Annotated in this window: 77 protein-coding genes, 3 pseudogenes and 1 other annotated feature (1 of these 81 cut by a window edge); of the genes and pseudogenes, 18 read left to right on the plus strand and 62 right to left on the minus strand. The window is 37.2% G+C overall.

Going from position 1 to position 54205, the window contains the following annotated elements:
• Positions 1–173: 173 nt before the first annotated feature.
• The 3 genes and pseudogenes from wrbA to MW695_RS08380 all read right to left on the minus strand — a co-directional run.
• Positions 174–776 carry an NAD(P)H:quinone oxidoreductase gene (wrbA, locus tag MW695_RS08370; RefSeq protein WP_247104803.1) on the minus strand — a complete coding sequence of 201 codons (603 nt, stop codon included), beginning with the start codon at positions 774–776 and terminating at the stop codon, positions 174–176.
• A gap of 171 nt (positions 777–947) precedes the next feature.
• Positions 948–1688, minus strand: coding sequence for an SDR family NAD(P)-dependent oxidoreductase (locus MW695_RS08375; protein ID WP_247104805.1), 741 nt, complete (start codon positions 1686–1688; stop codon positions 948–950).
• A gap of 372 nt (positions 1689–2060) precedes the next feature.
• Positions 2061–2738 (minus strand): annotated as a pseudogene (locus MW695_RS08380) (asparagine synthase-related protein); the annotation flags it as partial.
• Between the two features lie 217 nt (positions 2739–2955).
• Here MW695_RS08380 and MW695_RS08385 point away from each other — a divergent pair.
• Together MW695_RS08385 and MW695_RS08390 are read left to right on the plus strand one after the other, a co-directional pair.
• Positions 2956–3210 (plus strand): hypothetical protein, encoded by a 255-nt coding sequence (locus MW695_RS08385; RefSeq protein WP_247104807.1) that lies wholly within the window; start codon positions 2956–2958, stop codon positions 3208–3210.
• A 160-nt stretch (positions 3211–3370) separates the two neighbouring features.
• Positions 3371–3703: a YolD-like family protein gene (locus MW695_RS08390; RefSeq protein ID WP_247104809.1), complete on the plus strand. Its 333-nt coding sequence runs from the start codon at positions 3371–3373 to the stop codon at positions 3701–3703.
• Positions 3704–3736: 33 nt separating this feature from the next.
• On the opposite strand, the gene MW695_RS08395 is transcribed toward MW695_RS08390, so the two are convergent.
• The 40 genes and pseudogenes from MW695_RS08395 to MW695_RS08585 all read right to left on the minus strand — a co-directional run bounded on the left by MW695_RS08395 (position 3737) and on the right by MW695_RS08585 (position 29807).
• The gene (locus MW695_RS08395) at positions 3737–4495 is read right to left on the minus strand and encodes a M23 family metallopeptidase (RefSeq protein WP_247104810.1); all 759 of its coding nucleotides are present in this window, start codon (positions 4493–4495) and stop codon (positions 3737–3739) included.
• The gene (locus MW695_RS08400; RefSeq protein WP_247104811.1) at positions 4495–4899 is read right to left on the minus strand and encodes a phage holin family protein; all 405 of its coding nucleotides are present in this window, start codon (positions 4897–4899) and stop codon (positions 4495–4497) included. Before MW695_RS08400 ends, MW695_RS08395 begins: the two co-directional genes overlap by 1 nt.
• Positions 4900–4938: 39 nt before the next feature.
• Positions 4939–5076, minus strand: coding sequence for a hypothetical protein (locus MW695_RS08405; RefSeq protein WP_247104812.1), 138 nt, complete (start codon positions 5074–5076; stop codon positions 4939–4941).
• A complete protein-coding gene (locus MW695_RS08410) occupies positions 5066–7948 on the minus strand; it encodes a phage tail spike protein (RefSeq protein ID WP_306421116.1) in 2883 nt (960 codons plus the stop codon). Before MW695_RS08410 ends, MW695_RS08405 begins: the two co-directional genes overlap by 11 nt.
• Positions 7948–9279, minus strand: a complete 1332-nt coding sequence (locus MW695_RS08415) for a distal tail protein Dit (RefSeq protein ID WP_247104813.1) — start codon at positions 9277–9279, stop codon at positions 7948–7950. Before MW695_RS08415 ends, MW695_RS08410 begins: the two co-directional genes overlap by 1 nt.
• Complete coding sequence (locus tag MW695_RS08420; protein WP_247104814.1) at positions 9279–11489, minus strand: phage tail tape measure protein; 2211 nt, start codon at positions 11487–11489, stop codon at positions 9279–9281. The genes MW695_RS08415 and MW695_RS08420 overlap by 1 nt, the downstream gene beginning before the upstream one ends.
• A 12-nt stretch (positions 11490–11501) precedes the next feature.
• Entirely contained in the window at positions 11502–11651 is a 150-nt protein-coding gene (locus MW695_RS08425; RefSeq protein ID WP_247104815.1) for a hypothetical protein, read from the minus strand.
• 50 nt (positions 11652–11701) lie between these two features.
• On the minus strand, positions 11702–12043 hold the full coding sequence (locus tag MW695_RS08430) for a hypothetical protein (protein ID WP_247104817.1): 342 nt from the start codon (positions 12041–12043) through the stop codon (positions 11702–11704).
• Between the two features lie 17 nt (positions 12044–12060).
• The gene (locus MW695_RS08435) at positions 12061–12636 is read right to left on the minus strand and encodes a major tail protein (RefSeq protein WP_247104818.1); all 576 of its coding nucleotides are present in this window, start codon (positions 12634–12636) and stop codon (positions 12061–12063) included.
• A gap of 1 nt (position 12637) precedes the next feature.
• Positions 12638–12967, minus strand: coding sequence for a hypothetical protein (locus MW695_RS08440; RefSeq protein ID WP_247104819.1), 330 nt, complete (start codon positions 12965–12967; stop codon positions 12638–12640).
• On the minus strand, positions 12964–13317 hold the full coding sequence (locus MW695_RS08445) for an HK97 gp10 family phage protein (protein WP_247104820.1): 354 nt from the start codon (positions 13315–13317) through the stop codon (positions 12964–12966). The genes MW695_RS08440 and MW695_RS08445 overlap by 4 nt, the downstream gene beginning before the upstream one ends.
• Entirely contained in the window at positions 13310–13606 is a 297-nt protein-coding gene (locus MW695_RS08450; protein WP_247104821.1) for a phage head closure protein, read from the minus strand. Before MW695_RS08450 ends, MW695_RS08445 begins: the two co-directional genes overlap by 8 nt.
• Positions 13596–13910: a head-tail connector protein gene (locus tag MW695_RS08455; protein WP_247104822.1), complete on the minus strand. Its 315-nt coding sequence runs from the start codon at positions 13908–13910 to the stop codon at positions 13596–13598. The genes MW695_RS08450 and MW695_RS08455 overlap by 11 nt, the downstream gene beginning before the upstream one ends.
• Before the next feature lie 2 nt (positions 13911–13912).
• A complete protein-coding gene (locus MW695_RS08460; RefSeq protein WP_247104824.1) occupies positions 13913–14119 on the minus strand; it encodes a hypothetical protein in 207 nt (68 codons plus the stop codon).
• A gap of 13 nt (positions 14120–14132) precedes the next feature.
• Positions 14133–15317 carry a phage major capsid protein gene (locus MW695_RS08465; protein WP_247104826.1) on the minus strand — a complete coding sequence of 395 codons (1185 nt, stop codon included), beginning with the start codon at positions 15315–15317 and terminating at the stop codon, positions 14133–14135.
• Positions 15318–15328: 11 nt separating this feature from the next.
• The gene (locus MW695_RS08470) at positions 15329–15910 is read right to left on the minus strand and encodes an HK97 family phage prohead protease (RefSeq protein WP_247104828.1); all 582 of its coding nucleotides are present in this window, start codon (positions 15908–15910) and stop codon (positions 15329–15331) included.
• Positions 15867–17102 (minus strand): phage portal protein, encoded by a 1236-nt coding sequence (locus MW695_RS08475; RefSeq protein WP_247105108.1) that lies wholly within the window; start codon positions 17100–17102, stop codon positions 15867–15869. Before MW695_RS08475 ends, MW695_RS08470 begins: the two co-directional genes overlap by 44 nt.
• A 33-nt stretch (positions 17103–17135) precedes the next feature.
• Positions 17136–17573, minus strand: coding sequence for a hypothetical protein (locus MW695_RS08480; RefSeq protein ID WP_247104831.1), 438 nt, complete (start codon positions 17571–17573; stop codon positions 17136–17138).
• Between the two features lie 13 nt (positions 17574–17586).
• Complete coding sequence (locus MW695_RS08485) at positions 17587–19314, minus strand: terminase large subunit (protein WP_247104833.1); 1728 nt, start codon at positions 19312–19314, stop codon at positions 17587–17589.
• Positions 19311–19679: a P27 family phage terminase small subunit gene (locus MW695_RS08490; protein WP_247104835.1), complete on the minus strand. Its 369-nt coding sequence runs from the start codon at positions 19677–19679 to the stop codon at positions 19311–19313. The genes MW695_RS08485 and MW695_RS08490 overlap by 4 nt, the downstream gene beginning before the upstream one ends.
• A 101-nt stretch (positions 19680–19780) precedes the next feature.
• Positions 19781–20075: pseudogene (locus tag MW695_RS08495) on the minus strand (HNH endonuclease).
• Positions 20076–20102: 27 nt separating this feature from the next.
• Positions 20103–20507 carry a hypothetical protein gene (locus MW695_RS08500; protein WP_247104837.1) on the minus strand — a complete coding sequence of 135 codons (405 nt, stop codon included), beginning with the start codon at positions 20505–20507 and terminating at the stop codon, positions 20103–20105.
• A 49-nt stretch (positions 20508–20556) separates the two neighbouring features.
• Positions 20557–21267: a BA5345 family protein gene (locus MW695_RS08505; protein ID WP_247104838.1), complete on the minus strand. Its 711-nt coding sequence runs from the start codon at positions 21265–21267 to the stop codon at positions 20557–20559.
• 380 nt (positions 21268–21647) lie between these two features.
• The gene (locus tag MW695_RS08510; protein WP_247104840.1) at positions 21648–22526 is read right to left on the minus strand and encodes a hypothetical protein; all 879 of its coding nucleotides are present in this window, start codon (positions 22524–22526) and stop codon (positions 21648–21650) included.
• A gap of 214 nt (positions 22527–22740) precedes the next feature.
• On the minus strand, positions 22741–23286 hold the full coding sequence (locus tag MW695_RS08515) for a site-specific integrase (RefSeq protein WP_247104841.1): 546 nt from the start codon (positions 23284–23286) through the stop codon (positions 22741–22743).
• Between the two features lie 74 nt (positions 23287–23360).
• Positions 23361–23843 carry a sigma factor-like helix-turn-helix DNA-binding protein gene (locus MW695_RS08520; RefSeq protein ID WP_247104843.1) on the minus strand — a complete coding sequence of 161 codons (483 nt, stop codon included), beginning with the start codon at positions 23841–23843 and terminating at the stop codon, positions 23361–23363.
• Positions 23844–24004: 161 nt separating this feature from the next.
• A complete protein-coding gene (locus MW695_RS22680; RefSeq protein WP_260505892.1) occupies positions 24005–24130 on the minus strand; it encodes a hypothetical protein in 126 nt (41 codons plus the stop codon).
• Between the two features lie 72 nt (positions 24131–24202).
• Entirely contained in the window at positions 24203–24478 is a 276-nt protein-coding gene (locus MW695_RS08525; RefSeq protein ID WP_247104845.1) for a DUF4176 domain-containing protein, read from the minus strand.
• Positions 24479–24538: 60 nt separating this feature from the next.
• Positions 24539–24928, minus strand: a complete 390-nt coding sequence (locus tag MW695_RS08530) for a hypothetical protein (protein WP_247104847.1) — start codon at positions 24926–24928, stop codon at positions 24539–24541.
• Between the two features lie 14 nt (positions 24929–24942).
• Positions 24943–25080: a hypothetical protein gene (locus MW695_RS08535; protein WP_247104848.1), complete on the minus strand. Its 138-nt coding sequence runs from the start codon at positions 25078–25080 to the stop codon at positions 24943–24945.
• 42 nt (positions 25081–25122) lie between these two features.
• On the minus strand, positions 25123–25413 hold the full coding sequence (locus tag MW695_RS08540; protein ID WP_247104849.1) for a hypothetical protein: 291 nt from the start codon (positions 25411–25413) through the stop codon (positions 25123–25125).
• A 56-nt stretch (positions 25414–25469) separates the two neighbouring features.
• Positions 25470–25631 carry a hypothetical protein gene (locus tag MW695_RS08545; RefSeq protein WP_247104850.1) on the minus strand — a complete coding sequence of 54 codons (162 nt, stop codon included), beginning with the start codon at positions 25629–25631 and terminating at the stop codon, positions 25470–25472.
• A 5-nt stretch (positions 25632–25636) separates the two neighbouring features.
• Positions 25637–25828 (minus strand): DUF3954 domain-containing protein, encoded by a 192-nt coding sequence (locus MW695_RS08550; protein ID WP_247104851.1) that lies wholly within the window; start codon positions 25826–25828, stop codon positions 25637–25639.
• A 73-nt stretch (positions 25829–25901) separates the two neighbouring features.
• Positions 25902–26075, minus strand: a complete 174-nt coding sequence (locus MW695_RS08555) for a hypothetical protein (RefSeq protein ID WP_247104852.1) — start codon at positions 26073–26075, stop codon at positions 25902–25904.
• Entirely contained in the window at positions 26075–26575 is a 501-nt protein-coding gene (locus MW695_RS08560; protein ID WP_247104853.1) for a dUTP diphosphatase, read from the minus strand. Before MW695_RS08560 ends, MW695_RS08555 begins: the two co-directional genes overlap by 1 nt.
• Entirely contained in the window at positions 26562–26726 is a 165-nt protein-coding gene (locus MW695_RS08565) for a hypothetical protein (protein WP_247104854.1), read from the minus strand. Before MW695_RS08565 ends, MW695_RS08560 begins: the two co-directional genes overlap by 14 nt.
• A 1-nt stretch (position 26727) precedes the next feature.
• Entirely contained in the window at positions 26728–28029 is a 1302-nt protein-coding gene (gene dnaB, locus MW695_RS08570) for a replicative DNA helicase (protein ID WP_247104855.1), read from the minus strand.
• Positions 28026–28346: a replicative helicase loader/inhibitor gene (locus MW695_RS08575; protein WP_247104856.1), complete on the minus strand. Its 321-nt coding sequence runs from the start codon at positions 28344–28346 to the stop codon at positions 28026–28028. The genes dnaB and MW695_RS08575 overlap by 4 nt, the downstream gene beginning before the upstream one ends.
• On the minus strand, positions 28343–29230 hold the full coding sequence (locus MW695_RS08580; protein WP_247104857.1) for a DnaD domain-containing protein: 888 nt from the start codon (positions 29228–29230) through the stop codon (positions 28343–28345). Before MW695_RS08580 ends, MW695_RS08575 begins: the two co-directional genes overlap by 4 nt.
• The gene (locus tag MW695_RS08585) at positions 29223–29807 is read right to left on the minus strand and encodes a Rha family transcriptional regulator (protein WP_247104858.1); all 585 of its coding nucleotides are present in this window, start codon (positions 29805–29807) and stop codon (positions 29223–29225) included. Before MW695_RS08585 ends, MW695_RS08580 begins: the two co-directional genes overlap by 8 nt.
• A gap of 59 nt (positions 29808–29866) precedes the next feature.
• On the opposite strand from MW695_RS08585, the gene MW695_RS08590 reads away from it, so the two are divergent.
• Positions 29867–30337 carry a DUF2321 domain-containing protein gene (locus tag MW695_RS08590; protein ID WP_247104859.1) on the plus strand — a complete coding sequence of 157 codons (471 nt, stop codon included), beginning with the start codon at positions 29867–29869 and terminating at the stop codon, positions 30335–30337.
• Between the two features lie 250 nt (positions 30338–30587).
• Here MW695_RS08590 and MW695_RS08595 read toward each other — a convergent pair whose 3' ends face one another.
• Positions 30588–30860 carry a hypothetical protein gene (locus MW695_RS08595; protein ID WP_247104860.1) on the minus strand — a complete coding sequence of 91 codons (273 nt, stop codon included), beginning with the start codon at positions 30858–30860 and terminating at the stop codon, positions 30588–30590.
• A 259-nt stretch (positions 30861–31119) separates the two neighbouring features.
• Here MW695_RS08595 and MW695_RS08600 point away from each other — a divergent pair, with 259 nt between their 5' ends.
• Positions 31120–31500: a DUF2513 domain-containing protein gene (locus MW695_RS08600; RefSeq protein ID WP_247104861.1), complete on the plus strand. Its 381-nt coding sequence runs from the start codon at positions 31120–31122 to the stop codon at positions 31498–31500.
• Positions 31501–31685: 185 nt separating this feature from the next.
• Here MW695_RS08600 and MW695_RS08605 read toward each other — a convergent pair whose 3' ends face one another.
• The 7 genes from MW695_RS08605 to MW695_RS08635 all read right to left on the minus strand — a co-directional run bounded on the left by MW695_RS08605 (position 31686) and on the right by MW695_RS08635 (position 34165).
• Positions 31686–31892 (minus strand): hypothetical protein, encoded by a 207-nt coding sequence (locus MW695_RS08605; RefSeq protein WP_247104862.1) that lies wholly within the window; start codon positions 31890–31892, stop codon positions 31686–31688.
• A 20-nt stretch (positions 31893–31912) separates the two neighbouring features.
• Positions 31913–32272, minus strand: coding sequence for a zinc-finger domain-containing protein (locus tag MW695_RS08610; protein WP_247104863.1), 360 nt, complete (start codon positions 32270–32272; stop codon positions 31913–31915).
• A 141-nt stretch (positions 32273–32413) separates the two neighbouring features.
• Positions 32414–32797, minus strand: coding sequence for a hypothetical protein (locus tag MW695_RS08615; protein ID WP_247104864.1), 384 nt, complete (start codon positions 32795–32797; stop codon positions 32414–32416).
• Positions 32787–33077 carry a hypothetical protein gene (locus MW695_RS08620; protein ID WP_247104865.1) on the minus strand — a complete coding sequence of 97 codons (291 nt, stop codon included), beginning with the start codon at positions 33075–33077 and terminating at the stop codon, positions 32787–32789. The genes MW695_RS08615 and MW695_RS08620 overlap by 11 nt, the downstream gene beginning before the upstream one ends.
• On the minus strand, positions 33077–33604 hold the full coding sequence (locus MW695_RS08625) for a helix-turn-helix domain-containing protein (protein ID WP_247104866.1): 528 nt from the start codon (positions 33602–33604) through the stop codon (positions 33077–33079). The genes MW695_RS08620 and MW695_RS08625 overlap by 1 nt, the downstream gene beginning before the upstream one ends.
• Before the next feature lie 82 nt (positions 33605–33686).
• On the minus strand, positions 33687–33917 hold the full coding sequence (locus MW695_RS08630) for a hypothetical protein (RefSeq protein WP_247104868.1): 231 nt from the start codon (positions 33915–33917) through the stop codon (positions 33687–33689).
• Positions 33918–33934: 17 nt separating this feature from the next.
• Positions 33935–34165, minus strand: coding sequence for a helix-turn-helix transcriptional regulator (locus MW695_RS08635; RefSeq protein WP_247104869.1), 231 nt, complete (start codon positions 34163–34165; stop codon positions 33935–33937).
• Positions 34166–34303: 138 nt separating this feature from the next.
• Here MW695_RS08635 and MW695_RS08640 point away from each other — a divergent pair, with 138 nt between their 5' ends.
• Together MW695_RS08640 and MW695_RS08645 are read left to right on the plus strand one after the other, a co-directional pair.
• Positions 34304–34681, plus strand: coding sequence for a helix-turn-helix domain-containing protein (locus MW695_RS08640; protein WP_247104870.1), 378 nt, complete (start codon positions 34304–34306; stop codon positions 34679–34681).
• A 70-nt stretch (positions 34682–34751) separates the two neighbouring features.
• On the plus strand, positions 34752–35435 hold the full coding sequence (locus MW695_RS08645; protein ID WP_247104871.1) for a hypothetical protein: 684 nt from the start codon (positions 34752–34754) through the stop codon (positions 35433–35435).
• Between the two features lie 21 nt (positions 35436–35456).
• On the opposite strand, the gene MW695_RS08650 is transcribed toward MW695_RS08645, so the two are convergent.
• Positions 35457–36188 carry a hypothetical protein gene (locus tag MW695_RS08650; protein WP_247104872.1) on the minus strand — a complete coding sequence of 244 codons (732 nt, stop codon included), beginning with the start codon at positions 36186–36188 and terminating at the stop codon, positions 35457–35459.
• A 167-nt stretch (positions 36189–36355) separates the two neighbouring features.
• Here MW695_RS08650 and MW695_RS08655 point away from each other — a divergent pair, with 167 nt between their 5' ends.
• The 5 genes from MW695_RS08655 to MW695_RS08675 all read left to right on the plus strand — a co-directional run bounded on the left by MW695_RS08655 (position 36356) and on the right by MW695_RS08675 (position 39761).
• A complete protein-coding gene (locus MW695_RS08655; RefSeq protein ID WP_247104873.1) occupies positions 36356–36970 on the plus strand; it encodes an ImmA/IrrE family metallo-endopeptidase in 615 nt (204 codons plus the stop codon).
• A gap of 67 nt (positions 36971–37037) precedes the next feature.
• Complete coding sequence (locus MW695_RS08660) at positions 37038–37310, plus strand: hypothetical protein (RefSeq protein WP_247104875.1); 273 nt, start codon at positions 37038–37040, stop codon at positions 37308–37310.
• A 23-nt stretch (positions 37311–37333) separates the two neighbouring features.
• On the plus strand, positions 37334–38797 hold the full coding sequence (locus MW695_RS08665) for a recombinase family protein (protein ID WP_483299851.1): 1464 nt from the start codon (positions 37334–37336) through the stop codon (positions 38795–38797).
• Positions 38798–38922: 125 nt separating this feature from the next.
• The gene (locus MW695_RS08670) at positions 38923–39591 is read left to right on the plus strand and encodes a lipoprotein (RefSeq protein ID WP_247104877.1); all 669 of its coding nucleotides are present in this window, start codon (positions 38923–38925) and stop codon (positions 39589–39591) included.
• A gap of 2 nt (positions 39592–39593) precedes the next feature.
• Positions 39594–39761 (plus strand): hypothetical protein, encoded by a 168-nt coding sequence (locus tag MW695_RS08675; RefSeq protein WP_247104879.1) that lies wholly within the window; start codon positions 39594–39596, stop codon positions 39759–39761.
• Between the two features lie 51 nt (positions 39762–39812).
• Here the strand turns inward: MW695_RS08675 and asnB are convergent.
• Both asnB and MW695_RS08685 read right to left on the minus strand, forming a co-directional pair.
• Positions 39813–40997 (minus strand): annotated as a pseudogene (gene asnB / locus MW695_RS08680) (asparagine synthase (glutamine-hydrolyzing)); the annotation flags it as partial.
• A 208-nt stretch (positions 40998–41205) separates the two neighbouring features.
• Positions 41206–42126 carry an EamA family transporter gene (locus MW695_RS08685; RefSeq protein ID WP_247104881.1) on the minus strand — a complete coding sequence of 307 codons (921 nt, stop codon included), beginning with the start codon at positions 42124–42126 and terminating at the stop codon, positions 41206–41208.
• A 336-nt stretch (positions 42127–42462) separates the two neighbouring features.
• Between MW695_RS08685 and MW695_RS08690 the strand changes: the two genes are divergently transcribed.
• The gene (locus tag MW695_RS08690; RefSeq protein ID WP_308446081.1) at positions 42463–42648 is read left to right on the plus strand and encodes a YqzH family protein; all 186 of its coding nucleotides are present in this window, start codon (positions 42463–42465) and stop codon (positions 42646–42648) included.
• A gap of 9 nt (positions 42649–42657) precedes the next feature.
• Here MW695_RS08690 and MW695_RS08695 read toward each other — a convergent pair whose 3' ends face one another.
• The gene (locus MW695_RS08695) at positions 42658–43437 is read right to left on the minus strand and encodes an SDR family NAD(P)-dependent oxidoreductase (protein ID WP_247104885.1); all 780 of its coding nucleotides are present in this window, start codon (positions 43435–43437) and stop codon (positions 42658–42660) included.
• Between the two features lie 106 nt (positions 43438–43543).
• Positions 43544–43749 (plus strand) — a binding site (T-box leader).
• 79 nt (positions 43750–43828) lie between these two features.
• Between MW695_RS08695 and proB the strand changes: the two genes are divergently transcribed.
• The 3 genes from proB to proC are packed head-to-tail and all read left to right on the plus strand — an operon-like array spanning position 43829 to position 47018.
• Complete coding sequence (gene proB / locus MW695_RS08700; RefSeq protein WP_247104887.1) at positions 43829–44953, plus strand: glutamate 5-kinase; 1125 nt, start codon at positions 43829–43831, stop codon at positions 44951–44953.
• The gene (locus tag MW695_RS08705) at positions 44950–46194 is read left to right on the plus strand and encodes a glutamate-5-semialdehyde dehydrogenase (RefSeq protein WP_247104889.1); all 1245 of its coding nucleotides are present in this window, start codon (positions 44950–44952) and stop codon (positions 46192–46194) included. Before proB ends, MW695_RS08705 begins: the two co-directional genes overlap by 4 nt.
• Positions 46194–47018, plus strand: a complete 825-nt coding sequence (proC, locus tag MW695_RS08710) for a pyrroline-5-carboxylate reductase (RefSeq protein ID WP_247104891.1) — start codon at positions 46194–46196, stop codon at positions 47016–47018. The genes MW695_RS08705 and proC overlap by 1 nt, the downstream gene beginning before the upstream one ends.
• A gap of 53 nt (positions 47019–47071) precedes the next feature.
• Here the strand turns inward: proC and MW695_RS08715 are convergent, their stop codons facing one another.
• Positions 47072–47281 (minus strand): hypothetical protein, encoded by a 210-nt coding sequence (locus tag MW695_RS08715; RefSeq protein ID WP_247104893.1) that lies wholly within the window; start codon positions 47279–47281, stop codon positions 47072–47074.
• A gap of 151 nt (positions 47282–47432) precedes the next feature.
• On the opposite strand from MW695_RS08715, the gene MW695_RS08720 reads away from it, so the two are divergent.
• Positions 47433–48251: an ion transporter gene (locus MW695_RS08720; RefSeq protein WP_247104895.1), complete on the plus strand. Its 819-nt coding sequence runs from the start codon at positions 47433–47435 to the stop codon at positions 48249–48251.
• 57 nt (positions 48252–48308) lie between these two features.
• Here MW695_RS08720 and MW695_RS08725 read toward each other — a convergent pair whose 3' ends face one another.
• From MW695_RS08725 to MW695_RS08735, 3 genes are all read right to left on the minus strand, one after another.
• On the minus strand, positions 48309–48725 hold the full coding sequence (locus MW695_RS08725) for a GNAT family N-acetyltransferase (protein ID WP_247104896.1): 417 nt from the start codon (positions 48723–48725) through the stop codon (positions 48309–48311).
• A 101-nt stretch (positions 48726–48826) separates the two neighbouring features.
• Positions 48827–50197, minus strand: coding sequence for an aspartate kinase (locus tag MW695_RS08730; protein ID WP_247104897.1), 1371 nt, complete (start codon positions 50195–50197; stop codon positions 48827–48829).
• 203 nt (positions 50198–50400) lie between these two features.
• Positions 50401–50688: a hypothetical protein gene (locus tag MW695_RS08735; protein ID WP_247104898.1), complete on the minus strand. Its 288-nt coding sequence runs from the start codon at positions 50686–50688 to the stop codon at positions 50401–50403.
• Between the two features lie 253 nt (positions 50689–50941).
• Between MW695_RS08735 and folE2 the strand changes: the two genes are divergently transcribed.
• Together folE2 and MW695_RS08745 are read left to right on the plus strand one after the other, a co-directional pair.
• The gene (folE2, locus tag MW695_RS08740) at positions 50942–51823 is read left to right on the plus strand and encodes a GTP cyclohydrolase FolE2 (RefSeq protein WP_247104899.1); all 882 of its coding nucleotides are present in this window, start codon (positions 50942–50944) and stop codon (positions 51821–51823) included.
• A 165-nt stretch (positions 51824–51988) separates the two neighbouring features.
• A complete protein-coding gene (locus MW695_RS08745; RefSeq protein WP_252120709.1) occupies positions 51989–52111 on the plus strand; it encodes a DUF6254 family protein in 123 nt (40 codons plus the stop codon).
• Positions 52112–52262: 151 nt separating this feature from the next.
• Here the strand turns inward: MW695_RS08745 and MW695_RS08750 are convergent, their stop codons facing one another.
• The 3 genes in view from MW695_RS08750 to cobA are tightly spaced (at most 17 nt apart) and all read right to left on the minus strand, a layout consistent with a single transcriptional unit that may run on beyond the window.
• Positions 52263–52916, minus strand: a complete 654-nt coding sequence (locus MW695_RS08750; RefSeq protein ID WP_247104902.1) for a precorrin-2 dehydrogenase/sirohydrochlorin ferrochelatase family protein — start codon at positions 52914–52916, stop codon at positions 52263–52265.
• A gap of 6 nt (positions 52917–52922) precedes the next feature.
• Entirely contained in the window at positions 52923–53750 is an 828-nt protein-coding gene (locus MW695_RS08755; protein WP_247104903.1) for a sirohydrochlorin chelatase, read from the minus strand.
• 17 nt (positions 53751–53767) lie between these two features.
• A protein-coding gene (gene cobA, locus MW695_RS08760; protein WP_247104904.1) for a uroporphyrinogen-III C-methyltransferase crosses the window boundary here: on the minus strand, positions 53768–54205 show its end. It continues 1011 nt past the right edge of the window; only the last 438 of its 1449 coding nucleotides appear in the window; its start codon lies beyond the right edge, outside the window — the gene reads right to left on this strand; it ends in the stop codon at positions 53768–53770.

Raw genomic sequence — 54205 nt, forward strand, 5'->3', positions numbered from 1 at the left:
CGTTTTATAGAAGTTGGTTTGACGGCCATTTTCTATTATAACGATTGGAGATTTTTTCTGTCACTTTACCACTCTAGAAGTTTTATTTTCACACGTGTAGAACACGTGGTTTTAAACCCATATAATAAAAACAACGAGACGATTGAATCGTCTCGTTGTTCTGTCATGTATTTTTATAATGACTGTAATGCTTTTGCTACATCGACTGTACGTTTCGCTTGATATTTCACTGCTTCCTGAACATCTTCAACCAATTCACCGTCTTGTGTAACCGTAACACTCGTACCATAAGGATTACCTCCAGCTGCGAATGTCACCGGATCTGTATAACCTGGCGCTGCAATAATCGCACCCCAATGATACATTGTTGTATAAATAGCTTGAATCGTTTTCTCTTGACCACCATGTGGATTCATAGCTGACGACATGGCACTTACTGCTTTATTAGCTAGTTTTCCTTCAGCCCATAATCCACCTGTCGTATCAAGGAACTGCTTTAATTGACCAGGGACGTTACCAAAACGCGTTGGAGCACTAAATACAATTGCATCTGCCCATTCCAGATCATCGAGTGTAACTTCAGGTACATTTGCTGTTTCTTTTAAGTGTGCTTTCCATGCTGGATTAGAATCAATCGCAGCTTGAGGTGCAAGTTCTGGTACTTTTAAAACTTTCACTTCAGCACCTGCTGCTTGCCCACCTTCTTTAGCCCAATTGGCAAGTTTATAATTAGTACCTGATGAGCTGTAATAAATAACTGCTAACTTTACTGACATTTGAAAATTCCTCCCAAACATTTTTATTTTAATTTGAAGTCATATAATACAATACTGAATTATATGAGCATAAAAAGAACGCATCAATTCTTTTTACTATTTTGATTGTAACGCGACGATAATTCAATGTCAAATAGTTTGATATTGAATCACTTTAACATATTGTAAAGTTTATTGCTCATACATCATCTTCCGTGTCATCCCCCCATCAATTATAATCGTTTCTCCATTGATAAACTCATTCCCCTCATCTGTAAGAAATAAACATACATTTGCGATATCTTCCGGCTTGCCAACTCTTTTTGAAAAATGTTGATCATGATCTTTCTGCCGTAAGCTCTTCTCATCTCCAGTATGAATCCAACCAGGGCTAATTGCATTCACTCGAATCAAGTCGTCTTGGAATGAGGCAGCTAGTGCATGCGTAAGAGAAACGATCGCCCCCTTTGAAGCTGCATACACTTCTGAGTGCGGTTCAGACATGAATGCTCTCGTAGAAGCAATATTAACAATTGAGCCTCCACCATGTTGCTTCATAACCTTAGCTACTTCTCGTGAACAAAAAAATGCTCCCCGTACATTCGTATTTAAGACTCGATCCCATTCTTGAACCGTAAGCTCATAAGGAGAATTAAATTGTGACACACCAGCATTATTAATAAGCACATCAATTCTTCCATACGATCTGTTCACTTTCTTTACTAATGCTTGAATATCCCCTACATGACTAATATCACAATAAATGGCCTCTGCTTCTCCATTATGATCTTCAATGAATTGTACAGTTTCAATAGCATCCGACTCGTTTACATCAACGACAATCGCTTGGAAACCTCTGTTTGCATAAGCAATCGCAATCGCCTTACCTATTCCTTTTCCAGCTCCTGTCACAATTGCGATACGTTTATTCAACGAAAACCACTCCTCTTTTAATTAACTGCTTATTATTATCATATATTACCATTAATGATGATCTCAGAAGAAGGTCTTAAGAAATTTTCATTCTTCAAAATTATTGGCATTTTCTTAGTCCTGCTCACGGTTACAGAACATACCGTTCTTACTACAAGAACGGAAGGCCATTTTACGAATTCCATCACTTTTTATTATACGTTTTTACATGATCATAAACCTAATCTTTTCATTAAAATTGGTTCAAATATGCAACATACACTTCAATATTAAAATAATTTTTTCAAATACTGACTGTCTCATTAATTATATCAATTTTAACAAATAAAAAGGTTCCCTAAGCGATTCATGCTTAAGAAACCTTTTTATTAATTATTCTTTTATTTGTACGTTATAGTGATTTAGCCATTCATTCATTTGAATAAAATGAGCAAGAAGCTGAGGTCCTGCCATCAACTGACCAAAGTAAGGAACATTTTGATCGAAGCCCCCATTTTCAGCTACTGTTTTCAATGAGTCTTTATCAATAAACTCAAATAAAGCAACATCCTTTTGCATGAGTACTTTCTTCATCTCCTCTTGCACAGCTTTCGTATAGTGAGGATGGTATGTTTTCGGATAAGGGCTCTTCTTACGATACAATACATCATCTGGAAGAAGACCTTCCAATGCTTTTCTTAAAATCCCTTTCTCTCGACCATGTAATCTCTTCATTTCCCACGGTATATTCCATACATACTCTACTAAGCGATGATCTGAAAAGGGTACTCGAACTTCCAAGCTCGCTCCCATACTCATACGATCTTTTCGGTCTAATAAATTGGTCATAAACCAAATAATATTCAAATATGAAACTTCTCTTCTCCGTGCTTCTTCCTTCGTATCTGCTTCAAATCGAGGTGTTTCATTGACCGTTTCCTTATAGCGATCATAGACGTATTGCTTTAAGTTAAGCTTTTTCTTCCATTTATCATTTAGTAGCCCTTCCCTCTCCGAAATAGATCGCATCCAAGGAAAGCCGTCGATATACATCACTTCCCTTAAATAAAACATAATACAGGATAAAGAACATTGATATACCAACGCTTTACCTGTCATTACGAATGTGATAAATTTAAATTATGGGATTTTCCCAAATACTTATCCAATAATTCGAGATGATGTACTTACTATCCTTTTAGTAGGTGTTTTTTTCTTTTTGGAAAAAAGAAGGAATTATCATTACCAATGTCTAATTACCTATTACAAAAGAAAGGAGAGATCAAAATTGCATACTGAAGAAAACTTAATACTAATTGTCATTAACGGACTATGTGAGGCTGGAGTATTACCTACTATCCCCACCTTGTGCAACAAAACCGGGCATACTCCTAAAACTTTGTATAAACTCTTAGATGAGCTTTATGATCAAAATGCCATCGAATGGATCAGCGAAGAAGTCATTGTCTCTTTACCGCATCCTAAATGGTACTCTGACTACATACAACACATTCAACTTGAGCAACTAGCAGTAACCTCTTAAAAACCTACCTGATATAAATTCCAACTACCATTACAAACAAAATAGCAAACACAACGGCTTATTTGTTGTGCGCTTTTATCCTCTTGTGGATACAGGAGGATATTTTTATACCTTGAAATAAGAACACCCGTTTGTGTATAATGACAAGTGAGGTGATCGCATGGAAAAGCTGCATAGAGGTAATAAACTATGGGAAATGAAATTTGTTTTACCTGAACATACTGCTGCTCTAAAGCAATGGAGAGATGCACAAGACAAAATCTCTAAGCCTACGTTGGATGAACAGGAGCTTATGGAAATTGGTCATGTTGTCATGGACAGTTTAAAGCATGAGTTAGATGTAAAAGTTGTGTATTGGGAAGATGGTGACTTTTGTGAGGTCGTTGGTATTGTGGAGCGTGTGGATCAGCAGCAGAAATATATAAAAGTTCGTACAGAGGATGATATTTTAACGATTAAGGTTGATTGTTTGATGACGGTTGAAAGGAGTTAAGCCCCTCACACAAGTGAAGGGCTCTTTTTAATTTTAAAATGTACCGTTATTCAACTGACGTTGCAGCTCACGTACAACCATAGACGGTCGACTTAACTTACCATCTTGTACAGTGCCTAAATTTTTCTGTAGTGCTCGTACAGTGATTGGGCCAAGTAATCCATCATCCTTAACTTTTAGTTTACGTTGTAATGCTCTGATAACCAAGCTACCACCTGTTCCGAATTGAACAGTTGTGCCGTATAGTGCTTGCGTGATGCTGTTGCGTGATTGATTACTTAGATAACCGTCCACAACGGTGGCAAGATGCTCTTGTAACGCTCGTGTAGTTTGATTTCCCCACTTACCATCTTCATTAAGGTTTGCAACTGTGGGAGGTGTTAAATTTTTCTCAAGGAAATCAACAGGATTTACCGCATTAGACTTTTCAATGTTCCACCTACCGCGATGTAGTTCAAAATGTAGATGTTGCCCAAAAGATCGACCAGTGTTGCCCATGATCCCGATCTGTTGTCCTTGTCTAACCGTCTGTCCAACTGAAAAACCTCGTGATCCAGTACGCAAATGAGCATAGACCGTTTCCCATGTTTGTCCGTTAATTTGATGCGTTATGAAGATAACCTCGCCATAACTGTCAGACACATAAGACCGCGATATGGTTCCGTTTGCTACAGCAAAGATCGTTCGTACGCCTGCTTCCGCAATATCAATACCGTGGTGATCCGGTCTACTCGATGTTCTAAATCCACTCGTGATTCGTTTTGTGTCTGTTGGCCAAATAAATGTACTCATTATTGATCCTCTCCTTTTAAAATTTCAATTGCTTGTTTTAACTTCTTAGGTACAGGTAAATCCATGCGTCCTGCATTTTCTGTTATACTGATCAACTCATTGACTAGATAAAAGACAATAGATGCGGTCATTATCAATGATTCTGTTTCAAGTCCTACTTCTAGCAAAATTTTATCTACTTGATGAGACACAGCCACCATGACGAAAATAAATATTTTACGAGCAATCCCCATCAAGCCAACGCGACTACTGACTTGACCTGACATTCCTGCTGCTAAAATTCCTGATACATAATCGATAATCACAAGCGCAAGTAAGATTTGCAATAACATCGTCCACTCTCCATATAAAAATGAAATAGCTGTAGCAATAAAAGCTACAGCCCACTTAAATAACGACTCCATATTCATTTTCTCCTCTCTTTTTTCCAAAATAAAAAAGCCTTACTTGGCTCCTTCTTTTTGGCTTTGCGATTGTGCAGACATTTCTGCAATCTGAGTTTCTAGCAAAGCGATTCGGTATTCTTTGTTGGCTAGTTTGGTTAATAGATTATTAATCACTTTCTCAGCATCAACGTTCATTCGTCGTTTCCTCCTCTAATTTACTTTCTAATTCCCCTACACGTTGCAACAACCTTATAAACGATGGCAATAATGCAACCCCAATCCTGTCATATCTTACACTTACCGGCTCTCCATCTTCTCCTAACTCTGCTAAAATTGGCAGCACGTCAAAAACATCTTCAGCAATCAGCCCAATTTGTGTGTTAGCTTCTTCGCCCTTTTCCTCATACTCTGCTTTATCTAAAAACGTAATCGGGTTCAAAGACATTAGTTGCTCTTCTGTAATTTCTAGTGGATTAATGTCCCTTTTTAAATCGCGCCTAGATGATACAAGCGCAATTCGTGAGAATTCAGCTGTATCACTGGTGAATATTCTCATATTTGCAGATGATGAGGTTGTGGAAATCCAGTCTCTGTTCACCCTCCAAAAACCGCTATTTTCCCATAACATCAAATAGCCTTGGTCATTAGGATTTCTTATGGCAACACCTCTTGAACCGCTATTGGAGTAGCAGTAAAGAGTATTATAATCGCTAAAGGTAGAATGTCTGTTTCCGTTTCCTAAGTCGATCCATCTTGTACTGCCACTGGCATTCATAGTAATGGAACCGCCTACAGCAATACCCCCTGATATGTTTATTTCATCAGAGTCTATGGATAGTTCAAGAGTTATGCCGTCTCCATCTCCATCTAAAGCGGCTATTATCGGATTTCCCCCATCCGGATAAGAGATTCGAAGCCTGCCTATCACCTCTGTCAAACCTACATTGTCGTCATATTTGACAAGAGATAACATTGGACCATGTGTACTACCGCCTGAGGTGAACCGTAGTGAGCTTTCAGGTCGATTTGCGTTAAAGTTAGCTTGAGTATTATAATACCTCATAAAAGATGGCCCAAATCCTCCTAAACTTATTCGTTCGTAAGATCCTTCAACGATTTCTGATTCAACAAAATACCTACCTGCCGACATATTTGTTGTGGAAACAAGACCTCCATCAACCCCTGTTGTTATCACCCCTCCTGCGGTCATTACGACACTATTATTGCCGCTTACCGAGGTGATCGTAGAACCTGTGATGTTTACGCCTGTTATGTCGATAGCTGAAAGGGTACCAGTCGTGATCTTGTCCGCTGACAAGTTACCTATTTTCGCATTAGTAATTGCCCCGTTTTGTATTTGCGCTGTATCAACGGCTAAGTTGCCTATTTTAGCATTGGTGATAGCTCCGTTTTCGATTGCTGCTGTACCAACGGCAAGATTAGCTATTTTAGTTGCGGTTACGGCTGAATTAGCAAGTTTTTCAGCATCTACAGCTAAATCCGCTAATAAGTCTGTGGTAATCGCACCAAACATGATTTCATCTGTAAGGATCCTTTGCGTTTCGGCTGAAGCTCGATTACTATATGCGCTTGCGTTTCCATGCGTATTAACCCCTCTTACTCTGTAATACCATTGTTGATTGGTATCAACGGAATGTATAAATCCTGAGGTCTTACCTCTGAATAGCAAATTAGATGGTCCGGGAGTAAAAGTTGAAACTTGTGATCCATATACTTCATAGTCAGCAACATACAACTCATTTTGGAATGTCCACTCTAATTTAACAGTTTGGAATAGTCCCTCTGCTGTGAGAGTGGGAACATCAGGAATGATATCCGGCAAGTCGTTACCGTCAATTGGTTCACCTGCTCGATCCCATATTCCCTCTTTATTATCAATCTTCGCCTTTATATCTTGTAACTCTCGATCCTCAATATAGAGTTCGATGAATTGTCCCATCTCTACTTTTCCAACATCGTCAGGATTGGCTACGTCATACTCATAGACAATAATTCTGAGTTCTACTTCAATCGGCTTGGCAAAGTTACGATCTATCGCAATGTTTGTATCACCTAATCGTACAGACTCAAATTCATACCCCTCGATGTCACCAAGCAACACGCCGTCAATGCTATAATTTGCAAATTGCAGTTTTGCTTGTTGTAACGCGTCCCAAGTTTGTTGCAGTAAAACCTCTGGATCTTCCTGTTCTCCATTTTCGTAAAATCCAAAACGATGACGACGGGAGCCGTTAGGATTAGGATAACCATATATATCACGGGCGCCAGGATCACCTACCCATTCTTGTCCGGCAGGCTTATCTACTGGATCACCGTTAGCAACTGACCAAACCACATCAGCAAAGGTGATTTTGCGCGAAAATCCTCCACCCTCAGTCTCTAAACTTTTACCACGACCATAAAGCGCTGTTTTTGGGTATGATTTCCCGTTACGATTGATAGCAATAATGTCTTTATCAATTTCCCAACGCTTTCCTGTATCGGCTCCTCTTCTAGATAGTAGATCGACAAACCGTCCTGTTATTTGATTGCCATTTATCTCAATTCTATCTCGTAGTTCGCCCCCCCATGTATTGATGATTTTTTCTATTGCACTTTTCACACTCTCATAGTAAAAATTCGTGGAACGATTACCAAGTGATGCTACTGTTCCGACGATCCAACGTGTATTTTCAAGTGCTACTGTTAATGCATTAAGCGATGTGGTGTTTTGTGGACGTCTATCTTCAATCGGTTCATCATCTAACTCCATAAATGCTGATTCGCAATAGGCGCGTATTTCTGCGCCGTCTGATCCGTCAATACTGTCGGTTTCTCTAATAAAAAAAAGACGGAAAAAGCCGTCTTTGTCTTTAAAAGCAACTTGGTTTTCTTCTTCCACATGAAAAGCATCAGGATGGTCAGCAGGTACGGAGAATTCAAAGGTAGAACCACGATTTAGTTCCTCTTTAAATGGCGCATCCCAAAACGGACAAGAGGTCTCACCCTCATTAGATAATACCGCTAAAAGATTGTCATTTACGTCAAATATCATTAAGTCTGACATCAATACCACCTCGATCTGTATGTCACTTCTACAGTTGCAGCGCTACTAGGATCAGTAAAAATACCATTGTAACCTGGTTTTAATGTGAACCAAGAAGAATCAAAAGACAGAATCGTCATGTTAACGATTCCGTTTAATGTGATTTTTCTTTTTGATGTATCGATCTCAAGCACATCCCCAGGTGAAAAGTTACGTATCAAACGAATATGTTCACCAGATTGCCCGTGAGTAAGTGTGTATCCAGAAGTGGATTGTGTAAATGTTATGTCGAAAAAAGGATAGGCTTCTGCGTTTCCTTCTACCATGATAGTAGGTAATTTAATTGACGCTTCTAGGTCTACATAATCGGTAAGTAATCTAGATAGCGACGCTCCATCACTAGGTTCTGCATAAGCCATAAAATGTACAAACCCATTTGAATCTATGAGTCTTGGTATACCCACATTGCTACTTTCAACATTTCTTATGCGTGTGACAGTATCTGCATCAGTTGTACTCCCATTTGAATTCAATACCCAAGTTTCTTGAGGATTGTACCATCGTGCAAGGCTTGCCATGTTCCCTCCTGGATAACTCCCCCATCCCCACCAGTTACAATTCAGGCGTGTGATATTATCTCTGCACCATTGTGCTTTATCTGATATCGTAGCACCAGGAATGGTAATACCGAATTTTCTTTCGATCACTTGAATGAGATCGAAAGAAAATAGCTGTTGTGTTAAATCCCCATCTCTATTCGTACTTGTTATAGCAAGATCTCCATCCAATTGACTGATTGAATTATATCGAATTTGGTTATAACTCCCCCACGAACCGTTTGGAGGTTGGAGATCTGACTGTTGCATATTCATGCTTGCCATATTCGGATTTTTTACTGTACTATCGGCTATCTTACCCGCAAAATCAGTTGTAAACTCCTCTTCTAGTTCTGATAGATTAGCCGTTTCTTTTGAGCCGTATTTGTATGGTTTCCTCATGAATGGCAAGACTCCATGAGAAATGAAATAGTGTTCATCCCCCTCAGGTGATCCGTTTAAATACACATAATAGGTTTTGTCTGGCTCATCCGAAAATGTGATCGGAACAACATTTCCAACTATTAAAACCGCATTTAATTCATCGATTTTAGTTCTTATATCCGTTAAACCGTCATTTTCGATCACATATTCTACAGGCATTGGTTTATCAGGTAAACGTCTTTTAACATAATAGGAGCTGTCACGAGAGGGAACTGTTAAAGTAGTTGTATCAAATTCAACAACACCTCTTCCTTCCACATGAAGGACTTCAATAGGGAGAGTAATGCCATTATAGGTCATTTTTAGCTTCATTACGTTACCCTCCCTTTAATTTGTCTAAGCGCTCTGTTTTTTGTATCTGCTTGTTGACTCGTAATAAATTGGATAAGCCCTTTTACCTCATGTCCAGCTATCTTCATCACCGCTTGCACATCAGATAGATTCACTTGTACATCCTGTGGGATACTAGCATTGTTGGCGGAAGAAGATAAGCCACCTTCGATAGTAGGCATTTGTAACATATCCTTCATTGATGCTTCTACTCTCGGCATTCCTTTTGAAATAGAATCCGTAATAGGCCCTTGGAAATCTAACTTATCTAGATCAGATAATGGTCCCACTTTAGCAGGAGAAAACGGCAAGAAATTACGAATCGTAGAAGCGACATTTCCAACTGCTTCCTTTACTTTCCCAATAGCCCCCGTTATTCCTTTTACCACTTGATCAATTAACCCTTTACCAGCATTCAAAAATGATTTACCTAGACCTTTTACGATATTTAAAGCTGCCTCTATTCCTTTTTTTACGGCGTTTTTAACCGCTGTGAATCGTGATTTTACACCGTTCACGACATTAGAAAGAATATTAGAAAACGTCGATTTTATAGTATTCAAAACATTTGATATAATGGTTTTTGCTTCATTTATTGCGTTTGAAATATTACTTTTAATGTTATTGAATCTAGTTAATACAAAATTAACAACTGAGCTTAAAACAGATGTAAAAATAGATTTGATCGCGTCCCATGAAGACGTGAAGAAATTCTTTATCCCATTCCAAACAGATTCAATGGTTTTTTTAATTGAATCCCAAGTGCTTTTTAAGAATCTCTTAATAAAATCCCATACTTCCTTGGTTTTCTTTTTAATCGTTTCCCAATTTTTCACTACTAGAACAATAATCGCTATTAGTGCTGCAATGATCGCTATGACAATTCCTACAGGACCAGTTAAAAGTGCGAAAACGGCACCTACAGCTTTTACCATGGTCATTAAGGTTCCTATTACCTTCATCACTGTTCCTAGTATGACTAAAAATGGTCCTATTGCAGCAACTATGCCAATGATGATTAAAATCAAATTCTGCATTTCTGGAGATAAGTTTTTAAACCAGTCTAACACATTACGTATATGCTCTCCGAATGTTTGTAAAGCTGGTATAATCGTATCTTGTATAATAGGACCTAACGTATCTCGTAACATTGGAGCAAGGTCAGCGCCAATTTGCAAAGCAAATCCTTGTATCATTCCGATTAACTTGTCCATTTCAATACGGAATTCATTAGCATCGTTCAAGCTATCCTTACTCATCACTCTACCTAAGTCATGCGCTTCCTGCTTCGCTTCTTCTATTGCACCTGTGCCCATGTCGAGTATCGGGGCAATATCCTTCCAAGCACCGCCAAACAACTGTGAAGCGGCTGCGTTTCGGTCTTGCTCATCTTCCATTCCTGCTAAACTTTTTGTGATCGTATCAATTTGTTCGTCCGGTGACATTTTCTCTAAATCTGCAAAGGTGAGATTCATGGTTTCAAGAGCTTCAGTGGCAGGGCCGCCTTCTTTTTTAAGTTGAGGGATTTTCTTCACTAATCCTTCAACTGCTTTCGTCATTGTTTCTCCTTCCACACCGGCGATCTTAGCAACATGCTGCCATTCTTGTATCGAATCGGTAGATAAACCTGTGATTGACGATAAATCAAGTATACGGTCAGCTGCTTGACCAGAAGCGGTCGCTAAACCAACTAATCCAGCTGCACCTGCCACGATTGGACCCGTAACCCATTTTGTCATGTTCTTTCCAGCTGTCTGTGTGGATTCACCTGCTTTTTTCACTTTTTCGCCGGATTCTTCTACACGATCTGCAAAGGACTTTGTTTTTTCTTGAGTTGATTCTAATTGACTCTCGTAATGCTTTAATTTACTTTCCGTCTCAACAACTTCGCGCTGAAAAGCTCTATACTGTTCTTCTCCTATTTCGCCATTTTCAAATTGACGTTGTACTTCTTTTTCAGCGTCTTTAAGTTTATTAAGTTTTTCGCGTGTGTTATTTACTTGGTCTCCAAGAAGCTTTTGTTTTTGAGCTATTAATTCAGTATTACCAGGATTAAATTTCAAAAGGCGATCAACGTCGCGCAATTCCTTATTAACGTCTTGGGAACGCTTATTGACATCCCCCAAAGCTTTATCTAATCCGCGTGTGTCCCCATCTAATTCAATCGTGATTCCTTTGATTCGTTTCGACAACACCTCACCTCCCTAAAATTTATCGAAGTCTGATTGATTCGCTCGTCGATGTTTCTTTTTCTTTGGATTATGCCAGTCGACATATTCTTCAATAAAATCCATACTTCCGCCGACTGTCATAATCTCCATATCAACAAGAGATAATCCCGCTCTTTTACACATAAACAAAAAAGAATCGGTAGTGAGTGGATCACCAGTCGATTCGTTTTCATCTACTTTTTTTTAGTTTGTAAGGTGCTTATAATGAGTTCTTGTAATTGAGGTAGTAGTTCAAATAAAGGAAATTCGTCAAAATCATCTAACCAATCAAGAGGTTCTGGTATTTTTTTATCAGCTGTTTTCGCCAAAACCCAACAAATATTATAAAAAACTTCTGTATCTAATGCTTTCAACTGATCATAAGTTGGATTTTTACTTTTAATTTTCGTCAATTTCTCCATTTTCATAATGTCAGTAAAAAAATCATTGTGAAACTGTGCTTTATATCGTAATGGAGTTGCAGCCGTTGACTTAAATCGGATATTTTTCCCATCTATTTCTATTGTTTTTTCCATTAACTAATCATCCTTTCTTATGCTGAAACAGGCGGTTGATAAACTGTCGTGTTCCAAGCGTTATAAACAGCAGGAGATGTGGCTTGAGTCGTACTTGCTTTAACAATCGGTCTATCATTAATCATAATTGGAGCAGCGTTATACTGTAATTCTGTCGTGTTAGGTTCAGTAGAATCTGTTTTTGTGGATGAATTAACACTTGGTCTTTGTGCGTTGCAATTATACATGACATGTCTACGAGCGTTTAAATCATTCTCAAATTGAAATAACAGCGCAAAAGGTTTAGTTTTAGCATCGGCATATTCTACTAATACGCTATCAGTATCTTCTAACTCTTCCGCCAGGACATCTTCTTTAAAAGAGTTAGGCAATCGTGCTATGGTCAATGTTCCCTCATATCCTTGATTATTATCTCCTTGATAATAAACCATGTTATCAGCATAAAACTTTATTGGATCTCCAACCGCGTCGTTTGTCATTTCCACAGCACCAGGTATAGGGACAGGAGTATCAAAAGTAACTACTCCATCAGTGATTGTGTATGTTGCATAATAAACATTTGATAATCCAAAAGTTACTTTTTCTTCAGGCATTTTATATCACTCCAATTTCATATATTTTCTGAAACACTCGTTGACTCTCGATCCATGTTTCATAAGTTTCATAAGGTATTCCGTTTTCATCAAATAAATCTTCTAATTTTTGTTCTACTTCTAAATTCTTTTTTTTAGTATAAAGTTCCACTTCGACATTAGAAATTTTCTTATACACTTTATTGTCGGCCATTAAATTATCTGAACCTGACACTAAATAGGTGATGAATGGAGGATCTGGAACTGGATTATTGTCAGTCGCCTTAAAATGAGAATAAGCTACAGGAAGTCCTGTAGCTTCAAGCAATGTATTCAATTCCTGTAACGTCATCCTCTAATCACCTTCTCAACTTTCGATTCAAATTCTTTGATTGCAGACTGTTCAGCAGGATAAATGTGTGGTTTGCCTGACACACGACCTCCGCTGACTTTTGCATATCCTTTTTCCAAAAGGTGAGTGAGTCCCGGTTTGTTTGCATTATGAACCGTCCAGCCTTTACCGTCCTTCTTTGCTCGCCAACCCTTTGCATATTTACCGGTCTTCTTTGGACTTGTGCGTTGAAGTGTTTTCGCTGTATCCTTCGCAACGTCTTCTTTCGCTTTTTCCAATCCCTCTTCCACTTCCGTTGTATACTCCTTCAATGCTTGTGTAATTTCTTTTGCGATATCAATATTAGCCATTCTTTTTCTCTCCCGTCAGACGTATTTTTTCGCCTTTTGTTTGAGTTCGGATAATGGTATATTCGTTACCATTGTATTTGAATTTTGTTTCTCCTCTATACTCAAAAGCATAGATTTCGAAACGTTTTTCAGGTTTTAAACCTTGGGCGCCTGCACTATAATATTCAGTTGCGCCTATATCGAATTCATTAGCGAAAACTGGTCTTGGGACTTCTTGTTCTATTTGATTATTCAAATCATCTTCAACAATCGTTATAGACAATAATTCAATTACATCCTTATGTCTCATCAGGAACACTCGCCTTATATCCGCCATAGAGAGATAAATGTTGTTTCAAACTCACATAAGCCAATTGAAAACGGTCTGCATCGGGATTATCATAGCCAAAGTTAGCTTTTGCATAGGTGATAATAGCTCTTTTGATAATGGCGTCTGGTTCATCTGGTGGATCTGGGTTAACCTTTGTCTCAAGGACACCAGCTTGTACCAAATCTATTTTCGCTGTATCGATTAACCCCTGAACCTCGCCATCGAACACTGTATTTGATGAACTAATACGTAAAGCCGTTTTTACTTCATCGATCAAGGCCATAATCAACCACCCGTTTTTCTAGTACGCTTCGGTTTCTCTTCTTTTTCCGGTTCCTTTTCTGGTTCTTTTTCTGACATTTTAGCTTCCAAAAAACCCTTTTCAACTAAATGAGCGATCCTTCCCTCATCTTTATGAGAGTAAGATTCGCCTACGCTATAGGGTTTAAGATTGTCTGTTTTATCAAAGAACGATCTTTTGACTTTATGCATCATCTACCCCTCCTTATGCAGCGTCCGCTTTATTAAGGACTACAAGAGAATTAACATCTACCACTTTTCCATCTACAAGCATTACAGACTTTGTAACTTGATCCTCTGTATCGTTGTCCTCATATTTTTTAATGCCCATTCGATAATTAGTATTTAAAATGTAATCTGTATAGTTGAACAAGAAAGCGAACGGGCTTCCAGTATCCGCTGTTACGAAACTATCGACATAGTTGCAAAGAACAACCGTACGTCCTAATAAAGTACGTTCTGGGCGTCCGTTAATTCCGTAATTCACACGAGCAATCGGTTGACCATTGTTGTCTACCATTCCGATAAAACTCATGAATGTCTTTTTCGTCATCGTCCACACGGCTCCGTTCTCATATTCAAGCGGCAGCGCTGATTCAGCATCAATTAACGTTTGATATTCGATTTTGGCAACATCAATCGCTTGACCATCTGCAGGAGTTTCAGCAAGGATACCTTTTGGTTTGCCTGTTCCATCTCCACTAACAATTGCTTGTTCAAGAGCTTTAACCATTGCTTCAACGATATTGTTTACAAGTACACTTTCAAAGATTTCTAGTGTAACCGTATCAACCTCAAGCGACACTGCAACCGCGCAACGTAGTTTGTGGTAGGCGAATGTGATGGAACCTGTTGTTTTCTTCTGCTTGTCGCTTCCTGCGCCTTCTGCAACCCATGTTGCTACTGGCTTGACAGACGAAGTTGGAACCGTTACGCCCCCTTTGATGGATGTACGCGTGACAAGTGGTAAAATCATGCCAGTTGCTTCTAATTTTTCAATGATGCGGTTTAGAATAGTGTTCGGGATAACAGAACCTACATCAGCCGTAAATGTGATTTCATCATCACGCAATTCAGTAGGAATCTTGTCTCCACGTAATACGTAATTCATGAAAGCCTTACGGTATTCTTCAGAGTCAGGACCCTTTTCCCGTTTTTCTTCTTTCGAATTGCCAAACGTTTCAACTTTTCTCGTTTGAACTTGACCATCTTCAATTTGCTTTGTTTCATCTAGCAAACGTTGACGAGTTTGCAGCTCTTCTAATTCTTCATTCAGTTCACGCACTTCTTTTTCTAATGCCTTTAAATCAGTATCTTTGCTGCGCTTTTCATCATTTAAAATTTCATTGATTTCAGCTTTTCTTTTTAAGATTTCTTTTATTCTGTTCATGTAAATCACTCCTATAGATTATTTAAAATATAAATTTTTGAGCGTAATTCTTCTTGTTCTTTCTCGATGTACCCTTTGATTGGGTCATACCCCCTTGCGCTCACTTCGCTGTCTGGGTAGGCCGGAAAAGCCACTGCACTTACTTCTAACAACCTAGCTTTTTTTACTGTTCTTAAAGGAAGATCGTCGTCTGGCTCGTCCATTTCATCGTCTTGCATTTGAAAGCCAAAACTAACCCCGTCCACATCTCCTCTCTTGATGGATGTGTAAGTATCGTTACCTAACGTGGTATCGGGTAGATCAAGTTCAAAACGTAATCCTGTGCTATCCTCTTCTAATCTCAATGTGTTGTTTTTAGTTCGGCCTAAGACCTGAGATACATCATGAGACCATAAAAAACGCTGATCGTCTTTTGATAACGAATCAGCGAAAGCACCTTTTTTAAACTGTTCACGAAATTTACGGTAATAACCTAAAATTTGTGACTTCTTTTCCCATTTAACCGCATAGCCTGAAAGTGTTCGATTTCCATCTTCGTCCTCACGAATTTCAATCTGATCCGTCAGTAGTTCCCTGGTCTCCGTTTTGTTCATCGTCCTCACCCCCTTCGACGGCGTTAGTGTTTGCATCTTTTACTTCTGCCGTATCTAATCGACGGATCGGCTTGTCACCGCCTGCTATAGGAGATATGTTAAGAATCTTTCTCCATTCGTTGGGAGTCATCGCTCCTCTATCAACCATGCGTTCTAATGCAAGTTTGGTTGTCATAGATGCATATTGAAGACTGATTGATTCGAACACAATCTTATTACCGAAACCTCTTTCACGCCTTGAAAATAGCTTGCGAGTATATTCATTTGCTAACTGCATGGCAACGGGTTCGATGACTGACTCATAGTAGGCATTCCATTGATCTTCTGTATAGTCACTCTGTACAATCGCCTTATTCGTGTTGAAAAAATTATAGATGCGCTCTGTCGTGTTGCCCATCTGCTTTTCATCTGGAACGAAACTCTTATACTCGACTTGCTTTGCTTCTGCTTTCGCATCTGTAGCAGCAGCGCCTGTAGTTTTACTCTCAGAAGATAAAAAATCATCAACGAATCGTTTTGTCTCTGCTGTAATATCCTCCGGCCGTAACGTTTGGTTAAATTTAAGTAACCATTTGATGATGTTTGAATTTTTAATAGCCTTAATGATCCCTTGGTCGATCGTTTTTACAACGTCCATAAGATCAATAAGAGCGTCCTGTGGACTGTCACCAAACATATTGTGCTTGTTAAAGTCTTGCCTTAGATGAATCACATCCGAATAAGGAGCTACCATCTTACTTCCATCCTCAAAATAAAAACGAAGATACATATCTCCATGTGGACCCTCAAGCATTTCGACTTCAAGGGCAGGTATGGGATAGATCTCCGTTGGAAGTAATGTGCTCGGATCTCGTTTTATCAAGGCGAACGCATTGTTATTCAATTCGAGTTGAACAGCTAGTTTTTCTTGCAACATCTGTCCACTCATTAATGGATTAGGGTCTATCAAAAGCATTTTTATATTTGGATCAGGACTATCTACAAAACCATTTGCATTATCTCGTATATGCTTCCCCATAAGCTTACCTATAGCCTTTGCTTTAGGACGAATACACGCTCTGACAATATCACTCTTATAAATACTACCTTGCCAAGCATAAAAACCATCACCTATATCATTTATAAGCTTATAACTTGTATAGGTTGGCTTCATACTTGCCTTTTTACCAAACATCCATTGGATTAAGCCAATTGTAATCACCTCCTTAATACCCTCTCATCACGTTCACTTATATCGAACCGCTTTGAACGTCACCTGTTGCGGATCGGTTATTCCATCTACTAGTGATACATAAACAGTGTCGTAGAAAAACTCTTCAGATGTTCCAGGTGCAACCTCCCATGCTCCAAACATTCCGTTTTGTTGATCTGACACCATTAATGGTTCTGTATTGGTCGAAGGAGCTTGGATTTTAATGGCCGCTGCACCTGAAGGAGCGATCATTTTAGGATAGTCTCCCTCGTCTCCCGGATCCACTTGACCTGTTAAGATCTCTGGAATACCTTCGATCTTCAAGCTATTAACAGCGTCAACAATTGCTTGGGTATCGCCCCCACCTCCACCACCATTACCGCCACCTAATAGATCAACGATATTATGAATACTGCCATCCTCTGCGATTACTCGTCCGCTTTTTGGAGCGTACTTTTCAATATCTGCCATGTTTATCAACTCCTTAAATCATATTTTCATAATCTGCTTGTTTATCATTGAACACGACATAAGCATCAAGCATACAAGCTAAACCATCTATACGCCTTCTTTGATTAGTACCCTTAACAGGCTGAATCGTGTCATTCTTTTCATCTACATGGATTGAGGTATTTGTTAAACACCATTTAGTAATGGGATTATTACCATAATTTATTCGTTTTGATTTCAAATCCGCTTTTAATAACTTCATAGGACTTGATAAAGTTTGTTTTCCTTGTGCGATAGGTATCATAGATTCCTTACCGAAATGATTTTGCATTTCCTCTACCCAATATCTAGCTGACCATCTGTCATATCCAGTCCAAGGAATGTATACATCATATTCAGTCATCATTTCCACAAACCATTCTGTTACATATTTATGATGAACGGTGTTTCCCGGTGTTGTTCGCAGTAACCCTTTTTCATTCCATAGGTTGTAAGGTATTTTGTCCTCATTTGTACGCTCTTCTAATAGATCTTCTGGTAACCAATACATATGATTGACGTAGATCGTATCATCATTTGGTATTTTAAACATTACACATGCAGCAGTTAAATCCACTGATTGCGATAAATCAGCTCCACCAATTGCATATCGTGGTTTTAATTCTTTTAAATCGAATGTGTCGATATTGTTAGCTTCCTCAAAACTTAACCATGCTTCCGTAGATGTTTCTCTGACATTAAAATCCTTTGTCAATAGGTTTTTTACAAGCATTGAATTAGCTCTTGCCTTATTGACCTTCGTTTCTAATTGATCAACTTTTTTGATAGTACCTAATCCAGGATTAGACTTTTTCCACATTGAAGGGTCTTTCCATTCGTTCCTCTTGTCTAATTCATAAATAATGGGGAGAAACCTATCGTCCTTGTATCCGTCTGGGTCATCAAATCCATTTATAAGCATTTCGGCTTCTTCATACTTCAAATCATAAACGGCCTCTCGTACTGTGCCTGCTGTGGTGATCATGAGGATGAGAGGTTGTTCACGTGCCGATGTGCCGTCCACAATGACGTCATAAAGGTTTTTATCCTTCCATGCGTGAATTTCATCTAAGGAAGCTCCGTGAACATTCAATCCATCTAATGTATCACTATCGCTACCGACTGGTTGGAAGGTGCTATCGTTAAAGTCAGCATTCAGTTCTTTCACAAGAGTTTTTATTCGTTTAGAAAGTACAGGCGATTTCTTGACCATTCTTTTTGATTCAGACCAAACGATTTTAGCCTGTTTCTCTTTCGTGGCTACTGCATAAACCTCAGCTCCTCCTTCACCATCAGCAATTTGTAAATATAAACAAATACCAGATGACAATGTAGACTTCCCGTTTTTTCTTGCTACGACTAAGAAGACCTCACGATATTTTCGTGTGCCATCAATTTTGTGGATGAAACCGAATGTAGCAGCAATAAAAGCTTTTTGCCATAATTCAAGATCTATTGGCTTTCCGGCCCATTTTCCCTTTGAATGCTTACAATAATTTTCGATGAATTCTAGAGCATGATTGGCTCGTTTCGAGTTGTATTCATATACCGAATTCTGATCGTGAATATCATCTACTAGTTTTTTATAGATTCGCCTTACTTTATCCCCTGAAATAACCTCTCCTGATTCGACCTTATTCCAATATTCTAAAATCGGATTATAAGATAATGGATAATGCACCCTCTTACTTTTGCTTGAAACCGCCGTTCTTTTTTTACTCATCGATCATTCACGAATTCTTCAAATCCATCTTCCTCTTCTCCGGTAGATGGAGGTTCTTTAGGTAAAAGAGAAAAAAGTTTTTCGCATGCAGAAGTATACCGATTGATCATAGTGTTGTATGACTTCTGAGCAGGGTGTTCCACTATCATTTCTTGCTTTCCGTTTTTAAATTTGTACACGGCACCTTGATTTTTAATCTGTTCTTCAAGCAATTCGAGGGTAATTGTCATAAAAGCAACTCGCTCTATTAATCTTTGAGTAACTTTCTTTTTTTCCGCCGATAAGTCAGCAAAAATTTTATTCAAACGCTCAATTTCTATAGCAATTTTTTTATCTTGATTCGCTTTTGACATTTGTCTACTCATCGGCTAACCCCCCCTCATATGAAAAATGACCTGTATATTTTTTGAACCTCCCCCTCTCGGTCCCCAAGACGGACGCGCCAAAATAAAAATAGGGGGGCGTTTCATTTCTTCACCAGATTCCCATCCACATCAAACATCAATCCGCGGACAACTGGACTATATTTCTCATGATGTTCTTTGTTATGACAGTCCTGACATAACAGTTCTAAATTTTTATGATTCAACGTAATGTCAGGATCATTGATGTTATACGGTGTTATATATTGTTTATGATGTACTATTGCTCCTGGGATTTTGACATCTCTCACAAAGACCGTGCTTTGACGAGAAGTAAGATGCCCTACACTTCTTCCAAGCAGCACTCTTATAAAACTTCTTTGCATAATCCTTCGCCATTCGATCACCTCATTTAACAAATAGTTTTTAATCAAACGCATGCCCATCCACTCTTCGTTCGATTCGATTTACAACCGGATACTCTTTATCATCTTCAAGATACTCAATGGCATATGTTAACCCACCATCAGAATGATCTCCTGTCTTTGTCTCCCAATCAAAGAATAAGTTCGCCTTCTTCGTGATCTCTTTACCTTTGTAAATGACTTTTGGTACAGCTGTTTCATTTTCTAATTCGATGACTAGTAATGGTGTCTGATGCCCTAGCCTTTCTCCATCACCGTGAAAAGAAATAGTTTCTACTTTGCCTGTAAAAACGAAATGGCCGTTGCAAGCAGGACACCTCATTCCATCTTTGCACTTTTCCTCTGGTACGACGAGTTTAGCTCCGCAACTATTGCATATGTGTTCTAAGCTTTTAATGACTTCCACAAGCTTCACTCTCCTTTTATAAAATAAAAAAGCCACCAGAAAGGTGACCTCATTTAGTGTTATTGATTGTTTTATCAAATATTTTATTTAACATGTGTGCTTGAAAATAGATTAAGTTGTTAGAATAATACCTAAAACCTGCAAATACAGCTACTATCAAATAGCAATTTAATAATAATAGCGTCCACGAAGCATAGCCTAGATTTGATATCTCTTTAACTTTTAAAACAAAAATTAAATTTATTAATAATGCTATTATTAGTGATGAAAGCAGAGCTCCCAGACTATGAATTGTATTTAAATAATGTCTATATCTTTCTGCTATGTAATTTCTTTTATCGGCATCTAATTTAATTAGCTCTTCATGCCAGGTAGCCTCAAAGTGATAATAACCACTGTGATTGTAGGGCTTAAATCCATCTTGAACTTTATGACGATACTCCTCTTTAATTAAATTAATAGAGTCTTCCGTGGCATTTTTCCTTAATAACCTAATTTTCATAAAATAAAATAATGTAATTACAACATCAAATCTAAATATCCAATTCACAGAAAAATAAAATTGATGACACAAATATCCTATTGGTACTCCTATAAATCCAGCTGATAGCAAAAGTCCCGCTAAACTAATTATATCGATATTCTCACTGCTTTTTAATACTTGATCCAAATTATTAAATGTATACATAGTAGCAACTATAATAAGTAAAGTCCAACCTGGGATTCCCCATCTTATTAAATACTTTGTATCAAAATTCATTTTCACCTCTCCTTGTCGACTAATTCGACAAAAGGAGAGGTTTTCCTTCAAGAAAAAAGAAGCACCGATCCCTAAAAAGGTCACTGCTTCTTATCCGTATTTATTTCACACTATCACTATAACACAGAAAGAGTCTACGGTTTGTCTATGATTTTTCCACGGATACTTGAATTGAATGGCATCTATTACACAAACTAATTAAATTAATGCTGTTGAGTTTAACTCAGGGTACTCATCAAACGGATAAATATGATGGCCCATAACTGCTGCCACACTCTCTACACTCATAATTGTCACGCCTTAGCATGCGATCACGTTTCTTGATCCACGGCTTAGATTTGTAGAAAGGATGAGTAGTTCGCATATGCTTCACACTTCTCTTATTTATATTGAATGTTCACTACACGCATATCATCGTTTAAAACAGTAAACTCTTCTTTATCTTCTAATTCTTTCATTAAAATTATTAACGTGTTGCTATCATAAGAGTCAATTATTACTTTGAATTTATTTGATTCAACATCTTTTATAATAAATTTAATATCGTAATCCATAGAATACGTATTAAAGATTCTTTTTAGTGACCTTTTACAGTCAGTATGTGTCCCTTTTTTATATTCGCATAATAATTCTCCTCTATAAATTTTATTTCCCTTGTGAAGAGAGTTATAACTGTGATTACGTTCGTTAATTCTGTCGTTTTTTATATTTACATTTATTTTTTCTTCTAATTCTTCAATTTTTCGTAGAACTTGATACTGCTTAGGATCATTAGCCTTCACTTCTTTTAAAATCATATCGTCTTGAATAGCTCTATATATGGGATTATCAACAACTTGATCTTTCATCGCGGCTTTAACAATCTCTCCAAAATTCTTTTGAACTTCCACTACTCCTGCCATGTCGTTCTTATACATAATTGTTCTCTCTTCAATTAAATCAAACGGTAATTTAGTATCGTGTTCGCATAATTGAACTAAAGGTTTCCTAGTTGCGTGTCTAATAGCGACCTCATACATTACATTTGGATTTAAACCTGTTAAGTTCGCCACAACCAATTCAGAATTTACAATAGCTGAAATAACTTGTTTTGTAATTGAACCAGTGGTAGTCATTCGATGTGCTACTTCAACTTCAAATCCAATTTCTTCTAATATTGGTGCGATCACTGAATCTATTAGACCATCGGCTGCACGCCTGATAGATGAATCATCAGGACCAATAGGTGTAATAATAAATGCTTCCTTTTTCTCTTCCATTATTCATCCCCCTATTTTTCTACTATTTTCTCATAAAAGGGGAATATTTCCTAGAATATATTATTTGAATGTCATATATCTTAGAGGGAGTTATATTCACCTTTAACTCAAAACCATTGTCATAACTAAGCTAGGCTTTATTAACAAAACGAATGTCACAATAAATAATTTATGTGATATATAGGGCATAAAAAAAGCATTCACATGACATCAATTATTTGATTTTGAACTTTCTCATTGCGTTATCCATTGCGTCTTGATCCACTCCAATATAACGTAATGTTTCAGCCTGACTTGTATGATTCAATAATTTCTGTAGCAAAGCAATATCCTTTGTCTGATTGTAAAAATGATAACCAAATGTCTTTCGTAGTGTGTGACATCCGATTTCGTCCAACCCGTTTGCTTCAGCTGCTTCTCGCAAAATTCTATAAGCGGTTTCTCTTACTATTGGTTTATTGCTGCCTTTTCTTGATTGGAATAAATATTCATCATTGTTCATTCCAGAACAATATTTTTTTAACTCCCTATATAAATCAGGAGTGATGCGTTGACGCTTTTGCTTTTTTGTCTTGAATTCCCTTAGTGTTAAATAATGTCCAGTGACATCCTTAACTTTAAGATTCAGAATATCTTTAATTCTTAATCCTGTATTAATACCTAAGAAAAAAAGCATATAGTTACGTTCACTGATCTTTTGTAAAAACTCTGCTATATCATGAACTTTTTTGGGATCTCTAATAGGTTGGACGACATTCACATACCTTCACACTCCTTTCAAAAATCATTTCTTATATATAGGTGGCAAACGGGCGACAAAAAATAAAAACTCCACTAATTTGCTAGTGGAGCATTGAAAAATGATGTTGTTTTTTTAATTTTTATTTTCTGATCACAACGTTTCATGATGTTATTCACAGTCCCCTTACATACTCCTAATACTTTAGCAGCCTCAGACCTTGAATAAGCTTCTCCTCTTACTAACAAGTAAACTTCTTTTTCACGATTCGTTAATTTACTAAGTGCCTCTTCAATCATTTCCTTTTGATGTTCTGAGATTCCAGTATTAGAACTTGTTTGATTAGCTACAAACGATTGCATAACTAATGGATCCATAGGTTGTTCTGTTTGATAAGCTGCTCTACGTTCTATCCCCCGACGATGACCAGGGTGATGTCCCACTCGCATCCATTCGATGGTGAACCTTAAGTCACTAGCCATATGATTTAATAAATCACGATCATTGTCATTTGCTTTTCTCTTAGCATCTTCCACCATTTTTAGTGATTTACGATATTCTTCTCTTAATTTGTCCATAGTTATTCCCCCTTTTTAAAATAAAAAGAGGGCACAAACAGGTAACGATATTCTCGTTAACTATTTGTGCCCTCCGTTTTTCGGCCAGGCTATTAAATTATTTGGGACGTTCCACGACGATCTATGTTGAACATAGACCTTTTTAATTTGGAACTACGCGACTATTCTTTGCTTAACTCTTTAACTTCAACAAGAGTTAATGTTCCATCTTCTTCTTTTCTCATGGTTGTTTGAATAGCTTTATCACCATTTTTACCCCAATCAATTCCGATAATGTTATCTTTCAAAGTAAAACATTGTTCGGAAGGATCATAACATCTCTTATTTTCACTCCTTCACAGTTTGGTAGAACTACGACACTACTTTCTTTCTAAGTTCTCCGCTTCTATCGAATTCTTATGGATTACTTTTTCGATTTCAAAATGGTTGAAATAAAAATAATCATCATAGTCATAAGATTTATCGTGCTTGAAGAAACGTTTTAATCCATCAGGATATTTAACAGAAACATAGTCCCAAGCATTCATGCTGCTATGATTGATAATTCTATGACCAATAATCATATAATTCCTTGGAATGTCGTCAGGATCTTCGACAATGACTACTGATCCTACTTGCAATAGAATCTCTTCCAAATTTATTCCACCCTTTCTTGTTACTCAATTTTCTTCTGAACTACATGGCCGTAATGTGCATTAACTTTCTAAATAACCTAAGTCTTTGGCTAAACTTATAATTGCTTGCATATCCTCTTTTGGATAACCCCAATGAGGGCAATAAAGACCACCATATCCATTGTTGTGATTTGTGTATTCTCCCTTAACAATAAACTCTCTAAAATCGTTGATTAATCCCCACATAGTCCCCCCTTGAGAAAAACCTCTACGTGCGTTTTGTACAGTGTTGTAAGCATAAACACGTTCGCCTGTGTAGTCATCGATAAAATAAACTTTTCCTTTCTCGATAACCATTTCAGCGTATCTGTTCTTACGTTCGTCATAGAAGAATTCTCGACCTCTTGAAGCGATTTCTCTTATGATTTTATTTACTACTTCAAGTCTTTCTTCTTTGGTTTTAGGTATCATTTCTTTCTCCTTTCCTAATGAACAACTTCCTTCAAATCTTCTTCAATATCTTGAATGCAAATGACCTCACCGCAGTTATGGCAATGTAATTGATCAGACTCTATAAAAGTCCGATAGGATTCACATACAGGACATTTATTGGATGGCTTCATAATTTAAATCCTCCTTCACAGCTTGGTCGGACTGTGCATCAACTAACAATCCCAATGCAACACAATGAAAGGATGACCGTCCCAATTTTCACTTACCATATCTTTTAGTTTTTTCTTGACACTTCTTTCTTCATCTTCATAAAATTCGTTTTCTAATCCAATCACTTCTATATTCTTGTAGGCATAAAGTTCATCATCTGCTACACCTGTATCTTCTTTATAAAACTCAATCGCTTCATCAAGAGAATACGCTGCGACAGCGTTACATTCACAAACTCTAAATACCCTTACATCTTCCAATCCTTTTGATTCGATGATTTCTAATTCCTCCATAGTCAAACACTCCTTTAATGATTTTTATTTGGCGAACAGTTTTCACCTACAGTCCATCACTTCGCCATAACAATTTCCATAACTTTAATTGCACCCACTGTATTCATTTCATAAATATCCACATGTACATCATTGTCTTTACAATACTCAAAGAGAAATTCCGAAATAGCTTGCTTAAAGTGCTCGTCATTCGTTTGCAATACAAATGTGCCTTTCACCCAAGTCACACCTTCCTTTGATCCATACTATCTACCCTTACTACCTCTCCATTATTCCAAACCAACACATTGCTTCCATAGCCATTCTTAGGAGGTTCTATCGTAATCACTTCACCATTTTTTACGACATACACTTTGTTCTGATCAATCTCAATCTCTTTAGTCATTACGCATCTATAATTTTCTCGTTGTTCCATCGTCAAACCCTCCTAAGCGTGATATAATAAAAATGTCGATTTTATTAGTCATCCGCTTAGAAGGATGGCTTTTTTATTTCCAGAACTTACTGAGTGTCTTTTTCCCTGAATATTTAAGAAGTGTCCCAGCTACTTTTTGAGCTCCCTCTCCATCTTTCATAGCTTTTGCATGGTTTACCCCGGAACTGATTCGACTTGCTGTTTTTCTAGAACTTTTGGCCAACTTTCCCATTTTAAACAAACTCATTAGTATCCCTCCACTTGTCTTAATTGATTTATTTTATTTTTCTTTTCATACGCAGCTTCTACTTCTCCCCAATCAAACCCAAGTTCAATAATCAAGTCGATCAACGCTTGTAACATATAAACATAGTTGTTAAAGCTTCTCTTTTGTTCAAATACCGTGATCAAATAAAACAATGTTAAAACACTTCTTTTCACATCTACTTCAAAATCATTTTCAGATATTGAGATATACGGAGCAGCTCTTAGTGCATAGTTGCAATCAAGTCCAATCGAAATCGTAAAATGAATACCATCAACTAATTCAAATAATAATTCTTCCTCTCGAGGTATTGGATCGTTACTCCAATACTTGAAGGCTCTCCACTCGTTCATTGCTTCTCCCAATTCAGTCATTAAGCCGATTACCTTATCAACTAATAACTTTGATGGATCAAGATTTTTCTCTACGTAAATGCTCGTATCCAGTGACCGTTGTTGAGCGATTAATTTATACAAGTTCATGATCATTCCTCCTCGATATGTTTCGCGTTAAATTTTGTAATTCAGTAAGTGTTAGATGGCTAATCTCGCACTTTTCATGCTTGCCAGTAGAGACCAGATGTTCAACTAGCTCTTTACGTTTTGCTTCTATGCCTTCACGTAAAATATTCATCCTAACCTCCTTGAGCATTAGAGTATTTACGATCTAAATTGACAAATTTACTGTACTCTTTTATAAATGCTGCTTCTGTTGTTCCTACTGCTCCGTTTCGCTGTTTTGAAAGGATAATCTCAATGATATTTTGACTCTCTGATTCCTTGTCGTAATAATCATCCCTGTATAGGAAAGCTACAACGTCTGCATCTTGTTCAATGCTTCCAGATTCACGAATATCAGACAGCATCGGTCTTTTATCTTGCCGCGACTCGACTCCCCTTGATAATTGTGACAAGGCAATAACAGGTATATTTAGTTCTCTAGCTAATGCTTTCAAGTTACGTGAAATCTCAGACACTTCTTGTTGTCTGTTTTCAGATCGCTTTTTGCTTGATCTAATCAACTGGAGGTAATCAATAATCACTAAATGGTCTCGATCAGGGTACTTTCTCATGATGGACATCATGTGTGACCGGATATCATTCGTGTTTATCCCCACGTCATCTATGATTTCAATGTCCCATTTTTCCATAGTTCCGATTGCATTTGTTGCCTTTTGATAATCACTTGAACTAAACCACCTATGTGGATTTCGCCATTTATGACCATCCACATTGCCCTCAGCACTTAACAACCGCTTAACAAGCTGTACATCACTCATTTCTAGTGAAAAGATGGTTGTGACTCCATTTTGTTTGCAATGAGCAGATCCCATATTTAGTGCAAAGGCTGTTTTCCCTACCGAAGGCCTAGCTGCAACAATGATCAAATCTTGCTTCTGCCATCCTCCTGTCATGCGATCTAAATCAACAATTCCAGTCGTACAGCCTGTTAATCCTTTTACTTCTGTGTTCATCGACTCTGCAATATCAGCTAAAATCTCAAGCTTCGACCTTTGTTTTTTACGAATCGTACTATCCTGAACTTCTTGTAGTTGATTAATTAAATCTGTAATGCCTTCGTCACTAGCGTTATCGTTGAATGATAATGCTAGTTTGGAAGCTGTGCGAATGCGATAAGACTCTAACACAAGATCATTGTGATAGTTAAAATTGGCTGTCGTGGCAACCGCATTACTTAAACTAGAAATGTAATCCACACCGCCGATTTGCGAAAGAGTTTGCTCAAGTGCTGTAATAACCCCGACAATATCGCATGGTTTCTCACGCATTTCTAGGTCTCTCATCGTGTTGAAGATAATTTGGTGTTTTGGATCGTAAAACTGTTCTGGTTGAATTGCTGTTTCTTTGATCAATTCAGGCTCTATTAAGATCGCGCCAATAACAGCCTGTTCTGCTTCTTTTGCAAAGTGATTCATTTATTCATCAACTCTTTAAATTTTTGATTGAATTCTTGTTTTTGTTCAGGTGTTGGTGGTTCTTTTTCGGCTTCTTGTTCAAACTTCCCGATTTTTTTTAATAGCCTATCTTGTCCACTTGGGTAATGCGCAATTTCAGCGATAGTTGGTGGAAATGGATGCTTACCGATGTGTTCTTTCAATTTTGCCATCACACCTTCAAAATCCATCTTCTTCAAAACAGGTACAAGGATTGCTGTCTTACGTTCGTTTAACTCAAATCTAGGATAAACGTCTTTGATCGTCAGCAAGATTTCAGCAGCTTGTTCGCTGTTCATCCAAATTCACCTCGTTTTACTCGCTCGATAATGTCGTCATCACCATCATCACTTGGTCGGCGATTTACTCGCTGATTTTGTTTAAACTCCGATTCTTTTGCTCTTACATCTTCAACGGATTTGATGTTTTCGTTTGCCCAGCGAATCAAAATCCCTTGTGCGTAATCCCATTTTTTTTGTTTTCCTAAAGCGATTTTCATAGATTCAATGACTAACTCACTACCTACTTCACCTACCCACTTGCCAATTGATTCTCCGATGAATGGATTTAACACTCCGAAGTTATTTTCATAAAATTTATAAACTTCAGCATACGGTAGTAGTACTTCTTTTTCTTTTTCTTTTTCTTTTTCTTTTTCTTTTTGCCCCCGTAACGCTCCCGTTACGTCGTCCGTTACGGAACAATCCTTATCTGATAAGGGTTGGGTTGAATCATCTGTAACGTGTTGCGTTACGCTATCCGTTACGTAGTACGTTTCGTATAAAGGCTTAAAACTTTCATGAGTCACAGCTTGTCCTACGAATTTAATAAGAGAGCGATCTTTTACTTCTGCTAGTTCCTTCTTCACACAATCTACAATCGGCTTTCCAGCACGAATGAAATTGTATTTACCCCAGTTCTTTATTGCTAACTCTCGTGTTTCTGCATTGTATTTAATCATTTTGTGATGGTTGATAAAACGATCCATGATCGACTTCACACTTTCAATTGAATACCCTATCTCAAACGCAATGAGCTTCTGTGTGATTGGATAGATACCTGTTTGTGTATTGTGGTTATTCGTCAAGAGATACAGGAAGAACAGCTTATCTTCAGGCGACATTTCCTCAATTACTTTTGGATCATTCCAGAACTCTGTGTAAACGACTCGATATTTAGCCAATGTATTCCCTCCTGTTTCGACTCTCCAAATTTGGCGAGTGCCAATTCTTGATGATGGTTACTGCTCTTCCTAAATCATGACGTGGAATATCACGGAAAGAAGTAATATTGAATTCTCTCTTAAGCTGCATATGTAGCATGGTGTAATACTTCCTCTTTGCATTTGGTTCCAGTCTAGGAAAATGATTAGAGATAACATCACGAATAAGTGACTGGATCTCCTTCTGTTCTTTGGCCAACAATGTATCTTTTCGACTCTCCACCAGTTGGCGAGTCCTATTGAAAGCATTGATATACTTCTCTTTAAATTCAATTGCTTTCTTACCTGTGTATCCCATAGCAAGCATGGCAAAGCCATCAAACGTAATTACATACATCGGCATGACACGACCTTGTTTATTGGTATAAGTGGACTCTCCAAAATGGGCGAGTCGAAAAGAGTCCGAACATTTAAGGGTGCGAATATCTCTTAACACTTTGTCATGGCCTTTCTCAAATGTCTCAGCGATCATGATTGATGTGGTTACAGGGTTATCGTTGCTGACGTAAACCAATTGATTAATGAAGGTTGGTTGCATAATGATTCTCCTTTCTTTGGTATAATGTTCCTAGATTAGTAGATAGGAGGTGAACGTATATGGGCTATTATCAAAATGCTACAATTTGTATAAATGGACATGTTGCCTCACGTGATACATCCAATTACAGAAAGTTTTGCAAGGAATGTGGCCAGAAAACCATTTCCCTTTGTCAAAATTGCCATACTAATATTCAAGGTGAATACGATACTCCTGGTGTGGCTATGATAGGTTTTAGTTATGATCCTCCGTCTTTTTGTCATGAATGTGGAAATCCATATCCCTGGATTTCTCAAATAATCGATAACGCCATTGAATTATTAGCGTTAGATGATGAATTACCAGATGAACATAAAGAAATCATCAAAGGCGCTTTTCCTGACCTCATAGTTGAAACTCCCGCTACACCAGTGGCAGTTGCTAAATACAAGAAGTACATGCCCAAAGCAGCTGAATATGTCCAAAATGGTGTAAAAAAAATACTGTATGATGTTGCGAGTCAAGTAGTCAAAAAATCTATTTGGGGCTAGTTGAAACACTACAGAACTTACAATACTTATCCGTAGATTGAATGAGTTGACCACAGGAATTACATTTCTTGTGGTCTTTTAATTTGACTAAATACCACTCCCACAACTTTTTCGGTACATATAAAGGAATACGAATGTATAATTTAATCATTTTGTCCTCCCTCCTATTCCAAACCAAACTTCTCTGAACTGTTCTTGTTGTCAGTTTATGGACATAATAAGTTAGTCATCAGCATTTCTCGTAAAACATTCACTTCATATTTAGACATATATGAAGTTCACGAGTCCCGCATTTCGCCACCAAGAAATATTCAGAAGGCTCGACTTGATAATTAGATATAAAATCTTGCCTAAGTTCATTTTTAAAATCAATGATGTCTTTTTGCCTTTTGTCATCAATCGTTATACACGTGGAAGCTATTTCGTGAGCGATTCCTCTTGCTTCCACTAATTTCTCAGACAGATCTTCTACTAACTTTCTTTTCTCATCCAACCCTTGGATAAAAAAATCTTCCTCTTCCAATTTACTCACCTCCTTACAATTACAAACAACTACCCACTCTCCAAAATTGGCGAGTCGAAATGAATCAGAGCACTTCAACAATCTGATGTTTCTTAAGACTTTGTCATGATCTTTTTCAAAATTTCAGCAATCTTGATCGATGTCGTTATTAGGTTATCGTTGTTTGCATATACCAGTTGATTAATTGCTGCAGGTTGCACTATGATTATCCTTTCTTTGGTATAATATTCCTATATTACTAGATAGGAGGTGTATTAATTTGAAACTTGATCAAGATTGTGTCCGCTCGATTCTTCTAGAATTAGAAGAAAATTTATCTCTTAATGGAAGTGTATTCTTTCATCAACTTAAAGACTTCAAAACAACTCATAAATACGGTTTCGAAACTTCCGTTTATGCATTAACAAAATTAATTGAAGCTGATTTTTTGAACGGTACTATTAGTCGTGGTGACAACCAAATCTTAGACATTGGTATTGGTTCAATAACTTGGGATGGACATCAATTCTTGGACACTATACGAGATAACGCAGTTTGGTCTAAAACAAAAGATACTGTAAAGTCTTTGTCCAGCGTATCTCTAACTGTGCTTTCCAACGTAGCCTCAAATGTTATGAAAAAACAGATTGGCTTAGAATAATTTTATTTCTACACCATCAACTAACACATAGATGAAATCTTTTTCATCCGGGATGGACCTTTCAACAAACCGAGCTAGATTAACAAGGTTTTCATTGGTATCAATGGGTATTAATCTATTGATACCATCTTTCTTTGAATAAACTATCGGCACAATCTCCACCACTCTTTCTAATGAAATACTAATTAAACCAATCTATTAACCTCTCTATACTCCTTCTTAACAGACTTTCGAACAACGTGTTCACTTCCCTTTGACTGACAAATGGCCACTCTTCCTTCCATCCTCACAAACTCTAACTCTGGGTGACATAAGCGAACATACGCTTTTCCATAAGCGGTTAAATCACGTGTTGGTTCGTAAACATTGGGTACTTCAATTCGATATTCCATACAAGTGCACTCCTTATTAGCTAAATGGACATGGATAGATCACGTTGTTCATAATGGGCTACTTTTTTGCTGTTAAAATAAAATTGTTCGACTAACCTCTCATCAATCCCTAACTTCTTAGCGGATTGCTTTGTACCACGTTCTAATCCCAGTGTCTTTATATGACCTAACACGTATTCCTTTTGTGCTTTTGTCCATTTGTGCCTTTGTAGAAATGGTTCAGATACTAATTGGTTACCTAAACGTCTTAAATCCATACCGTGAGTACACTCAGCGCAAATTGCATTAATCCTCGTTGATGTATTGTTTATTCTGCTTTCACATGGTTTGCAATGATTCATTTCGATCTCAGTGATCTGTCTCAATATTTCTTTACGCATGATCTTTTCCACCTCCTTCTGGTGAACACAAGCTACACCGTGGAAACGACAATCATGAGGAGCTGGGGGATGCTTTGATTATCGTCTCCACGGCAAAGCTCGAAAGCCTTGCCTAATTCATTAATTTGTACTAAAATAGAACTAACCTAATAGGATGTTTGTTGAAGTGCTAACTGTTCCAGCAGTTGGCGCTTCTTTCTTTATGTGCTGCTTATAAAAATTCTGTTGGAATGCAACACGCTTTTCTCGTACTTCTTGAGCTAATTGCCGAATGAGCTCAACTTCTTTTCTGTCTGTTCCTAACTGATCTTCAATTTCATTTGCTTTTGCATGTAACGCACTTACGATATGCTCCATTCCCATGCCATCAAGTTCCGCTTCGTTTCCATTTTGTAAAATCTTTGTGTAATCCGTTAACATGAGTCTTCCAGAAGCCACAGAGACCTTGAACATATAACGCTTCATGCAGTCTATTACAAGTGCGATCTCCGCACGGTTAAATGATTGCAGAGGTTTAGTTTTCATTTGACATCACCTCATCATTTTTTCTTAAAAGCTCCTTCACATATGCAATCCCTATGCTATTCTCTGAAATACGGCCGGTACTATGAATCATGTAATCAAATATCTCTGTATCCAATACGACAGCGATAGTTGTGTAATACTTAGTCACTTTAACCAGTAAAACCTTAAGTTCAATTTGACCGAATAACTCTGTTAGGTGAATAAAATGATCTTTAATTCTTCCAGCAACTTCTTCCGAGACTTCATGAACCGGCTTTAAAATTTCATCAACAGAACTCATTACAAATTCCTCCTTTTTAAGTAACCACGAGCCATTAGAGACGATTTCCATTGCTTAACCTCATTGACATATGACAAATCAAAATGTTGCATTAAATCAATGACAAGTGTTTGTGAAGCAGCAATGCTATCCAGTAACTCTCTTATCGTGCGTTTAATATGATCTACTTCGTGTTCTGCCATAAAAGGTAATGGCTTGCTAATATTGATCTCTTTAAGGTGTTCCTTTGCTTCACGAAGCTCCTTAATTGCCAAAAATGTTAACGATGCATAATGATGTTCCACCTTCTCTCCATCCAGATAAGGAATGGTAGCTCCACCTGTTATATCGTTGCTCATCTCCAAAATAAAGTGAGCATCATCTAACGAATGTGCGAAAAACGGTTTTAATTCTTTCGGTACAGGCCTTGCATTTGTTTCATACTTTGCGATAGCTTCTCTTGATGTCGGCATATTTTGCGATAGCTCTCGTTGTGAAATCCTCTTTCTTTTCCTTGATTCCGCGATCAATTGCCCGTTGATTGTCATCCTCTCCTTTTGTACCAACTATTTAGTTTTGTTGTGACAAGCGACTTGATATGATGTAATAGCTTGTCCAGTATGCCAAGACTCATGTCGAGTCTTCGCTTGATTTCTTACTCTCATTTGAATCATTTTCAGAAGACTTTTGCTGCTCTCGTTCGGCATTTTCTTTGACCATTCTTCTATAAATAGCTGCAAAGCGTTCAAGAGCTTCTTGGCTTGGGTGTTTCCTGCCTCCATTCACAATGGTGTCTTTGCTCATGTTGGTCATCTCCTCCTTAATAGGAGATATATGCTCAGATTCCTTAAGGACAGCCATATGAATTTAACCTCCTTTTAAAGTTCAATTATTTTACTCATTTTGAGTAACTCTTTTTCAAAAAAAAGATCGTTTACATCCACTCCAAGTATTTCTGAAATTTCTTTGGCTTTTTTTAGAGTTGGTTTATTACGTCCCATTTCAATATTTGCATACCCACTCACAGACTTATAACCAAGTTTCTTAGCCATAAATGTTTGAGTTTTTCCCTGAGATTTCCGAGTTTCACGTAATTTTTCTAATTTCATAACACCACTCCTTTACTCAATTCGTGTAACTCCTTGATTACATAATACTTACTCCTTTTGTGTAAGTCAACATTTTTTTATTCTTTTTGTGTAACTTTTTATATTTATAGTGTAAACATGATAAAATTTACTTAGTAGATGGAGAAAGGTGATTTTATGGAGAATGTTACTGGCGAAAGGCTAAAAATATTAAGAGAAAAAATGGGATGGACAAAATCGGCAGTAGCTAAAAAACTCGGTATAAAAACCGTTTCTACATATGCCAATTGGGAATACGGCTTAAGACAACCAGATTATGAAACATTAGCAAAAATAGCTGACCTATTTGAAGTTGATGCTGATTATTTAATTGGTAGAACTGATAAACCAAAACATCCTAAGGAAAAACCGATCCATATCTCTTTCTCTCATGGTGCTGATCCACTCACCGATGAGGAAGAAGAATACTTAGAACGACAACTTGAGGAATTTAGACGATTGCGGAAGAAGTTTGGACAAGAGGACAAAAAAGACTAACAACACGACATACACCAAGTTTATTTGGGTATGTCGTGTTTTTAATGTGCCAAAAGTTAGGAGGGGTATTTTGGGGAAATCATTTGTATTAATTGATGTTGACTTTTTTAATAAAGAAGGGTTATTCGTCCCTCAACAACTTGGGTTTATTGAAGAGAACAGCAAAGAAGTAAGCATTACTTTAGCACAAGAAGATTCATTATCAGGTTTTGATCTGTATAAGTGTCATTATGATAAAGAAATAAATAAAAGGATTAAGATTGGTTATGATCATTTTATTAATCACTACTATGATCCCACGGATTTTGAATTGTTTTATAATGAAAAGCTAAATTTAGCTGTAGCCAATGCTGGTAACGATCTAATTAGGTCATTTTGTGAAGAATTGAACCAAACAAAATATTTTAAATTGAAAATCTTACCTTTTGATACAAATGATATTTTATTAAGACTAGATTCGATAAATGGATTATGGATTAGCAAAATTAAGGAAATGAATTTAGAAAGCGCTGGTTACTTCGGACCAAGTGTACAAAAAAGCGAAAGAGCACAAGATATACTAAATGGTGCTGGACCCGAAGTGTCTTCATTTAATGCTTATTTTTACTCTGAATACTTTGGTAAAGATTTTAGTATTCTTATTTCCAAAAAAGGTTCTGTTGTTATACATGATTACCTTTCTAGTACAAAGGACTACATTTTATTTATTACTGAATTATATGATAAGCTTCTTAAAAATTCTTTAATAAAGTAAAAGAGCCTTACAAATTATTTATTATGTAGGGCTCTTTTTAATTTCTTTAATAGGTGTATATGATAATGATAAGTAGTCTTTAGCATTGTTATTTAGAGATGAGAGTGAATTTGAATAAAATTCAATATGCTCATTTGTTATTCTTATTTTTTCCTTTCCTCTTTTAAAAGAAACATTAAAACTTACTATGTCTTTACTTCTTATACCTTTTAGAAACATACCAAGAAAAGGATTCTGCTCTAAAAATACAACTTTAATAAAACAATCATATTCAACATTACCAATTTTAGTTATTATTGATTCAATTAATTCACTAAGCTCTTTATCAATTATTTTTTTTGCTCTTCCATAGGACATTTGATGATCGTAGAGGGAAATAGATATAATATCACCATCCAATCTAATTTCTGGTTGGATAGATTTGATTTTTATTACTTTCCTACGCGGGCTACTATGAATTGTTTGTGCACTTGAATTTGTTTTAAGTAGAAAATTATAAAGTTCTTCAACCGACTGATCATTATACTCCCCACTCATCCTTATTTGAAAATTCCACATGACGTCATAATTACGTATTTTGAATTGAATTTTTCTAATCCATAAATGAAATCTATTTGTATGTCTATACAGTATTGTTATTAATAAATAAATGTAACTACCGTACAATATTAAATTTTGAAAAAGGGGAGCTGTAGAAAAAAATAAATTTGCTATCAATAAAATCCCTAAACTTATGAATACAATTAATATCATTGCCTTCAGCCCCCTTCAACAAATTATCAAAAATATATCGTAACCTTATTATAAGATGTCACAGAAATTAAAGCAAACGCCTGTTCTTCAATAAAAAAATAAACCCTCTTGAAAACAGGAACATATATTCGTATAATCAAAAGAACATACTTTCGGTGGTGATCCTCTTGCGATTTAGTACATTACGAGAAAAAAAGATTACACAGGTTTATCAACAGCTGGGGATATCGGCAATTTCTGATCTCAGTATTAAAAATGTAAGCAACGTTTTTAATTTTAAAATCGATTATTATGACTTTCGAAGTCGCTGCATTCATGATGATGATTTTGCCATTATTGCTTTAAACCAAAATCAAACAGTTGAGAAAATAAGATATGACTTTTTTCATGAAATGGCTCATTATTTTGAACACATTGGCGATCAACGTAAAATTAATCCGTCTTTTATTCAACTACAAGAAAGACAAGCTCACTCTTTCGCCCTGGTTGCGTCTATGCCACGCTTTATATTCGAACCCTACATGGATTCAGTAGCATCCATTCATGAGCTAGTAAAAGCATTTGAACTACCTGAGTCGTTTATTGAAGAGCGAATTCGAATAATTCAACAGCAAAACACTACTCAATATCAATATCAAAGAACGAAACAATTAGAAGAAGATCGTGTGAATCGATCGCTGCAACCAGGAAGAGTTTCCAATGAAACGATTACCCTATTACATCAATTAAAAAATCAAGTTGGAGAGGAACGATTAAGCTATGACGTTACACGTTTATTATGAAGAATTAGAAGGAAAATTATTTCCTAAATTAGTCTTAGTTCAAAATAATTTGAACGTTGATCATGACATGACTACATATAAAGTTGATGGTCCATTTGAACGTATATTTCAGGATGATTTTCATAATGATTTAAAAACGATATCTGTTTCTTTGGGAGCTTTAAAACGTTGCCCTATGTTTGATAATCAATTCGAAATCGACATTGAACAAGTAAAAAAAGATTTATGGAGAATGTCACATGATCCAGAAGCCGTTTATGAGACTGATTATTTTGCTATTTTAGTAGACGACCTTCAGGAACTCTTTGCTTTTGATGTGACTACTAGATTTACACTTTAGTCTGTACCTTTCATGAACTTAAAATGTTACAAACTAAAGACTATGATTACTTCATTAAGCCTCTGTTCATACATATTTATCAATGGGTGGTGTTTACGTTGTCTTGTGCAATCTATGTACGTGTTTCTACAGAAGAACAAGTGAAAGAAGGTTTCTCCATCTCCGCTCAGCTTGAACGATTGCGAGCGTTCGCCCACTCTCAAGGATGGGAAGTCACCCATGAGTATGTGGAAGAAGGTTGGAGTGCAAAAAATATAAAACGGCCACAACTGCAAAAAATGTTGTCTGACCTAAAAGAGAATGAATTCAATGTGATCTTAGTTTATAAATTAGATCGCTTAACCCGTTCGGTCATTGATCTCTATACTCTACTAAAAGATTTTGAGGATCATAATGTTTCTTTCAGATCAGCTACAGAAGTCTATGATACCAGCACAGCTATGGGAAGGCTCTTCATTACATTAGTTGCTGCCCTTGCACAATGGGAGCGTGAACAACTTGTCGAACGTGTTAAAGTTGGTCTGGAACAAATGGTTGATGAAGGAAAAAAACCTGGTACACAGAACTTGTTTGGCTATCGTTTTGATGTTAATTTCAAATGTGAAATTATTGAAGAAGAAGCTGAAATCGTTCGGTGGATGTTTCAGTTATATGCTGATGGATATGGATATAGAGCCATCGCTGATAAGTTAAATGAACGCGGTATTAACACAAAACGAACCTCCATGAAATGGGGAACATCCTCTGTTCGATTAATTTTAAAAAATGATATGTATATTGGTATTTTTCGTTATGGAGATAAAGTGAAGTACAATACTCACCCACCGATTATAAATGAGGTTCTCTTTCATCAAGTTCAAAAACGGATGAATTCCAAACAATTAACTGATTCTCGAAAAGGGAAATTAACACTTACTGGCTTGTTGAAATGTGGCCATTGCAATGAGCACGGTATGAACGGTAACTATGACAAAAGGGATCAAATCGTTTATTATCGATGTTCAAAGTGTAATCGCTCAGCAAGTGAAAATAAAATTGTTGATCTAATATTAAAAGAGCTAGAAAAGATGATCACTTCAAAAGAATATTTCCTGTCCTTGATCACTAATTCAAAGGATGATGAACAAGATTATATTGAACTAAAAAAAGAACTTGAAGCCATTATTGCTCAAAAAAATAAAGCGCTTGACCTTTATATGGATGAAAATAGCCCATTTGATAAGGATGAATTGTATGCTAGAACAATTAAATTAAATGAACGAGAACAAGAATTACTTCTACAAATGGACAATATGGATGTTGATTTTGACTCTCCAGAAATGAAATATGATAAAATTAAAAATCTAACTGGAATTGTTGATGAATTTCATAGAGCGGAACCAATGACTAAGAAAGAATTATTGGAAAATATATTTGAAAAAATCATCTATATACGTGAAAAAAAAGGAAGGCATTCCCCTATTAACCTTGAGTATTTTCTCAAGTAGTACTTTTCTCATAAGGATCCCTATTTGATTAAATCGTTTTATTACATATTTTGTCGAATCTATAGTAATTTTTGACAAGTTGGTATATTCTATTTTTTGTACTATAAAACAAGGGGGAAATATCTATGAAAAAAGGATTACTTAGTTTGTTGTTGGTTATGTTTATTGCGCTTTTAGCAGCTTGCGGGACAGAAGAACCATCAAACACTGACGAGTCAACAAATGATGATGTTGATGTCGAAGAAAATAATGATGAAGAAGCTCAAGAAGAAGATACAGATGCAGATACAGAAGAAACTACTACATCTGATAATGGATGGGATCATCAAGTTGGAGATGTTATTGAAAACGAAGGTGGATCATTCACATTAATCGCACGTCAAGATGAAATTGAAACACAAGAAACAGGGCCTATGGTGTTAAATGTTCCACAAGTAAATGCTACTTCTGCACAAATCGAAGGTGAATTAGCCGACTTTATGGAAACTGATGAAATTGAATATATTCAAATTGATTTTGAAGTAGAGAATACTTCTGAAGATACTATTATATTTTATGCAGGTCAAGCAACAATAACTACTAACACTGGAGAACAACTTGAATCAGATATGTGGTTGTCCGATCATATTGATGGTGAATATATTGGTGCTGTAAGAAAAAGTGGTTCACAATTCTTCATCCTAGAGAACTCAAAAGCAGAAGAGATTGAGTGGGTTCGTATTCTAATCAGTTCACCTAGTGATGAAAATTGGGATAATGTTGGCGAAGACTTAGATTTCACAGTTGAGTTTTAATTATGAAAGTAATATCTATTATTCTCATATCATTTGGTTCGTTAGGTTTACTGATGTCTACTTTGATGTTTGGTGATATTGGAATAGCAGCTGCGATCGGTTCAATAACAGCTATTCTATCAGGTATCGGCTTCTTACAAGTTAATAAACGATTGTCAAAAGAGTCCTAATGGACTCTTTTTATAACCTGAATGTATATCCTGTATTTTGTTTTATTCCACTTCTGGCTTATGAAACCACGGATACCCACCAAAGATTTCATCCGCACATTCTCCAGATAAACCGACCGTCACGTCTTTTTTAATCTCATGACAAAACCATAATAGTGATGAATCGACATCCGCCATGCCTGGAAGGTCCCGAACATGAACAGCCTCTTTCAAGCGAGCAGCTAGCTCTTCAATCGAAATCACTTTATTTTGATGATGTGTACCTACTGCATTTGAAACCTCTTTCACCCAAGGAGCATCTTCATTCGGTTGGAAATCATTTGCACGAAAATATTTATCATTTTCATCATAGTCGACTGAGTAACTGCGAATCGGTCCTTTTCCTTGCTTTTCATAGACCTTGGCGGCTAATGCGGTTAATGCACTTGAATCAACGCCCCCTGAAAGAAACATCCCAACAGGTACATCAGCTACTAGCTGCCTCTCCACTGTATCCTCTAATAAATATCGAATATATTCTGCTGTCTCCTCAACTGTATGTGAATGCTTTTTACTTTTAAGCGACCAATAACGACTAATTTTTGCTCCATTCCGGTCATAAATCAGCAAATGAGCTGGTCTAAGCTCTTCGATTTCATCATAAATTCCATGGCCAGGAGTGCGTGAAGGAGCTAAGCCTACAATATCTGCGAGACCATCCGCCTTAATAATTGGTTGAATTTTCCGGTGGGCAAGCAAAGCCTTTAGCTCAGATCCGAATAGCAAACATCCATGTCGTACCGTATAGAAGAGTGGCTTTACACCTAATCGATCACGTGCTAGCAATAAACTTTGGTCTTGTTCATTCCAAACGGCAAACGCAAAGATGCCATTTAATTTCTCTAAACATTGATAACCCCATTCGATATAGGATTTTAATAAGACCTCTGTATCAGAGTGACCTGTAAATGTGTGACCAGCTACTAGCAATTCCTTCCGCAACTCCTCCGTATTATACAATTCTCCATTATAAACTAATGTATATGTTTTTCCTTTGTATGTTCTTGTCATCGGCTGTATACCGTTTTCCGGGTCAACTACAATTAATCTTGCATGGCCAAATGCTACATGCTCTGACGTCCATACACGTAAATCATCAGGTCCACGACGGTTCAACGTTTTGGCCATCTTCGTTACTTCATTCGTTTCATTACGTAAATCATATCTCCAATCTATCCAACCAGTAATACCACACACGTATCATCCACCCCTTCTAGGAAAAATACTCATTCTTCCTTAACAAATACGTTATTTATTGTATTCCAATACCGCTAGGACATAGAACTATACGCTATCGTATTCAACGAATTCATAACATGTTAATCTTAGGATTATCCCTGATCTATTAAATTTTAAAAAGCTTGTTTCAAAAAGTCTATATCTCCTTGAAACAAGCTTGAATAAATTAAATATTCTTTATAACGGTGCGCCGTTTTCTTAATCCGACCAACTGAGACAGCAATCCATTCCCCAGCGCAATTCCTACTAAAATAATACCAACGCCAATCCATTGAACGATGGAAACTGTTTCCTTTAATATGATCGTTGACATCAAAATTGCCACTGGAAGTTCCGATGAAGATAAAATTGTTCCGAGTCCTCCACCAACCTTTGGCATTCCAATTGAAAAGAGCAGTGGTGGTAATAGTACCCCAAATAGCCCTAAAAATAATCCGTATGGTGCAACTGCAACCATCGTTTCAAGTGGAAATCCTTCACGTATATAAGTTGGTAAAAAGATAATGAAGACAATCACAAAGCCTCCTGCTGTTAGCCAAGCGCTCTTTTGAATAGCTGGTACCGTATGAGCAACTTTTCCGCTTAAATAAATAAATGTGGAAAAACTCACAGCAGCAAGTACTCCCCAAATGATTCCATACCATGTTAATTCAAGTGAACTCATAAAGAAGCCGCCAGCCAAAATTGAACCCATCATACACGTACCAATGGCCATGAGTCGTAATTGATTAGGCTTCTTCCGATCAATGAACCATTCTAATAAACTTCCAATCCATACAAACTGAAATAACAGAATAATGGCAATCGAAGCATCTATTGTTTGCAATGACTGGTAATAAAAAACACCTGTTAAGCCCATTGGAAGTCCGGATAAGATGATCTTCGTTTTTAACGAGTTTGTTAGTCGTTTTCTTTTTACAAATGGAACAAACACCCAAATGAGCAATAGACCAATTAGAAATTGTAACCCTGTTACTTGAGCTATTGTAAATCCATTCGTATAAGCTAATTTCACAAAGGTTGATAATACTCCAAAGCAGCAGCCTCCTAAAAATACAATCAATGAATAAAACCAAATAGGCTTCATTTAAACACCTCTCCTCCCGCGCAAAAAGCCACACACTTGTTTAGAGCAAGTGTGTGGTGAAAATAGGTTATACCTAGAAAAGTCCACATCCATTCATTCAATGAATGGTTTATCAAACATTATCACTCATTAGTTTAAAAGCAATAAATAAAACTGTCAATCTTTATCATTGACTTGCGGAAGGCATTCGTTAAAATATAGAAGGAATAAACATATAAGTATGCTGACCAACGAAAGAAAAGCTTCATGTTTTTTAACAACTTTAATGCAATGAGTTTACTATCCATCTAAAATTCATGTCATAAAGGAGTCCGTTTTCCTAGGGAACCACTATATATAAAAAAGAAAATACGAACTATTTCACAATCTTACTCCGCTCCCGAAATGGGTATCGTCATGACCCCAATTGAAGAAGACCAATTATTTCAAGCCATTCTCAAACAATTTCATCAAAATGACTCTGTTCCGTTAATGGATATTATCCACGACGTTGTTTATTCCTATATTACAAATCAAAATTAGAAATAACATTTATTTTTGACTTAATTTTTTACCTGCTAATTTTTCAATTAATGTCGGGAACAGCTGGTATATAGTTGAGCCAGCTCCCATCCATCGCGGCAAATTAACTTCTCTCTTTGGCTTTTTAATCAAGCGAATCACCTTTTCAGCTACATCTTTAGATTGAAGCATCCACTTTTCAACACTTTTCACGTAGGAGCCTGCTTCATCAGCTCTTGTGAAAAAGTCCGTTTGAATCGGTCCAGGATTAACAGCACTAACATGAATCTGATTCGGTGATAATTCCATTCTTAAACTATTCGTAAATCCTAACACAGCATGCTTGGTTGCTGCATATATACTCGCTTTCGGTGTAGCTAATTTTCCAGCTTGAGAGGCAATATTAATAATATGTCCTCCCTTTTGTTCGATCATATATGGAACGACATATCGCGTAAAAGCGATTAAGCCTAAAACATTCACATGAAACATTTCCTTCATTACATCAAGCTCGACATCCGTTAAATGTTCAAAAACGCCAAAGCCAGCGTTGTTAATTAGCACGTCGATACGTCCTACTTTACTCATAATCGAATTAATCGCTATTTCTAGATTATCCAAATCTCCTACATCTAGCTGAAAGCTATGTGCATTTCCACCCGCATTTTGTATTTCTTTCTCAATCTTAAGTAGCTTATCTATTCTGCGCGCTAGCAAAACAACCGTATCACCTTGCTTCGCTGCCTGCAAAGCAATTTCTTTGCCTAAACCGCTTGAAGCCCCAGTAATCCAAACAACTCTCCCATCCATTATTAAAACCTCCAAAAAGCTAAATAAATTGTCCAAAATTTCTTATTTCTAACGAAAGTCAGTTGACGTTCGTATTCGCTCTCTCTTATAATAAACAAAATAGGAGAAAATAGCGATGAAAGGGATTAGTAAATGACGATTATGTGTAAAGAGAGTGACTCCAACGGCTGAAAGGGTCATCACCGCTAATCAATTGAACCTGCCCTCGAGCTAGTCTATTGACCGTTCACCCACGTTACGGGTTTTAAAGTGGACATTCAACTTGAATGTCAATAAAGGTGGTACCGCGGATACAGTTCGTTCGTCCTTTTCAACAAGGATGGAGGAGCTTTTTTTTACGTTACTCCCTTTAGAAAATTCATGCAACCATGTAGGAATGAGGAGATGAACTATGGGCCGTCAACGATTAGTTGTCAAAATCGGTAGCAGCTCTTTAACAACAAAGCAAGGTGCACTAAGTATGGAAAAAGTATCCCTTTTTGTTGAAGCAATTGCGAGGCTAAAGCAGGAAGGCCATGAAGTAATTATGATTTCTTCAGGAGCAGTCGCTGCAGGCTTCGGTGCTATCGGTTATCCTACTCGACCTATTACGATCCAAGGGAAACAAGCTGCTGCTGCAGTCGGCCAAGGCTTACTGATGCAAGCGTATATAGATCAATTTACTAAATACGGTCTTACGCCTGCTCAGCTTTTACTAACTCGGCAAGACTTTTCCGATCAAACACGGTATGGAAATGCCTACTCAACGTTAACGGAATTATTAAAGCGTGGAGCGATTCCAATCATTAATGAAAACGACTCTATTTCAATTGAAGAATTAACATTTGGAGACAATGATATGCTATCAGCACTCGTTAGTGGGCTCATTCATGCACGAACATTATGCCTTATGACCGATGTAAATGGATTGTATGATGCAAATCCACAAACGAATCCTCATGCTAAAAAAATTCACTTCATTCCACAACTGACAGCTGATCTTATGGATATTGCAGGTGAATCAGGCTCGAAAGTTGGCACAGGGGGAATGAAATCGAAAGTAAGCGCCGCTAAAACCGCTTTATCTCTCGGAGTAAATGTCTTCATAGGGAAAGGGAATTACCCTGCTATGTTCACTGATATTCTTTCAGGTAAAGGCGATGGAACGTATATCGGTTCATTCACTCATGAAGCTGTTATGCCGATGTCAAAGCAATGGATCGCCTTACATTCTACGACAACCGCTTATCTGACTGTAGATCAAGGAGCAGAAACAGCTCTCTTATCTCGAGGTAAAAGCTTACTTCCTGTAGGTATTAAACAAGTTGAAGGAACGTTTACCAAAGGTGAAGTCATTGGAGTTTTGAATGAGAAGCATGAATTAATTGGCAAAGGAAAGGCTGCTATGACCTTCGATGAACTAATAAACTATCAGAAAACACAACAAGAATCACGTGAAAATGAAAAACAAAAGCAACCCGTGGTCATCCATCGCAATGAATGGGTACCAGAGGAAAAGGAGAAGATGAAACAATGAGTGAATTAATCACAAAAGCAAAAAAAGCGAAGGATTGTGCTCGACTACTTGCTACAAAAACAACAGAAGAAAAAAATGCTGCACTACAAAAGATGGCTGATGCATTACTTAATGAGAAGGAATTCCTCATTAAAGAAAACGAAAAAGATATCGAAGTTGCTCGCCAAAATGGCACAAGTACAAGTTTAATTGATCGTTTAACACTAACCTCTGAACGTTTGGATGATATGGCAGAAGGTTTACGGCAAGTTTCTGAGCTATCAGACCCTGTTGGACAATTGCTTACTAATTTCAAGCGTCCGAACGGTTTATCGATTGATAAAATCCGTGTACCACTAGGAGTCATTGGAATGATTTATGAAGCACGCCCTAATGTAACAATTGATGCATCTAGCCTTTGCTTAAAATCAGGAAATGCTGTTCTTTTACGTGGCAGCTCATCAGCGATTCATTCGAACATCGCGCTCGTCAAAGTCGTCCAAAACGCTTTAAAAGAAACGACAATACCAATTGATGCTATTCAACTATTAGAAGATACAAGGCGTGAAACAGCAGGAGAAATGTTTACACTCAATGAATATTTGGACGTACTGATCCCACGGGGTGGAGCTTCCCTCATTCAATCTGTCGTTAAAAATGCCTCCATTCCTGTATTAGAAACTGGTGTTGGAAATTGCCATATCTATATTGATGAGTCTGCAAATGACGAAATGGCCATTGACATTGCGGTTAATGCCAAAACACAACGGCCATCCGTTTGTAATGCTGCGGAAACGATTCTCGTTCATCAAGAATGGGCCAAAAAATATTTCTCGAGTCTAGTCAAACAATTAGCTGATAAAGGCGTTTCATTCGTTGGGGATGAAAAAACGCAAGCAATGGATAACAGAATTGAACAGGCGACTCCATTAGATTGGTCGGATGAGTTCCTTGACTTGAAAGTGTCCATCAAAATCGTTTCCTCGATTGATGAAGCGATTGAACATATTTATAAATATGGAACGAAGCACTCTGAAGCGATTATAAGTGAAGATGAGAAACATGTAGCAAAATTCTTTAATGAAGTGGATGCAGCTGCTGTCTATCATAATGCTTCAACACGATTTACAGATGGCTTTGAATTCGGCTTTGGTGCTGAAATCGGTATTAGCACGCAGAAGCTTCATGCAAGAGGACCAATGGGGTTAGAAGCATTAACATCAACGAAATATATTGTACATGGAAATGGTCAGGTGAAATAATGAGTGATTTATTAGCAGGAAAAACGATTACATTTTTAGGTGCTGGAGCAATGGCTGAGGCGATCTTTGCCGGTCTAGTATCAGAAGGAAAGGTACAAGCGAATCATATTATCGCAACAAATTTCAGTAATCATATTCGACTCGATGAGCTGCACCGAACATATGGAATTCGCACAACATCAAATCGTGCAGAGGCTGTGCGCCAAGCAGACATTGTTATTTTATCTATGAAGCCAAAGCAAATAAAAGAAGCGATTGCTGATATTCAAGATGCTTTCACCGAATCACAATTGCTCGTATCTGTATTAGCAGGAGTTTCTACTTCAACGATTGAGGGACAATTTACCTTTGATGCAAAAGTCGTTCGAACGATGCCAAATACGTCGGCAAAAGTGGGTGAATCAGCTACTGCCATTTCAAAGGGGATGTTTGCAACAGATCAAGATTTATCATTAGTATCAGATCTATTCTCAGTCGTTGGAATGGTATCAACCGTTCTCGAAGAAAAAATTGACTCCATTACCGGTATTGCTGGTAGTGGTCCTGCCTACTTTTATTACTTTGCCGAAGCTATGGAAGCAGCGGCTATCGAGGCTGGGTTAACACTTGAAGAAGTGAAGCCTTTTATTGCTCAAACGATCATTGGAGTAGGAAAAAGACTACAAACAACAAATCAATCTCCAAAGGAGCTATACGAGGAAGTCATGAGTCCTAATGGTGCTACCGAAGCAGGAATTAACGTATTACGCTCCCATGATGGTCAAGAAACGATGAAAGAAGCGATCGCAAAAGCGATTAAACGCTCCAAGGAGCTTGGCAAATAAATATAGCTAATACATTCATAAAGGCGGCCTTTGCCGTCTTTCATTGTATGAAATTATTTAGCATGTTTGATAGGAGCTATAGAAAGGAGACGGTCCATACGAAACATTCGTGTTTGTTTTCGCTCTAAGCAAAAAGCGATAAAGTGCTGATCGTTATATGACTTAATTCGTATTCTTCTTTGAGATAATAAACCTCCCTTTGCTTCATAAATGATTTCCAAAATGACACCATTATTTTGACTAGCATCGAATAAAAATCGCATATAATCGCTCAACTCCTTTCTAATTTGCATTATATACGAACGTACATTCTCTAGTCAATCATTTCAAACGATAAATTTAGGCATATCTCTTTTTTACATAATCCGTTTTTAGTAGAATAAAGACAGCTTGTTTTTGGAGGAGAACCATAAAATGACCGAACCAACTACCTATTCAAACTCACCGTTTGTGAGGCGTATACAAAAGATCGTTTTTCACAAAGCTTTTACAACGACGATTATTATTTTCATCCTTATTAACGCTATTATCGTCGGTTTAGAAACATACCCAGAATTATATGATTCATACAAAAGCTGGTTTTTCACCGTCGATTATATTTTACTATGGATTTTCACAATCGAGATTGCGATGCGCTTTATTGCAACGAAGCCGTCTCGCGCTTTTTTCCGAAGTAGCTGGAACTGGTTCGATTTTTTAATTGTAGCAGCTGGCCATCTATTTGCAGGAGCTCACTTTATTACCGTATTACGGATATTACGAGTTCTCCGTGTGTTACGTGCGATTTCCGTGATCCCATCGCTCAGAAGACTTGTAGATGCACTTCTCATGACCGTTCCTGCGCTAGGGAACATTATGATTTTAATGAGTATCATCTTTTATATTTTTGCCGTTATCGGAACAATGCTTTTTGCCAATGCAGCACCTGAATATTTCGGTAATCTTCAATTAACATTACTAACCCTCTTTCAAGTCGTCACACTAGAATCATGGGCTAGTGGTGTCATGCGCCCTATTTTTGCCGAAATTCCATGGTCATGGCTTTATTTCATCATTTTTATCTTAATTGGTACATTTATTATCTTTAATTTATTTATTGGTGTCATTGTAGGAAATGTTGAAAAAGCCAACTTAGAGGAAGAAGAAGATCAGGTCAAGAAGGAGTTGTCCGAAGTGAAACAGGAGCTTTCTGAAATGAAGATGCTGTTAAAAAAAATGTCTGAACCAAAATAAAACATATAAAGGATGAGGATGTGTCATGAGAACCTCTCGCTCTGACACATCCTCTATTTACATTTTGTTTCTTGGAAAATTAGGAATACGTGTCATAACCTTTTCCTCTTCTAACTGAAAGTCAAATGCTTGATAAAAATCATGTGCATCTTTCGTTCCTAAATAGCCAAATAAATGAGCTAATTTATCAGAATGCACGATCTCATCAATTAGTTGCATGCCTATTCCTTTCCCCCTATAATGTTCATCAATAAACACATCACATAACCAATACATAGTAGCTTCGTCTGTCACAATTCTCGCAAAACCAATTTGTTTCCCCCCATCATAAACACCATAGCAAATGGATTGCTCAATTGATTGATTAATCGTTTCTCTTCTTCTTTTATTCGCCCAATAGCTGCTAGCCAGAAATCGATAGATCACTTCCCTATCTAATAATGATTTATCATCGCTTATGACGATCTCCTCCATAATGAATGATCCCCCTCATTAAACTTCTTTTTACATATTCTCTTTCCAGAACAAAAAAACCTGCATGAACAAATACTCATACAGGTCCTTTTTTTCCGTAATTATTCGATCGATTCATCTGCGCCACCAAAGAACTCCTGATACAATTCGCGAACGGCGCGATCCGTATCCTCGGCATGAACTCCTAGTACTAAGCTGACTTCCGATGAACCTTGGTTGATCATCTCGATATTTACACTTGCTCGTGCTAATGCTGCCGTTGCTCGTGCTGATACACCAACCGTATTATGCATTCCTTCTCCTACTATCATAACCATTGAAAAATCATGTTCAAAGTAAACATCATCGACACACAATTCTTTTTGAATACGATCAATAATACGTTCCTCAATTTCTGTTGTCAATTGATGCTGACGTACGATAACGGACGTATCGTCAATACCTGAAGGCATATGTTCATATGATAACCCTTCATCCTCAAGAATTTGAAGTAGCTTTCGTCCGAAACCTATTTCACGGTTCATTAAATACTTACGTACATATATCGTTGCAAACCCTTCATCAGCAGCAATACCAATAACAGGGCTTAAGAAATACTCACGCTCAGACATAATCATTGTTCCCGTTGAAGCAGGATTATTCGTATTTTTCACACAAACTGGAATCCGATTTCTAAATGCTGGAATTAACGCTTCATCATGAAATACAGAAAAACCTGCATACGATAATTCACGCATTTCACGATACGTCATTTTTTTAATTTTAACTGGGTTATCGACAACGTTTGGATTCGCAGCAAAAACCGAATCGACATCTGTGAAATTTTCATATAAATCGGCCTTCGTCCCCGCTGCAACAATCGATCCTGTAATATCTGATCCTCCTCTTGGAAAAGTGACAAGAGTTCCTTCCTTTGAGTACCCGAAAAATCCAGGAAACACAATAATTTCATCAGAATCTCGTAATTTCCCAAGGTGCTCGAAGGTTTCTGATAAGACTTGCGCATTACCTGGCTCATCACTTACAAGAAGTCCTGCATCTTGAGGGTTTAAATAAGTTGCATTTAAACCAATTCGCTGAAAATAATTAGCTATTAATTTAGCGTTATTGTCTTCACCACTCGCTTTAATTAAATCCATTAATGATTCTGGCCGATTACGGTCGAAAGTTAAACGATCACGTAAATCCGCTTCAATCGTTGCGACAATCTCTTTCCCCAAATCAAGTCCATCTGCAATGTCTTCATATCTAGAAACAACAGCCTGTAGTTCGGCTTCTACTTCGCCTTTTTCTAAACATGCTTCTCCTAATGCAATTAATAAGTCCGTTACTTTCGTATCATCACTATAACGCTTTCCTGGTGCAGATACGACGATCACTTTCCGCTCAGAGTCATCAGCCACAATAGCTGCTACTTTCTTAATTTGTTCGGCACTCGCAACTGATGTTCCTCCAAATTTTGCAACTTTCATTGTTTGTCTCCAGCTCCCTCAAATGTCTTCTCTCTACTCGTTTGATAAGTTATTAGAACATTCTCAATATATCACAATCAACGATGATACGCAAAAGGCTATCAGGTGCTTTTTATCGCTTCTAACTTTCTCACAACGTATGACAAATGATCAACTAATCTTATCCAGCACATCGTCTAAAATCATAGCAGAATCTCAAGGTTTCAATTAAAAATGGCTATTAAAAGAGGTTTCTTTTCGCTAACGAACACCTCATCGGTACAGCTTGATTCACTTTCATACTCTAATTCATTTGCATTCTGATAGGTCGTTTCCTCTAAATTATTCGTTAAATCTGCTTGATCAAAACATTCAGGAGCACTGTATACATGTAACGTATGGTCTACAATCGTTCTTGTGTCAGCTGAAGGGTGTACAGTAATAGGTAATGTGAACCCAATTATTAAAAGAATACCCGCCAAACTAATGAATATCCATGTTCCCTTTTTCAAATTTCTCACTTCCTTTTTTTACACTTAATTGTTTCTAAGTACTTTTGTAGTGTAATATGAAGGTTAAATTCTGTAAATAGAGAGACATTGTTAAGCAAATCTGTTTCACATTTCAGCTGAATATGGTAGCATAAATTTGTTCTAGTAATCTTAATCCAAACTCAGTATAAAGTTGAGTATTAAGTTAGAATAATGAGGGAATACCTTTTTAATGTAAAATATATGCTACTTATTAATCAGGAGTTGATATGTTATGAAACAATTACCACCAAAGGCAGAGCGTCACCGTCATTTTGGTTCAGTAGACCCTATAGTAGGAACAAAACCAACAGAAAAGGAAAAGATGCCTGACCTTCAAAATAAACCTGATGATTTTTATTTTCCTATTCAACAGGTAGGGATTTCGGATGTAAAGTACCCTGTTATGATTGAATCCGACTTAGCTCCGACTACACAAACGACTACTGCAACTTTTGCTATGACAACAAGTCTTGAACAAAATTTTAAAGGCATTAATATGAGTCGTTTAACCGAACAGCTACATCTTTATTTTCAATCCCATTTGCTATCTCTTGAGTCACTAAGAGAGTTTTCAGCGATTTTGGCACGAGAGATGAAGCAACAAGCAGCAGATGTCGAAGTTCAATTTCCGTGGTTCTTTACGAAAACAAGCCCTTCTATGCAAAAGGAAGGCATGGCTCATGCAGATATCACCTATAATGTTCATTTTGACGAAAAAGCAGGCTATACGTCAGAAATAACGATGAAAGCTGCTGTTACAACACTTTGTCCTTGTTCGAAGGAAATTAGTGAGTATAGTGCTCATAATCAAAGAGGCTTTGTCACAATGAGTGTACGAGTAGATGACAGTGCAAATGTTGATTGGAAAGCTATTTTATTAGAAGCTGCTGAAAGTAATGCTAGCTCGATATTATACCCTGTCTTAAAACGACCTGATGAAAAAGCAGTCACGGAACGTGCATATGAGAACCCTCGTTTTGTTGAAGACCTTATTCGCCTTGTTGCATCAGATTTGTACGAACATGAACATATCCAATCATTTGATATTGAATGTCGTAACGAAGAATCGATTCATCAGCATGATGCAATTGCTCGACTGTCATTTAAAAAGTAAACTAAGAAAAACCGCGGTAGCGGTCTTTTCTTAGCAAACAAGGCCACTGATTATTTAACAGTGGCCTTGTTGATTGTTACAGTACTACTTCAAAAATAGTCAATGAATAAAGTCCTCTCACCCATCAAATACTAACATATATCAAACATCTAAAAGGAGATGAAGATGGTGACACAATCGAAAAGTCAAAAAGACCGACAATTTCGCAAGCGAAAAAATGCACAAAATCCACATGGTAAAGTCCCCTCTTTAGAAGAAATTTCCAAAGACGACGAAAAGCGATCATAGAAGCAAAATAGCAAAGTAGAAAAGCCTCTCCTTTATCAGGCCAAGCCTATACAATTAATAAGTTAAAATACTTAAGGAGCATTGAAAAAGGTTAAAGTCAAACTTTTTCAGTGCCCTCCTGTCCGAAGGTCCAAAAGCTACCTTTGAATTTTTATCTTTGATTATCATATTCATCATTTGTTTCATCAAAAACCTTATTTCTTATAAGCTCTTCGACATATAACTGACGATCCGACCTCCTTAAAACAGAATCTGAAATGACCATTTTTAATAGTGTTTGACGCTTTTCCTTCGAAATGTTCATCTGTTTCAAACGCAAACGAACCTCATACAAAAATGCTAAATCCTCTTCAATATGATCATCTAAATTTTGTTCAATCATCTGTTTTATCCGCTTCGTATAAAGTGGACTACTCCCATTTGTTGTAAGAGCTATCGTTAAAGCCCCTCTTCTGATCGTTAAAGGAAAATGTATATCACTTAACTCATGGTTAGTCGCAACGTAGACAAGCTGATAGGGCTTTTTGTATTGATAAAGTTTCCGATGTAGGTCTTCATTTGGTGTTGTGAGCAAAAGAAAATCTGCAGAGAAGCTTCTAGGTTCGAGAATGGTCTCTTTGATCCATGTCACTGCTCCATTGTTAATATGAACAATGAGTTCATCATGAACGGTTGGAGAATAGACGATGATATCTTTCATCTGAGCGTTAATTAGCTTTGTTACATGCCTTGCTGCTACACGTCCTCCTCCAACGACTACTGCCTTCTTACCTTCAAACCCTAATACTATCGGTAGACGTTTCATTAAGATTTAGCCTCCATTATTGGCATAAGCTAAACGAAATTGACATGTATCACAACTCACTTGTACATCATCGTTTAACACTTCTTCAGCGCGTCTTGCAAGAACTTTAATTAATTGGTCATCAAATCCTAAATAATTACATAAGATAAACGTTCGATCTGTCATTTCAGACCAATCATCAAGCATTTCCTGCAAGCTTTTCATGAGTACACCTGTAAATAATAAATAAGGGACGACATATGTTGTTTGAAACTCAAATCGTTGAAGGCGTTGTAGACCTTCCTCAACTGTCGGATGAGCTGCAGCTAAAAAGCAAACTTCTACTTCTGACACAGGGGTATATTCCCAAACTAAACGTGCTATCTTCATTAAATCACTCGTATTATCTGGATCACTACTTCCACGCCCAACTAGTAGAATAGACACAGGCTGACGATCCTCATAACGTGGACGGTCATCTCCGAGCTTTAAACCTGCTGCAGCAAGTCGATCTTGAATGATATGAACAACAGTTTGTTCCACTCCAATTGGCTTACCGTAAGTAAATGTAATATGTGGATACCTACGTTTGATCTCATCAATAGCTTCTGGAATGTCAACCTTAGCGTGGCCTGCAGTAAGCAGAAGAACAGGAAGTACAGCAATATCTGTAGCTCCCTGCTTAATACAGGATTCCACGCCTTGATCAATCGTAGGTTCTGCAAGTTCCAAGAAACAGCATTCTTGAATTGCTACATTTGGTTGAGCGCTTTTAGCTTTCTCAACAAAAGCGAGTAACTCATCATTCCCTGCTTGTACACGACTCCCATGACCAACATACAATATCGCTTGCATTTCATCACCTTCTCTTTTTATTGTAATGCATGTAATAACGCATCAAACGCCGGTTTAACTAAACTATGATCAACACGATAGCCTAATTGTTCAGCCACTTTCTTTGATTCAGGCCCAAAACAAATAATCTTCGCTCTTTGCGATAACGTAGAAGGAGTTTGATCATGATCAGCCATTTGCTCTGTAACGACCCGCACTGACTCTGCACTCGGAAAAATAATCGTATCGATTCGATCTTCTTCAAGTAAACGTCGACAAGTCCCATTCGTTTGATGAACCACTGTCAAAGCATGTGAGATAAGACAATCATGATCTCCATAACGTTCTTGTCTTGTTAACACGTTCTTTATAATTGAATCTGGCCCTATAACAAGTCTTTTTCCACCTTTTTGTAATTGATTTAACGAATAGGAAAGACATGCATACGATTGAATACGTAGTAGTGACTTTTTTGA

Source organism: Halalkalibacter sp. APA_J-10(15) (assembly GCF_023017105.1).
Lineage (GTDB): Bacteria > Bacillota > Bacilli > Bacillales > Bacillaceae_D > Halalkalibacter.

Bases quoted from the DNA above. Each gene is read 5' to 3' on its own strand.
- wrbA (WP_247104803.1), bottom strand. From the start codon at position 776: ATGTCAGTAAAGTTAGCAGTTATTTATTACAGCTCATCAGGTACTAAT.
- MW695_RS08390 (WP_247104809.1), top strand. From the start codon at position 3,371: ATGGAAAAGCTGCATAGAGGTAATAAACTATGGGAAATGAAATTTGTT.
- MW695_RS08395 (WP_247104810.1), bottom strand. From the start codon at position 4,495: ATGAGTACATTTATTTGGCCAACAGACACAAAACGAATCACGAGTGGA.
- MW695_RS08400 (WP_247104811.1), bottom strand. From the start codon at position 4,899: ATGGAGTCGTTATTTAAGTGGGCTGTAGCTTTTATTGCTACAGCTATT.
- MW695_RS08405 (WP_247104812.1), bottom strand. From the start codon at position 5,076: ATGAACGTTGATGCTGAGAAAGTGATTAATAATCTATTAACCAAACTA.
- MW695_RS08410 (WP_306421116.1), bottom strand. From the start codon at position 7,948: ATGTCAGACTTAATGATATTTGACGTAAATGACAATCTTTTAGCGGTA.
- MW695_RS08415 (WP_247104813.1), bottom strand. From the start codon at position 9,279: ATGAAGCTAAAAATGACCTATAATGGCATTACTCTCCCTATTGAAGTC.
- MW695_RS08425 (WP_247104815.1), bottom strand. From the start codon at position 11,651: ATGTGTAAAAGAGCGGGATTATCTCTTGTTGATATGGAGATTATGACA.
- MW695_RS08430 (WP_247104817.1), bottom strand. From the start codon at position 12,043: ATGGAAAAAACAATAGAAATAGATGGGAAAAATATCCGATTTAAGTCA.
- MW695_RS08435 (WP_247104818.1), bottom strand. From the start codon at position 12,636: ATGCCTGAAGAAAAAGTAACTTTTGGATTATCAAATGTTTATTATGCA.
- MW695_RS08440 (WP_247104819.1), bottom strand. From the start codon at position 12,967: ATGACGTTACAGGAATTGAATACATTGCTTGAAGCTACAGGACTTCCT.
- MW695_RS08445 (WP_247104820.1), bottom strand. From the start codon at position 13,317: ATGGCTAATATTGATATCGCAAAAGAAATTACACAAGCATTGAAGGAG.
- MW695_RS08450 (WP_247104821.1), bottom strand. From the start codon at position 13,606: ATGAGACATAAGGATGTAATTGAATTATTGTCTATAACGATTGTTGAA.
- MW695_RS08455 (WP_247104822.1), bottom strand. From the start codon at position 13,910: ATGGCCTTGATCGATGAAGTAAAAACGGCTTTACGTATTAGTTCATCA.
- MW695_RS08460 (WP_247104824.1), bottom strand. From the start codon at position 14,119: ATGCATAAAGTCAAAAGATCGTTCTTTGATAAAACAGACAATCTTAAA.
- MW695_RS08465 (WP_247104826.1), bottom strand. From the start codon at position 15,317: ATGAACAGAATAAAAGAAATCTTAAAAAGAAAAGCTGAAATCAATGAA.
- MW695_RS08470 (WP_247104828.1), bottom strand. From the start codon at position 15,910: ATGAACAAAACGGAGACCAGGGAACTACTGACGGATCAGATTGAAATT.
- MW695_RS08480 (WP_247104831.1), bottom strand. From the start codon at position 17,573: ATGGCAGATATTGAAAAGTACGCTCCAAAAAGCGGACGAGTAATCGCA.
- MW695_RS08485 (WP_247104833.1), bottom strand. From the start codon at position 19,314: ATGAGTAAAAAAAGAACGGCGGTTTCAAGCAAAAGTAAGAGGGTGCAT.
- MW695_RS08490 (WP_247104835.1), bottom strand. From the start codon at position 19,679: ATGAGTAGACAAATGTCAAAAGCGAATCAAGATAAAAAAATTGCTATA.
- MW695_RS08505 (WP_247104838.1), bottom strand. From the start codon at position 21,267: ATGAATTTTGATACAAAGTATTTAATAAGATGGGGAATCCCAGGTTGG.
- MW695_RS08510 (WP_247104840.1), bottom strand. From the start codon at position 22,526: ATGGAAGAGAAAAAGGAAGCATTTATTATTACACCTATTGGTCCTGAT.
- MW695_RS08520 (WP_247104843.1), bottom strand. From the start codon at position 23,843: ATGGACAAATTAAGAGAAGAATATCGTAAATCACTAAAAATGGTGGAA.
- MW695_RS08530 (WP_247104847.1), bottom strand. From the start codon at position 24,928: ATGATACCTAAAACCAAAGAAGAAAGACTTGAAGTAGTAAATAAAATC.
- MW695_RS08535 (WP_247104848.1), bottom strand. From the start codon at position 25,080: ATGAAGCCATCCAATAAATGTCCTGTATGTGAATCCTATCGGACTTTT.
- MW695_RS08540 (WP_247104849.1), bottom strand. From the start codon at position 25,413: ATGGAGGAATTAGAAATCATCGAATCAAAAGGATTGGAAGATGTAAGG.
- MW695_RS08550 (WP_247104851.1), bottom strand. From the start codon at position 25,828: ATGGAACAACGAGAAAATTATAGATGCGTAATGACTAAAGAGATTGAG.
- MW695_RS08555 (WP_247104852.1), bottom strand. From the start codon at position 26,075: ATGAGTTTGTTTAAAATGGGAAAGTTGGCCAAAAGTTCTAGAAAAACA.
- MW695_RS08560 (WP_247104853.1), bottom strand. From the start codon at position 26,575: ATGAACTTGTATAAATTAATCGCTCAACAACGGTCACTGGATACGAGC.
- MW695_RS08565 (WP_247104854.1), bottom strand. From the start codon at position 26,726: ATGAATATTTTACGTGAAGGCATAGAAGCAAAACGTAAAGAGCTAGTT.
- dnaB (WP_247104855.1), bottom strand. From the start codon at position 28,029: ATGAATCACTTTGCAAAAGAAGCAGAACAGGCTGTTATTGGCGCGATC.
- MW695_RS08575 (WP_247104856.1), bottom strand. From the start codon at position 28,346: ATGAACAGCGAACAAGCTGCTGAAATCTTGCTGACGATCAAAGACGTT.
- MW695_RS08585 (WP_247104858.1), bottom strand. From the start codon at position 29,807: ATGCAACCAACCTTCATTAATCAATTGGTTTACGTCAGCAACGATAAC.
- MW695_RS08590 (WP_247104859.1), top strand. From the start codon at position 29,867: ATGGGCTATTATCAAAATGCTACAATTTGTATAAATGGACATGTTGCC.
- MW695_RS08605 (WP_247104862.1), bottom strand. From the start codon at position 31,892: ATGGAATATCGAATTGAAGTACCCAATGTTTACGAACCAACACGTGAT.
- MW695_RS08610 (WP_247104863.1), bottom strand. From the start codon at position 32,272: ATGCGTAAAGAAATATTGAGACAGATCACTGAGATCGAAATGAATCAT.
- MW695_RS08615 (WP_247104864.1), bottom strand. From the start codon at position 32,797: ATGAAAACTAAACCTCTGCAATCATTTAACCGTGCGGAGATCGCACTT.
- MW695_RS08620 (WP_247104865.1), bottom strand. From the start codon at position 33,077: ATGAGTTCTGTTGATGAAATTTTAAAGCCGGTTCATGAAGTCTCGGAA.
- MW695_RS08625 (WP_247104866.1), bottom strand. From the start codon at position 33,604: ATGACAATCAACGGGCAATTGATCGCGGAATCAAGGAAAAGAAAGAGG.
- MW695_RS08630 (WP_247104868.1), bottom strand. From the start codon at position 33,917: ATGGCTGTCCTTAAGGAATCTGAGCATATATCTCCTATTAAGGAGGAG.
- MW695_RS08635 (WP_247104869.1), bottom strand. From the start codon at position 34,165: ATGAAATTAGAAAAATTACGTGAAACTCGGAAATCTCAGGGAAAAACT.
- MW695_RS08640 (WP_247104870.1), top strand. From the start codon at position 34,304: ATGGAGAAAGGTGATTTTATGGAGAATGTTACTGGCGAAAGGCTAAAA.
- MW695_RS08650 (WP_247104872.1), bottom strand. From the start codon at position 36,188: ATGATATTAATTGTATTCATAAGTTTAGGGATTTTATTGATAGCAAAT.
- MW695_RS08660 (WP_247104875.1), top strand. From the start codon at position 37,038: ATGACTACATATAAAGTTGATGGTCCATTTGAACGTATATTTCAGGAT.
- MW695_RS08665 (WP_483299851.1), top strand. From the start codon at position 37,334: ATGTTACAAACTAAAGACTATGATTACTTCATTAAGCCTCTGTTCATA.
- MW695_RS08670 (WP_247104877.1), top strand. From the start codon at position 38,923: ATGAAAAAAGGATTACTTAGTTTGTTGTTGGTTATGTTTATTGCGCTT.
- MW695_RS08675 (WP_247104879.1), top strand. From the start codon at position 39,594: ATGAAAGTAATATCTATTATTCTCATATCATTTGGTTCGTTAGGTTTA.
- MW695_RS08685 (WP_247104881.1), bottom strand. From the start codon at position 42,126: ATGAAGCCTATTTGGTTTTATTCATTGATTGTATTTTTAGGAGGCTGC.
- MW695_RS08695 (WP_247104885.1), bottom strand. From the start codon at position 43,437: ATGGATGGGAGAGTTGTTTGGATTACTGGGGCTTCAAGCGGTTTAGGC.
- proB (WP_247104887.1), top strand. From the start codon at position 43,829: ATGGGCCGTCAACGATTAGTTGTCAAAATCGGTAGCAGCTCTTTAACA.
- MW695_RS08705 (WP_247104889.1), top strand. From the start codon at position 44,950: ATGAGTGAATTAATCACAAAAGCAAAAAAAGCGAAGGATTGTGCTCGA.
- proC (WP_247104891.1), top strand. From the start codon at position 46,194: ATGAGTGATTTATTAGCAGGAAAAACGATTACATTTTTAGGTGCTGGA.
- MW695_RS08715 (WP_247104893.1), bottom strand. From the start codon at position 47,281: ATGCGATTTTTATTCGATGCTAGTCAAAATAATGGTGTCATTTTGGAA.
- MW695_RS08720 (WP_247104895.1), top strand. From the start codon at position 47,433: ATGACCGAACCAACTACCTATTCAAACTCACCGTTTGTGAGGCGTATA.
- MW695_RS08725 (WP_247104896.1), bottom strand. From the start codon at position 48,725: ATGGAGGAGATCGTCATAAGCGATGATAAATCATTATTAGATAGGGAA.
- MW695_RS08730 (WP_247104897.1), bottom strand. From the start codon at position 50,197: ATGAAAGTTGCAAAATTTGGAGGAACATCAGTTGCGAGTGCCGAACAA.
- folE2 (WP_247104899.1), top strand. From the start codon at position 50,942: ATGAAACAATTACCACCAAAGGCAGAGCGTCACCGTCATTTTGGTTCA.
- MW695_RS08745 (WP_252120709.1), top strand. From the start codon at position 51,989: ATGGTGACACAATCGAAAAGTCAAAAAGACCGACAATTTCGCAAGCGA.
- MW695_RS08750 (WP_247104902.1), bottom strand. From the start codon at position 52,916: ATGAAACGTCTACCGATAGTATTAGGGTTTGAAGGTAAGAAGGCAGTA.
- MW695_RS08755 (WP_247104903.1), bottom strand. From the start codon at position 53,750: ATGCAAGCGATATTGTATGTTGGTCATGGGAGTCGTGTACAAGCAGGG.